Origin of the sequence: Pandoraea sp. CB10b_02 (assembly GCF_002216225.1) — a bacterium.
GTDB lineage: Bacteria > Pseudomonadota > Gammaproteobacteria > Burkholderiales > Burkholderiaceae > Pandoraea > Pandoraea nosoerga.
Genome location: NZ_NJGW02000017.1, coordinates 57672 through 105546 on the forward strand (window position 1 = coordinate 57672; position 47875 = coordinate 105546).

45 protein-coding genes and 1 pseudogene (1 of these 46 running past the window's edge) are annotated in these 47875 nt (G+C 62.6%); 29 read left to right on the top strand and 17 right to left on the bottom strand.

The features are described 5' to 3' along the window. A protein-coding gene (locus CDN36_RS17015; RefSeq protein ID WP_287497362.1) for a serine hydrolase domain-containing protein crosses the window boundary here: on the top strand, nucleotides 1-337 show its end. The gene continues 893 nt to the left of window position 1, outside the view; only the last 337 of its 1230 coding nucleotides appear in the window; the start codon falls outside the window, past its left edge; it ends in the stop codon at nucleotides 335-337. 68 nt (nucleotides 338-405) lie between these two features. Here the strand turns inward: CDN36_RS17015 and CDN36_RS22535 are convergent, their stop codons facing one another. Together CDN36_RS22535 and CDN36_RS17025 are read right to left on the bottom strand one after the other, a co-directional pair. After that, the gene (locus tag CDN36_RS22535; RefSeq protein WP_150555602.1) at nucleotides 406-801 is read right to left on the bottom strand and encodes a GIY-YIG nuclease family protein; all 396 of its coding nucleotides are present in this window, start codon (nucleotides 799-801) and stop codon (nucleotides 406-408) included. After that, entirely contained in the window at nucleotides 798-1628 is an 831-nt protein-coding gene (locus CDN36_RS17025) for an AraC family transcriptional regulator (RefSeq protein WP_150555601.1), read from the bottom strand. The genes CDN36_RS22535 and CDN36_RS17025 overlap by 4 nt, the downstream gene beginning before the upstream one ends. 161 nt (nucleotides 1629-1789) lie before the next feature. On the opposite strand from CDN36_RS17025, the gene CDN36_RS17030 reads away from it, so the two are divergent. Then, nucleotides 1790-3286: an SLC13 family permease gene (locus CDN36_RS17030; RefSeq protein ID WP_287497363.1), complete on the top strand. Its 1497-nt coding sequence runs from the start codon at nucleotides 1790-1792 to the stop codon at nucleotides 3284-3286. Here CDN36_RS17030 and CDN36_RS17035 read toward each other — a convergent pair. Then, nucleotides 3269-3721 carry a hypothetical protein gene (locus CDN36_RS17035; RefSeq protein ID WP_150555599.1) on the bottom strand — a complete coding sequence of 151 codons (453 nt, stop codon included), beginning with the start codon at nucleotides 3719-3721 and terminating at the stop codon, nucleotides 3269-3271. The two genes, CDN36_RS17030 and CDN36_RS17035, sit on opposite strands and share 18 nt — an antisense overlap. 80 nt (nucleotides 3722-3801) lie before the next feature. Beyond that, nucleotides 3802-4323 carry a hypothetical protein gene (locus CDN36_RS17040; protein ID WP_150555598.1) on the bottom strand — a complete coding sequence of 174 codons (522 nt, stop codon included), beginning with the start codon at nucleotides 4321-4323 and terminating at the stop codon, nucleotides 3802-3804. On the opposite strand from CDN36_RS17040, the gene CDN36_RS17045 reads away from it, so the two are divergent. After that, nucleotides 4322-4465, top strand: a complete 144-nt coding sequence (locus CDN36_RS17045; protein WP_287497364.1) for a hypothetical protein — start codon at nucleotides 4322-4324, stop codon at nucleotides 4463-4465. The genes CDN36_RS17040 and CDN36_RS17045 overlap by 2 nt on opposite strands. A gap of 30 nt (nucleotides 4466-4495) precedes the next feature. Here the strand turns inward: CDN36_RS17045 and sctE are convergent, their stop codons facing one another. The 8 genes from sctE to CDN36_RS17085 all read right to left on the bottom strand — a co-directional run bounded on the left by sctE (nucleotide 4496) and on the right by CDN36_RS17085 (nucleotide 14654). After that, entirely contained in the window at nucleotides 4496-5998 is a 1503-nt protein-coding gene (sctE, locus tag CDN36_RS17050) for a type III secretion system translocon subunit SseC family protein (protein WP_287497365.1), read from the bottom strand. After that, nucleotides 5995-6510: a SycD/LcrH family type III secretion system chaperone gene (locus CDN36_RS17055; protein WP_287497366.1), complete on the bottom strand. Its 516-nt coding sequence runs from the start codon at nucleotides 6508-6510 to the stop codon at nucleotides 5995-5997. The genes sctE and CDN36_RS17055 overlap by 4 nt, the downstream gene beginning before the upstream one ends. Then, on the bottom strand, nucleotides 6507-7124 hold the full coding sequence (locus CDN36_RS17060; protein WP_287497367.1) for a hypothetical protein: 618 nt from the start codon (nucleotides 7122-7124) through the stop codon (nucleotides 6507-6509). Before CDN36_RS17060 ends, CDN36_RS17055 begins: the two co-directional genes overlap by 4 nt. A gap of 24 nt (nucleotides 7125-7148) precedes the next feature. Further along, complete coding sequence (locus tag CDN36_RS17065; RefSeq protein WP_150555594.1) at nucleotides 7149-7421, bottom strand: hypothetical protein; 273 nt, start codon at nucleotides 7419-7421, stop codon at nucleotides 7149-7151. Between the two features lie 125 nt (nucleotides 7422-7546). Next, nucleotides 7547-8191 carry a hypothetical protein gene (locus CDN36_RS17070; RefSeq protein ID WP_287497368.1) on the bottom strand — a complete coding sequence of 215 codons (645 nt, stop codon included), beginning with the start codon at nucleotides 8189-8191 and terminating at the stop codon, nucleotides 7547-7549. 212 nt (nucleotides 8192-8403) lie between these two features. Beyond that, nucleotides 8404-12066, bottom strand: a complete 3663-nt coding sequence (locus tag CDN36_RS17075) for a hydantoinase B/oxoprolinase family protein (protein WP_287497369.1) — start codon at nucleotides 12064-12066, stop codon at nucleotides 8404-8406. Between the two features lie 224 nt (nucleotides 12067-12290). Continuing rightward, complete coding sequence (locus CDN36_RS17080; RefSeq protein WP_150555591.1) at nucleotides 12291-13622, bottom strand: MFS transporter; 1332 nt, start codon at nucleotides 13620-13622, stop codon at nucleotides 12291-12293. 225 nt (nucleotides 13623-13847) lie between these two features. Beyond that, nucleotides 13848-14654, bottom strand: a complete 807-nt coding sequence (locus CDN36_RS17085) for a putative hydro-lyase (RefSeq protein WP_287497401.1) — start codon at nucleotides 14652-14654, stop codon at nucleotides 13848-13850. 228 nt (nucleotides 14655-14882) lie between these two features. Here CDN36_RS17085 and CDN36_RS17090 point away from each other — a divergent pair, with 228 nt between their 5' ends. Beyond that, nucleotides 14883-15815 (top strand): LysR family transcriptional regulator, encoded by a 933-nt coding sequence (locus tag CDN36_RS17090; RefSeq protein ID WP_150555590.1) that lies wholly within the window; start codon nucleotides 14883-14885, stop codon nucleotides 15813-15815. A 28-nt stretch (nucleotides 15816-15843) separates the two neighbouring features. Here the strand turns inward: CDN36_RS17090 and CDN36_RS17095 are convergent, their stop codons facing one another. From CDN36_RS17095 to CDN36_RS17115, 5 genes and pseudogenes are all read right to left on the bottom strand, one after another. Then, complete coding sequence (locus tag CDN36_RS17095; RefSeq protein WP_150555589.1) at nucleotides 15844-16212, bottom strand: cytochrome C oxidase subunit IV family protein; 369 nt, start codon at nucleotides 16210-16212, stop codon at nucleotides 15844-15846. Nucleotides 16213-16220: 8 nt separating this feature from the next. Next, nucleotides 16221-16958, bottom strand: coding sequence for a heme-copper oxidase subunit III family protein (locus tag CDN36_RS17100; RefSeq protein WP_287497370.1), 738 nt, complete (start codon nucleotides 16956-16958; stop codon nucleotides 16221-16223). 125 nt (nucleotides 16959-17083) lie between these two features. Next, nucleotides 17084-17716, bottom strand: coding sequence for a cytochrome c oxidase subunit 3 (locus CDN36_RS17105; protein WP_287497371.1), 633 nt, complete (start codon nucleotides 17714-17716; stop codon nucleotides 17084-17086). After that, nucleotides 17713-19584, bottom strand: coding sequence for a cytochrome c oxidase subunit I (ctaD, locus tag CDN36_RS17110; RefSeq protein WP_287497372.1), 1872 nt, complete (start codon nucleotides 19582-19584; stop codon nucleotides 17713-17715). The genes CDN36_RS17105 and ctaD overlap by 4 nt, the downstream gene beginning before the upstream one ends. A gap of 693 nt (nucleotides 19585-20277) precedes the next feature. Then, nucleotides 20278-21387, bottom strand: a pseudogene (locus tag CDN36_RS17115) (cytochrome c oxidase subunit II); the annotation flags it as partial. Between the two features lie 288 nt (nucleotides 21388-21675). Between CDN36_RS17115 and CDN36_RS17120 the strand changes: the two are divergent. The 25 genes from CDN36_RS17120 to CDN36_RS17240 all read left to right on the top strand — a co-directional run bounded on the left by CDN36_RS17120 (nucleotide 21676) and on the right by CDN36_RS17240 (nucleotide 47835). After that, entirely contained in the window at nucleotides 21676-22035 is a 360-nt protein-coding gene (locus CDN36_RS17120) for a MarR family EPS-associated transcriptional regulator (protein WP_287497373.1), read from the top strand. A gap of 137 nt (nucleotides 22036-22172) precedes the next feature. Then, the gene (locus CDN36_RS17125) at nucleotides 22173-23468 is read left to right on the top strand and encodes a nucleotide sugar dehydrogenase (RefSeq protein WP_287497374.1); all 1296 of its coding nucleotides are present in this window, start codon (nucleotides 22173-22175) and stop codon (nucleotides 23466-23468) included. A gap of 53 nt (nucleotides 23469-23521) precedes the next feature. Further along, complete coding sequence (locus CDN36_RS17130; RefSeq protein ID WP_287497375.1) at nucleotides 23522-24817, top strand: lipopolysaccharide biosynthesis protein; 1296 nt, start codon at nucleotides 23522-23524, stop codon at nucleotides 24815-24817. A gap of 66 nt (nucleotides 24818-24883) precedes the next feature. Beyond that, complete coding sequence (locus tag CDN36_RS17135; protein WP_287497376.1) at nucleotides 24884-25861, top strand: NAD-dependent 4,6-dehydratase LegB; 978 nt, start codon at nucleotides 24884-24886, stop codon at nucleotides 25859-25861. Between the two features lie 7 nt (nucleotides 25862-25868). Next, nucleotides 25869-27020, top strand: a complete 1152-nt coding sequence (locus CDN36_RS17140; protein ID WP_287497377.1) for a LegC family aminotransferase — start codon at nucleotides 25869-25871, stop codon at nucleotides 27018-27020. Next, the gene (gene neuC, locus CDN36_RS17145; protein WP_287497378.1) at nucleotides 27017-28180 is read left to right on the top strand and encodes a UDP-N-acetylglucosamine 2-epimerase; all 1164 of its coding nucleotides are present in this window, start codon (nucleotides 27017-27019) and stop codon (nucleotides 28178-28180) included. The genes CDN36_RS17140 and neuC overlap by 4 nt, the downstream gene beginning before the upstream one ends. Beyond that, nucleotides 28177-29265 carry an N-acetylneuraminate synthase gene (gene neuB / locus CDN36_RS17150; RefSeq protein WP_287497379.1) on the top strand — a complete coding sequence of 363 codons (1089 nt, stop codon included), beginning with the start codon at nucleotides 28177-28179 and terminating at the stop codon, nucleotides 29263-29265. The genes neuC and neuB overlap by 4 nt, the downstream gene beginning before the upstream one ends. Before the next feature lie 32 nt (nucleotides 29266-29297). Beyond that, complete coding sequence (locus tag CDN36_RS17155) at nucleotides 29298-29918, top strand: acetyltransferase (RefSeq protein WP_287497402.1); 621 nt, start codon at nucleotides 29298-29300, stop codon at nucleotides 29916-29918. A 34-nt stretch (nucleotides 29919-29952) separates the two neighbouring features. After that, the gene (locus tag CDN36_RS17160) at nucleotides 29953-31008 is read left to right on the top strand and encodes a nucleotidyltransferase family protein (RefSeq protein ID WP_287497380.1); all 1056 of its coding nucleotides are present in this window, start codon (nucleotides 29953-29955) and stop codon (nucleotides 31006-31008) included. After that, complete coding sequence (locus tag CDN36_RS17165; RefSeq protein WP_287497381.1) at nucleotides 31005-31700, top strand: acylneuraminate cytidylyltransferase family protein; 696 nt, start codon at nucleotides 31005-31007, stop codon at nucleotides 31698-31700. The genes CDN36_RS17160 and CDN36_RS17165 overlap by 4 nt, the downstream gene beginning before the upstream one ends. Further along, the gene (locus tag CDN36_RS17170) at nucleotides 31693-33009 is read left to right on the top strand and encodes an N-acetyl sugar amidotransferase (protein ID WP_287497382.1); all 1317 of its coding nucleotides are present in this window, start codon (nucleotides 31693-31695) and stop codon (nucleotides 33007-33009) included. The genes CDN36_RS17165 and CDN36_RS17170 overlap by 8 nt, the downstream gene beginning before the upstream one ends. 2 nt (nucleotides 33010-33011) lie before the next feature. Then, on the top strand, nucleotides 33012-33782 hold the full coding sequence (hisF, locus tag CDN36_RS17175; RefSeq protein WP_287497383.1) for an imidazole glycerol phosphate synthase subunit HisF: 771 nt from the start codon (nucleotides 33012-33014) through the stop codon (nucleotides 33780-33782). After that, nucleotides 33779-34420 carry an imidazole glycerol phosphate synthase subunit HisH gene (gene hisH / locus CDN36_RS17180; RefSeq protein WP_287497384.1) on the top strand — a complete coding sequence of 214 codons (642 nt, stop codon included), beginning with the start codon at nucleotides 33779-33781 and terminating at the stop codon, nucleotides 34418-34420. Before hisF ends, hisH (CDN36_RS17180) begins: the two co-directional genes overlap by 4 nt. A gap of 5 nt (nucleotides 34421-34425) precedes the next feature. Continuing rightward, on the top strand, nucleotides 34426-35943 hold the full coding sequence (locus CDN36_RS17185; RefSeq protein ID WP_287497385.1) for a hypothetical protein: 1518 nt from the start codon (nucleotides 34426-34428) through the stop codon (nucleotides 35941-35943). A 12-nt stretch (nucleotides 35944-35955) separates the two neighbouring features. Further along, a complete protein-coding gene (locus CDN36_RS17190) occupies nucleotides 35956-37074 on the top strand; it encodes a hypothetical protein (protein WP_287497386.1) in 1119 nt (372 codons plus the stop codon). Between the two features lie 4 nt (nucleotides 37075-37078). Beyond that, on the top strand, nucleotides 37079-38302 hold the full coding sequence (locus CDN36_RS17195; protein ID WP_287497387.1) for a glycosyltransferase family 4 protein: 1224 nt from the start codon (nucleotides 37079-37081) through the stop codon (nucleotides 38300-38302). Between the two features lie 112 nt (nucleotides 38303-38414). Continuing rightward, complete coding sequence (locus CDN36_RS17200; protein ID WP_287497388.1) at nucleotides 38415-39551, top strand: N-acetyl sugar amidotransferase; 1137 nt, start codon at nucleotides 38415-38417, stop codon at nucleotides 39549-39551. Further along, entirely contained in the window at nucleotides 39548-40162 is a 615-nt protein-coding gene (gene hisH / locus CDN36_RS17205) for an imidazole glycerol phosphate synthase subunit HisH (RefSeq protein ID WP_287497389.1), read from the top strand. The genes CDN36_RS17200 and hisH (CDN36_RS17205) overlap by 4 nt, the downstream gene beginning before the upstream one ends. Further along, complete coding sequence (locus tag CDN36_RS17210) at nucleotides 40123-40947, top strand: AglZ/HisF2 family acetamidino modification protein (RefSeq protein WP_287497390.1); 825 nt, start codon at nucleotides 40123-40125, stop codon at nucleotides 40945-40947. The genes hisH (CDN36_RS17205) and CDN36_RS17210 overlap by 40 nt, the downstream gene beginning before the upstream one ends. Nucleotides 40948-40989: 42 nt before the next feature. Further along, nucleotides 40990-42018, top strand: coding sequence for a polysaccharide biosynthesis protein (locus CDN36_RS17215; protein WP_287497391.1), 1029 nt, complete (start codon nucleotides 40990-40992; stop codon nucleotides 42016-42018). Between the two features lie 4 nt (nucleotides 42019-42022). Continuing rightward, complete coding sequence (gene wbjC, locus CDN36_RS17220) at nucleotides 42023-43126, top strand: UDP-2-acetamido-2,6-beta-L-arabino-hexul-4-ose reductase (RefSeq protein WP_287497392.1); 1104 nt, start codon at nucleotides 42023-42025, stop codon at nucleotides 43124-43126. Then, nucleotides 43127-44260, top strand: a complete 1134-nt coding sequence (gene wecB, locus CDN36_RS17225; protein WP_287497393.1) for a non-hydrolyzing UDP-N-acetylglucosamine 2-epimerase — start codon at nucleotides 43127-43129, stop codon at nucleotides 44258-44260. Between the two features lie 10 nt (nucleotides 44261-44270). Further along, complete coding sequence (locus tag CDN36_RS17230) at nucleotides 44271-45497, top strand: glycosyltransferase family 4 protein (protein WP_287497394.1); 1227 nt, start codon at nucleotides 44271-44273, stop codon at nucleotides 45495-45497. Nucleotides 45498-45586: 89 nt separating this feature from the next. Next, nucleotides 45587-47215 carry a hypothetical protein gene (locus CDN36_RS17235; protein WP_287497395.1) on the top strand — a complete coding sequence of 543 codons (1629 nt, stop codon included), beginning with the start codon at nucleotides 45587-45589 and terminating at the stop codon, nucleotides 47213-47215. Further along, nucleotides 47203-47835: a WbqC family protein gene (locus tag CDN36_RS17240; RefSeq protein ID WP_287497396.1), complete on the top strand. Its 633-nt coding sequence runs from the start codon at nucleotides 47203-47205 to the stop codon at nucleotides 47833-47835. The genes CDN36_RS17235 and CDN36_RS17240 overlap by 13 nt, the downstream gene beginning before the upstream one ends. The last annotated feature ends 40 nt before the right edge of the window (nucleotides 47836-47875 follow it).

Consider the following 47875-nt stretch of genomic DNA (forward strand, 5'->3'; position numbering starts at 1 on the left):
CGTGTTCGACGTGCGGCGCCCGACGCTGCTCACCGAGAAGACGCTGCGCACGCTGCTGCTCGACAGGCAGTCAGGGCCGATCAACGCCGATCGCGACGTGTACTACACGCTCGGGGTGTTCCTGCTCGCCGGCGCCGGCGAGCGCAGCTACCGGATCAGCCACGACGGCATCGCCGACTTTTTCCGAACGCAGTCGACCTATTACACCGTGGTGGAGAAGACCGTGCCCGGCGACAGCTGGGCGCTCGTGGTGTCGCCGATTCCGTCTCGCGGGCAGTTCGGCGCGATCCAGCGCGACGTGCGCAAGATGATTCGGCAGGCGCGTCTGATACCGTAACCGTCGCGATGGCGACGGCATCATCGCCATGCTCCGCCGCGCCGTTGCGCTTTCTCTGCTGTGCCGGATCAGCCGGCCGCGGCATTTTCCACGGCGGGCGCGGCTGCGCTCTCGGAGGACTCGCTGGATTTGGTCGACCCGGCGGGCTTGCCGGCGCTGGCGCCGCCGGCGTCGGCAGTGCCGTCCTCGCCAAAGTCGCACACGAACGTGCCCGCGATGAGCCCGCGCTTTTGCGCGGCCGTCAGTCGTTTGACGCGATATTCGGCCCGCGAGGCCGCCGCGCGGTCCGCGAAGGCGAGCGAGAGCAAGAGGCGCGACGGCGGATGAGCGCGTGTGAAGCGCGCGCCCTTGCCCGCCGCGTGAGCGGCGTAGCGCGCCGCGACGTCGACCGTGATGCCGGTGTAAATGCGCCCGCCGGCGCACTCCAGCAGGTAGAGAAACCAGGGACGGGACGGTGCCGTCATAACTTCGCCCTTTCCTCGCGCGTGAATTCGCGCGGCGAAACGCCGAGCGCGCGGCGGAACATCGCCGCGAACGCCGCCGGCGTCGCATAGCCGAGGCGTTCGGCCACCGTCGCCACGGGCACGCCGCGCACCATCCACTCGACAGCGCGTGCGAGCCGCACCTGTTGGCGCCACGCACCGAAGCTCGTTCCCAACTCCGTATTGAAGAGCCGCGCGAGCGTGCGCTCGGACGCACCCACTTCGTCCGCCCATTGCGCGAGCGAGCGATCGTCGTCGGGACGCTCCATCAACCGATCGCACAAATGCCGCAGGCGCCGGTCGTCGGGCCGTTTCAGGTCGAGCGACGCCGGCGGCGCGACACGCAACTCCTCGAGCAACAGCGACGTGGCCAGTTCGTGGCGGGGGTCCGACACGGGCATTCCGCTCGCCAGCGCCGCCGTGAGGTCGCGCAACAATGGCGAGACTTCGAGCACGAGGCAGCGATTCTCCGGCAAGGGCGAGACTTCGGGCAGCATGTAGACGGCATAGAACTGCGCCTCGCCCAGCACGGCCACCTCGTGCCACGTGCCCGCCGGAATCCATGCGGCGCGAAACACGGGGGCGACGAGGCTCGCTTCCCCCGCCACGATGCGCAGACCACCGCGCTGCGGGCAAATGAGCTGCCCCCATTCGTGGCGATGCGGTTCGATGCGCGCGTCGGGCGGCGGCGTGCGCAGGTGCGCAACGACGGGCCGCTCGACGCTGGGTGCCGTGCGCGGCATGGGAACGTAGCTGGGGCGCTCGGTGCGCCCGGCCTGCCCGGCGTGCCAGGATACGGAGCGTGGCATGTTCTCGATGGTATTTGTCCTGATCGGGGGGTGTCGTGCACCGGAACGAGCCGCTAGCATACGATATGCCCGGCGCGATGCAAGCCGCCGGTTCCGCCGGCGCGCCGCAGCCTCGCTCGCCTGGACACCCTCGCTGGCCCATCACGACAACGACAAGCGCCATGACGTCACCCCCCTCCCGCGAAACGCCGCCGCCGGCGTCTCCTTGCGCGCCGCCCTCGCCCGCCGCCGACCGGCTTCGCCGCGAATCCACGCAGGCTCGCGCCGGCGCCCGCTTGCGCGCGCTCGGCGGCTACGCCGTCTATGTGCTGCTCGCCCTGGCGTTGTGGGCCGCACACCACGGCAGCGAGACTCTCGGGCTCGGGCCGGCCGCGGCGCAAGCGGCCGTGCTGGTGATGTTCACGATCGGCGCGTGGGCTTTCGGACTGTTCCCCGAACCGATCACCACGCTCACGTTCTTCCTCCTTGCCACACTGCTCCGCGTGGCGAAACCGGAAGTCATCTTCGCGGGCTTCCATTCGGCGGCATGGTGGCTGGTGTTCGGCGGCGCCGTCACGGGCATCGCCGTGCGCACGACTGGCCTGGGCTCGCGTCTGGCCGCCACGCTGTTCGATCTGAGGCGGCCGACTTACGCGCGCTATGTCGCGTCGGTCATGGTCGCCTGCGTGGGGCTCGCGTTCGTGATGCCATCGACGACCGGGCGCATTTTGCTGCTCATCCCGATCGTGCTTGCGCTCGCCGACCGCGTGGGGCTCACGCACGGAAGGCGTGGGCGCACCGGTCTCGTCATGACCGTCGCCGCGGCCAGCTATATGCCGCCCACCACGATCTTGCCGGCCAACATCCCGAACAGCGTATTGATGGGGGCCGCCGACTCGTTCTATGGCGTGAAGCTGCACTACGCGCCGTATCTGCTGTTGCACTTCCCGGTGCTGGGCGCGCTCAAGGCAGCGATTCTCGTATGGGTCATCTGTCGTCTGTTCCCGGACGATGGGCCGCTCACTCACGCCAGAGGTGCCGCGCCGCCGCCCTTCACGCCCGACGCTCGGCGTTTGTCGGTACTGCTCGCGCTCGCACTGGCCGGCTTCGCGACCGACGCATGGCACGGCATTTCGCCGGCGTGGATCTCGGTCGCGGCGGCCATCGTGTGCCTGCTGCCCGCCATCCAGATCGTCTCGCCGAAGACCTTTACCGAGCAGATGCACATCACGCCGCTCGTGTACGTGGCGGGTTTTCTGGGCGTCGGCGCCGTGGTGGCCGACACCGGGCTCGGCGAGAAGGTGGCGCGATGGTGTCTGGATGCGGTAGGCATGGCGCCGGGTGCGCCTGTGGTGAACGCCGCGTGGCTGATCGCCATTGGCGCGGCGATCGGCCTCGTCGCCACGCTGCCCGGGCTGCCCGCGGTGCTCACGCCGCTGGCCGGACAGCTCTCGGGCGCGAGCGGCCTGCCGCTCTACACCGTGCTGATGCTCCAGGTGCCCGTGTTCTCCACGGTGCTGCTGCCGTATCAGAGTCCGCCGATGATGATCGCAATGCATCTGGGCGGCGTGGGCATGCGCGACGGCACACGGCTCACCGTCGTCATGACGATCATCACGCTCGTGCTGCTGTTCCCGCTCGATTACCTGTGGTGGCGTGCGCTAGGGGTGCTTCCTTGAGCCCAGCCGCCGGCCCGTGCTCTCGCGGCAAAAGACGAGCCAGCGGTCGCCGTCCTCCTCGCGCAGGTACGCACCTTCGCGCTCGAGGATCGAGATGAGGCGCAGGCGCGCCTCGCGCAGCCGAATGTCGCTCACGCCGGGCAGAATCATGCCGCGCACGTACCCTACGTGGGGCACCGTGCGCAGCAAAAGCCGGATGAGTTGGCAGAAGCGTCGCACGGCGTGCTCGCTCGTCTTCGCCCCGGCGCCCGGCCGGAAGTCGGTGATCGTGAGCACGATGCCCGAGGCGCCCTTGTCCAGCCGGTGACAGAGCGACAACTCGGTGCTCTCCACGCGCTGTCCCAGCGCGACGTGGGTGCGCTCGCAGACCTCGGCGCGCGCCGTGAAACGCTGACTCCGGAAGAAGGCTGCAACGGCGCGCTCGCAAACGGTCATGGCTGATGGCGAATGAGGGGAGGATCAGGAACAGCGCAAAGGAAATATCAGGGCAAGCTCGGCAGAAGATCCGGGGAAAGCTAGCGGATGGCCTCGTAGAGCTTGGCGAGATGCTGGCCGGCCATGCCGTACAACTGCCGCGAGACGTCGCGCATCTCGGCGCTCGCCGTGTCGATGCGCTGACGCAGGCGCTCGTTGGTGCGGCGCGTCTCGTCGGTGAGCGAGGTGGCGAATTCGCCGACGACGTCGTTGTCGCGCCCGCGGTTCGACAGGTCAGCCGCCGCGAATTCGAACGCCGGCTTGCCGAACTGCCCCACGCCGCTCACGACGCCGCCGATCGCCTGGCCGATCTCGATCCTGTCGCGCAGGCCGTAGCGCGCGCCGACCACGCTGCCGCCGAGCGAGAGCACGCCCGTGAACAGCGCGCCCCCCGCCTGCGTCATCGCAGCGTCATAATGCTTGCGGTTCGCGCGGTATTTTTCGTCGCGCGCCGCCACGCCGCGCGCGAACAGCATCACCTCGTGCCGCGTGCGATAGGCCTGGTCCGTGTTGCGCTCGCCGGTGCGGATCTCGATCATCAGCTTCGCGAGCAGCATCAGCATGACGAGGCTGTCCATTGCCGTCGCGACACGCGACATGCCAGGCGTCGCCGCCGTTCCCGGCCTCGCCGTCTCGCCATACGGCGCCGACGTCAACGTCGGCACGCTCGAAATTGCCATGTGGTTCATCTCCGACTCCGTGTGATGAAGACGCGGCTCGCACCGCGCCGGTTGATCAGGCCATCGACGCCGCGATGCGAATGCGCACCGCGCCCGTCCTCGTCACGGCTTCGCTCGCCGCTTCGGCCACGTCGCCCTGCTGGCCGGCCAATGCCTCCATGCGTTTGGCGATACGCTTCTTGTCGTCGCCGTTCAACGCCATGAGAAATTGCAGCCACGACATCTCGGTGGCGAGATCGCGGGCATCGAGCTGCAGCCTTGCGCGCTGCATGCCGATCGCACTCGCGGTGATTTCGCGCCCGGCCACCAATGCGCCGCGCAGCACCGACGAGAGCGACCACATGCCGCGCGCGACGGCGCGCCGCCCCTGCGAGGCCAACTGCTTGCCGAGCGACTTCGTGACTTCCGCCGCGCTCACCGTCACGCCTCTGGCCAGTTGCCGGCTCGTGGACTTGACGACGTTGTCGAACGCTCGCGTCACCATCTGCTCCATCATCTGCTGCGTGAACTGCTCGGCCATGCGGTTGAAGCCGCGCGCCGCGAGCGAGCGCGCAGTGCGCGTGCCCGACTGCGCGAGCGAGCGCCCCACCTGTCGGCCCACCTCCGCGCCGATCTGATACGACACCTCGGAGACCACCCGCGTCCTGATCGCGTTGATGGCGGCGTCGTCTCCCGCCTTGACGGCAGACGCGAGCGCGTCGCCCGCACCGCCCCGGAACATGCGCGTCGCCGTCTTCGCGACCGAGCGCGACGCCATGAACCCGCGCACCGAAATGCCGAAGCTCACGACCATGCCCAACGCCTGGAACGCCATCTGCGCGTGGCCCCACTTCGCGGCTTCGCGTTCGTAGTGCTCGGCGTTCTTCGGATCGGCCAGCGCCATCGTCTTCATGATCGCCGCACCGACGCCGGCGATACCCGCGCCCAGATCCGCCACGCCGCCCGCGATCATCAGCGGATTCATGGTAAGTACGCCGGTCACCACCTTGAGCGCACCTACCACCAGATCCACGGCTGCCGTGATCCAGTCGAAGATGACGCCGAACACGCCGCCCTTGCGCGCCTTGTCGGCGTCGCGGGTCATGGCCTCCATCTGCTCGCGAAACTTCTGGATGTCTTCCTGGCGCAGCCGGTCCTGCCGCTCGGCGAGCAACGCCAGCGCGCGCTGCGTGGATTTCGCGGTGTCGCCCATGGCCTGCATCGAGATCATCGATGCGACCATCACCAGCGTCGACGGGTCGAGCTTCTCGAGACTGGCCAAATCCGTCACGCCGAACTGAGACGGCGGACGCAGCGCCTCGGCGCCCAGCCTTTCGCCCGCCGCGTAAAGCCGCTGCAGCAGCCGGGCGAACGCGCCCTCGGCGCCTTCCCAATCAGCGTCGGCCGGCGGGTCAGGGAGAAAGTCCTCCGGCGTGAGCCACGCAACGCGCTCGCCGGCCGGCGCCAATGTCTGCGCGCTCGCATGTTGCACGCGCCCGGCCCCGGCGGCCGTCGCCGGCACCGCGTCACCCGTCCATGGCGGGCGATAGCCCACTCCCACTGCACCTATCGGGTTCATGTGTTTCCTCGTGTCGGAGAAGTTGTCAGAGCGTCGCGCCGCGCGCGCGCGGATCGTTCCAGCTCGCTGTGCTGCGACTGCCCCGCGCAAAGCCGCAGCGTGGCGTCGTAGGCCTTGACGGCGTATTCGTCATTGCCGATACCCTGGTAGCTCATGCCGGCGAGATACGGCGCTCGCGGGTCGTCCGCGCGAATCACGCCCGCCTTGGCGAAGCACGGCAGCGCCTCGCCGTGCTGCCCAAGCCGCTGGTAGCAAAGGCCGAGACCGAACCAATCGTCGAACGACCACTGATCCAGCGTTGCCAGCACGAAATAGACGCGCTGCGCGGCGGCAATCTCGCCCTGTGAAAAGCGCCGCTGCGCATAGGCGCGTACACGCGCGAGGTCGGCTTCGTCGAGCGAGGCGAGCATGCGAAGCGCACCGCCCTGCGCGAAGAAACGCGAAAAGATGGACTCGATGGCCTCGATGGCCTCGACCTCGCCGACGCAGGGCTCCTGTGCTTGCGGCCTCACGAGCGCATCGACCCGTTGATCTGGTTGAGTTGCTGCCCACGCGAGCTGATGATCGTGTTGGCGAGCGTCGACACGCCGTTGTACTCCTGCAGGAACTTGTTGATTTCGATCTGCTCGATGGTGCGGCTGTCGGTGGCGGCCTCGCTGCGGCTCTCGGCGGCGGCCTTGAGCGCGCGCAAATGATCGGCACGGAATTCGCGCGAGGGTTCGACGTAATTGCGCTCGCCGAGCTTGCGCGGCCGGTTCTCCCACTGCTGCAGGGTGCGCTTCGTTCCCGAGTCGCCGATGGTGATCTCCACATCGTATTTGTCAAAGAATTGCCGGATGCCGTTGCCGACTTTGACGGTCTTCGAGGTGTCCGTGCCGAGCTGGTTGATCAGCGTCTCGATCTGGTTGGCGACGTCGCGCGCTTCGCGGCCGTGCGATTGACGCCGGCGCATCGAGTCGATCTTCTCCTTCGCGTCGTTGCCCGCGGCTTGCATCAGCGTGGCGGCATGCGCCAGAAGCAGCGAGTGCATGTCGATGGTGCGTGCGCTGGTGAGCGTGCTGTGCGTGGGCGGCGAAGCGAGGGGGGTGGCGCCGTAGCCGGCGCGGGGCGTGTCGAGCATCATCATTGGCAAAGCCGTGGGCAGGAAAAGTCAGAGGTTGTTCGTGATCCGGCTCATGAGCTCGCGCAGCTTGGCGATCACCGCGTTGCTCAGCGTGAGCGCGTTCTCGTAGGCGGAAAGGAACTGCTTGATCTCGATCTGCTCGAGCGTGCTGGACGTGGTCTCGCCGTCGGCCGCGCGCTGACGGGCCGACGCGACCCAGTCGGTCGCGCGCCGATGCAGGTCGTCCATCCGGTCGCTGGCGTGCGAGAGGGCTGCGAGCAGGGGATTGTCCGACGCGGCGAAGGCCGTAGTTCCGGACATTGCGGATGCTCGGATCGTTCGGGACGCGCCGGGCGATCTACCGGATGTCGCGTATCGGCTGGCGAACGATGTCGACGGCACGTCAGCGCCGGGGGGTGGGAAGCCCGTCATCATGTGGCGCTCCGTCATGCCCTCGGCGAGCGCACCGCGAGAGAACGCCCCGCGGTGCGCTCCTGCGGCACGGACGAAGGCCAGGTCGCGGCCGCGGATGACGCTGACGGCGGCGAGAGCGGTGATGACGGGGCCGTCGCCGCTGTCGTCGCTGTCGCCGCTGTCGTCACTGTCGCCGAAGCCGGCGCATCGGCCTTGAAACGCTTGATGGCGCTCACGAGCGCCGTCGCCATGCGCGCGATCTCGCGCTCTTCGCGTTGAAACGCTGCGCTCTCCACGAGTGTCTGGAGGCGCGACAGCTTCTCGCGCGCCTCGGGCGTCGCGCACGCCTCGAGCTGCCGGATGTCGGCCATCAGTGCCTCGTACTCCTGCATCTGGCGCTGCAGCCGGCGTCCCGCCAACTGCACCTCGCCACAGGCGCGCTCGTACTGGACGAAGAGATCGTCGCCGGCCGCCGGCAACGCTTGCGCGTGCGCCGGCCGGGGCGCCGCGTCGGCGCGCCCAGGGGGGTCGCGCCGATCGGGTGAGGAATCGAGCGGAGAATCGAGCAGAGAATCGGGCGGAGAATCGGGCGGAGAATCGGGCGGAGAATCGAGCGGAGACTCGAGCGGGGAGTCGAGCAGGGAGTCGGGCGAGGATGGTTGCGGCGAATCGGACATGTGGACACCTCCATACGTGAGCGTGGTCATCTACGACCAAGGCATCCTACGGAGGTCTCGCACGCCTGCCTTTGCAAAGGCAGTCATCCCTTCCGGGAACCGGCCGCACTTCAGGTTTCTCCTAGTACGCAGCCAGTCACCCCCTTGCATTGCATCATGCGCCCGGCGCGAGACACGCCGGCGCGCCGGGCACTACGGCATCGTGCAGCGCGTCATGCCGCGCCGAATCCCCCGCCTCCGGGCGTCTCGACGACGAAGACGTCCCCCGGTTGCATCCGCGTACTGCCAATGTGGCCCATCGCTTCGCGCGTGCCATCCGCACGCTCCACGTAGTTTGCGCCCAGCGCGCCAGGTGCACCGCCCTGCGCCCCGAACGGGGCATGCACGCGATTGTTCGACAGAATCGACGCCGTCATCGGTGCGAGGAAACGGATTCGCCGCACCGCGCCGTTGCCGCCGCGCCAGCGACCCGCGCCGCCGGAGCCGGTCCGGATTCGGTGACTTTCGAGCCGCACCGGATAGCGCCACTCCAGCACTTCGGGGTCGGTCAGCCGCGAGTTCGTCATGTGCGTCTGCACCGCGTGCGCGCCATGAAACCCTTCGCCAGCCCCGCTGCCGCCCGCGATCGTCTCGTAGTACTGGTACGTCTCGTTGCCGAACGTGAAGTTGTTCATCGTGCCCTGGCTCGATGCCACCCGGCCCAGCGCGCCGTACAGCGCATTGGTAATTGCCGAGGATGTCTCCACGTTGCCCGAGACGACCGCGGCCGGATAGGCCGGGTTGAGCATCGAGCCGTGCGGCACGATAACGGTGAGCGGCTTGAGGCACCCGGCGTTGAGCGGAATGTCGTCGTCCACGAGCGTGCGGAAGACGTACAGCACGGCGGCCATGCAAACCGCGCGCGGCGCGTTGAAATTGTTCGGCAGTTGCGCCGACGTGCCCGTGAAGTCAATCGTCGCCGAGCGCGTTTGGCTGTCGACGCGAATCGCCACCTCGATGAGCGCACCATTGTCGAGCGCGTAGCGGTAATGCCCGTCGGCGAGTGCGCCGATCACGCGCCGCACCGCCGCTTCGGCGTTGTCCTGCACGTGGCCCATGTAGGCGAGCACGACGTCGCGCCCGAACTCGCGCACCATGCGGCGCAACTCGTCCACGCCCTTCTGGTTCGCGGCGACCTGCGCGCGCAGGTCCGCCATGTTCTGATCGATGTTGCGCGCCGGATAGCGCGCGCCGGCCAGCAGTTCGCGGGTCTGCCGATCGCGCAGCTCGCCCGCGGCGACCAGTTGCCAGTTGTCGATGAGCACGCCCTCCTGCTCGACGTGCGTAGAGTCGGGCGGCATCGAGCCCGGCGTGATGCCGCCGATGTCCGCGTGGTGCCCGCGCGAGCCGACGTAGAACAGCGGCTCGCGGCTGTCTTCGCCGTCGCCGTGCACGAACACCGGCGTAATGACGGTGACGTCCGGCAAGTGCGTGCCACCGTGATACGGATCGTTGAGCATGAAGACGTCGCCCTCGCGCATCTTGCCGCGATTGCGCTCGATCACGGTGCGGATGCTCTCGCCCATCGAACCGAGATGCACCGGCATGTGCGGCGCGTTGGCGATCAGGTTGCCTTCGCGGTCGAACAGCGCGCACGAAAAATCGAGCCGCTCCTTGATATTGACCGAATACGCCGTGTTCTGCAGACGCAGGCCCATCTGCTCGGCGATCGACATGAACAGGTTGTTGAAGATCTCGAGACGCACCGGATCGGCCTGCGTGCCGAGCCCGCGCTGCGTGGCGCGCGGCACCACGCGCGTGAGCACGAGGTTGCCCTGCCCGGTCATCTGCGCCTGCCAGCCCGGCTCCACGACGGTCGTGCCGCTCTTCTCGGCCACGATGGCCGGGCCGTCGAGGGTGTCGCCGGCGAGCAGCGTGTCGCGCGAGAACAGCGCCGCCTCATGCCACGCGCCGCCTGCGTAGAGTTTCACGCGATCGATGGCCTGCGGGGCGCCTGCGCCGCGCGCGGGCAGCGGTGCGATGTCGACCGGCGCGTCCGAGCGCCCGACCGCCTCGACCGACGCCACTTCCACGATCAGCGCCGCGCCGTCCATGAGGAACGAATAGCGCTGACGGTAGGCCGCCTCGAACGCGGCGCGCATTTGCGCCACGTCGCCAAACGGCACGGCAAGGGCGGAATCGGTGCCCGCGTAGCGCACGTGAACGCGACGCACCGTCTCGATGCGCGACGGCGGCACGCCTTGCGCGAGCAGCGCGTTCACGGCTTCGTCGGCGAGCGCTCCGAGCGCATCTTCCAGCGCTCCCATGCCATCTTCGGACAGGGGTGCCTCGATCATGCGCTCGCGCATCGCGGTCTGGTCGGCCAGACCCATGCCGTATGCCGAAAGCACCCCGGCGAGCGGGTGCGCGAACACTTTCGTCATGCCGAGCGCATCGGCCACACCGCACGCGTGCTGGCCGCCGGCGCCGCCGAACGTCGTGAGCACGTAGCGGCTCACGTCGTGGCCGCGCTGCACGGAGATCTTCTTGATGGCGTTCGCCATGCTGCCGATCGCGATCTCGAGAAAGCCCTCCGCGAGCGCTTCGGGCGTTTGCCGCCGCCCGGTCGCGCGTTCGATTTCCGCGGCCAGCGCCGTGAATTTCTCCACCACGACGTCGCGATCGAGCGGCGCGTCGGCGTGCGGGCCGAAGACCTTCGGAAAGTGCGCGGGCTGGATCTTGCCGAGCATGACGTTGCAGTCGGTGACGGTGAGCGGACCGCCCCGTCGGTACGCCGCCGGCCCCGGGTTCGCGCCGGCCGAGTCCGGACCCACGCGCAGGCGAGTGCCGTCGAACGACAGCACGGATCCGCCGCCCGCGGCCACGGTGTGAATGCTCATCATCGGCGCGCGCATGCGCACGCCGGCGACCTGCGTCTCGAATACGCGCTCGAACTCGCCGTTGTAATGCGAGACGTCCGTCGACGTGCCGCCCATGTCGAAGCCGATCACGCGGTCGAAGCCCGCCGCGCTCGACGCGCGCACCATACCGACGATGCCGCCTGCCGGGCCGGAGAGGATCGCGTCCTTGCCCTGGAAGTTGTCGGCGCGCGTGAGACCGCCGCTGCTTTGCATGAACTGAAGGTTCACGCCCGGCATCTCGCGCGCGACCTGCTCGACGTAGCGACGCAGGATCGGCGAGAGATAGGCATCCACGACCGTCGTGTCGCCGCGCGAGACCAGCTTCATGAGCGGCGACACTTCGTGCGACACGGAAATCTGCGTAAAGCCGAGCTCGCGTGCGATGGCGGCGAGCGCCTTCTCGTGCGTGTGGTAGCGGTAGCCGTGCATCAATACGATGGCCAACGCCCGGATGCCGCGCGCGTACACGGCGGCCAGCGCCTCGCGGGCGGCGTCGACGTCGAGCTCGCGCACGACGTCACCGTGCGCGCCCACGCGCTCGTCGATCTCCACCACTTCGGCATACAGCGCTTCGGGCAGGGCGATGTCGAGGTCGAACAGGCGCGGACGGTTCTGGTACGCGATGCGCAGCGCGTCGCGAAAGCCCTGCGTCGTCACCAGCGCCAGCGGCTCGCCCTTGCGTTCGAGCAACGCGTTGGTGGCAACCGTCGTTCCCATCTTCACCATGTCGACGAGCGCCGGTGTGATCGGGGTGGCGGCGTCGAGCCCAAGCAGATGGCGGATGCCCGCAACGGCGGCGTCGCGGTATTGCTCGGGGTTCTCCGAGAGCAGCTTGTGCGTGACGAGCGAGCCGTCCGGGCGACGCGCCACGATGTCGGTGAAGGTGCCGCCGCGATCGATCCAGAACTGCCAGCGCGAGGCAGTCTGATGCGCCGGGGCGCGGTTCTGGGCGGAGGGCGTGAGAGCGTTCGTCATGAGGTCACTCGCGAAACAAGGGTCAAACGGGATCGAACGGTGACAGGGCGGCGCCGTCGTCGTTCGAGATAACGGTGGCGGCGGCTGCGCACGCTGGCGCAGGACGCACGTGTCCCGGCGAGGGCCCGCTGCCAGGCGGGGCCGCGCACACCGATGCGTTGCCGGGGGGCTGAAACGGTGAAATCGAAGGGTGGACGCGGCAGCGGGGCCGCCGCGGTGTTTCGTCAGTTCGTTCGCGCTTTAAGGGATTCGAGCGACTCGAGTTCGCGTCCGCGCGTCTCGGGCAGCGTGAGCGCCGCGACGATCAGCACGCCGTAGGCCACGCCGGCGAAGATGCCAATCGTGGCGCCCAGGCCGTACTGCTTCGAGAGCATGCCGATGAGAAACGGAAACAGCGCGCCGATGGCCCGGCCGACGTTGTAGCAGAAGCCCTGTCCCGAGCCGCGCACGCTCGTCGGAAACAGCTCGGTGAGAAACGCGCCCATGCCGCTGAAGATGCCCGACGCAAAGAAGCCGAGCGGAAAGCCGAGCCAGAACATCGCGTTGTCGGTGAGCGGCAGCGACGTGTAGGAGAACGCGATCACCATCGAGCCCACGGCGAACAGGATGAAGTTCGGCTTGCGGCCGAGCCGGTCGGTCAGGTACGAACTGGCCAGATAGCCCACCCACGAGCCGAAGATGATCATCGCGAGATAGCCGCCCGTGCCCATGACCGTGAGGTGACGCTCCGTCTTGAGGAACGTGGGCAGCCACGTCGTAATGGCGTAATAGCCGCCTTGCGCGCCGGTCGTGAGCAGCGCCGCACGGATCGTCGTCGAGATCAGGGCGGGACTGAAGATGGCGGCCAGGCCAGGCGCATCCTCTGCCTTCGCCTGCTTGGCCTTCTCCTTCTGGTAGACCTCCGGTTCCTGCACGTAGCGGCGGATGAAGAGCACCAGCAGCGCGGGCAGCAGGCCGATGAGGAAGAGCGCGCGCCATGCCATGTCGGCGGGCATGAGCGAGAACAGCACCGAGTAGAGAATCGCGGTCAGCCCCCAACCGATGGCCCAGCCCGATTGCACCAGCCCGACCGCCTTGCCGCGATCGCGCGCGCGAATCACTTCGCCGATGAGCACGGCCCCCGCGGTCCATTCGCCGCCGAAGCCAAAGCCCATGAGCGCACGGGCGGCGAGCAGTTGGTGATAGTTCTGCGCGAGGCCGCACAGTCCGGTGAAAACCGCGAACCACAGCACCGTCAGTTGCAGTGTGCGCACGCGGCCGATGCGGTCCGACAGAATGCCGGCGACCCAGCCGCCCAGCGCGGATGCGAGCAGCGTGAGCGTGCCGATGAAGCCCGCGTCCGCAAGGCTGATGCCCCAGGTGGCAACGAGCGTGGGGATGACGAAGCTCAACATCTGCGTGTCCATGCCGTCGAGCATGTAGCCGACCTTGCAGCTCCAGAAGGCGCGCTTTTCGCGCGGCGTGGCGTCGCCGTACCAGCCGATGAGGCTGCCGCCGGTGTCTCCGCTTGCGGCGGGGGCCGCAGACGGGCTCGCGAGAGGGGTTTTGCTTTCCATGAGAAAAAGGCTCCGGTGATGTCCTGACTTGCCGTGTGGTGCCCTCGAGGCCGCGCTCCCCGATGGGCGTGTGCGGTCACCGGCGGGCGATGGCTCGCCCGCCGCCTCCCGTCATGGCGCGGTGCTTGTGTGATGCGTGTTGCTCGGTGATGCCGTAGTGCGTTAGTGCAATGGTGCGTACATCCGGCGGGCGCGATGGAGCGCCCGGGCGACGCGTCGCACGGCTCAGAAGACGGCGAGCGATGCGTTCGGGATATCCGTCATGAGCATGTACCCCGGGCGATGTGCGATCGCCAGCGGCAGTTTCGCGTCCATGAGCGCCGTTTGCGGCGTGACGCCGCAGGCCCAATACACGGGCAGCTCGCCGTCGCGAATCGTGACGGCGTCGCCAAATTCCGGCCGGGACAGATCGGCGATGCCCAGCTCGGCCGGGTCGCCGATGTGAATCGGCGCGCCGTGTACGCCGGGAAAGCGGCTCGTGATCTGCACGGCGCGAATGGCGTCGGCGCCCTTCATCGGACGCATCGACACGACCAGTTCCCCGCCGAACTTGCCCGCGCGCTGGTTCGCGATCTTCGTGCGATACATCGGCACGTTGCGCCCCTCTTCCACGTGGCGCAGCGGGATACCGGCCTTGGCGAGCATGTCCTCGAACGAGAACGAGCAGCCGATGGCGAAGACGACGAAATCGCTCTGCCAGAACTCGGCCAGGTTGTCGACCTGCTCGGCGAGCTTGCCGTCGCGGTAAATGTTGTAGCCCGGCACGTCGGAGCGGATGTCCACCTCGCGCCCCAGAGCCGGCACGTGCCACTGGCCCGGCTCGCCCACGCCCAGCAGCGGGCAGGCCTTGGGATTGCTCTGGCAAAAGCGCAGGAAGTCATGCGCGTGCGTCGCCGGCAGGATAGCGAGATTGGCCTGCGCGAAGTCGCCGCAGTAGCCGGCCGTCGGCCCGCGAAACTGGCCGCTGCGGACAGCCTGACGAAATTCGAAGGGCGTGATCGTGGCGCGCTGCGAAGTGAAATCGTGCGGCATGGCAGGATGGTTCATGGTGGCTCCGGCATGGGGGGCGATACCTCGGCGGCATCGGATGGGTGAAGCATAGAAAGAAAAAAAAGTTGTCGCTAACGACTTTTTCTACGCAGAGCCGTATAGAATTTCTTAACAACATCGCGGGTTTTCCCCAAGTTCGTTGCATTTATTTTCATCGCCCGACGCCGGTTTTGGGCACGCTCCCGGCCTTCGTTCCCACGACACTCCCCCATGAACACGCGCTTTCTCGAAACCTTCGTCACGCTGGCCAAGCTGCGCAGTTTCCGGGCAACGGCCGCCGCGCTGCACGCCACGCCGGCGGCCATCTCGCAGCGGCTCAAGGCGCTGGAGGAGGAGTTGAATACGGCGCTGGTCGATCGCGACAGCCGCGAATTCCGCCTCACGCCGAACGGGGAATATCTGCTCGGGTATGCAAAGGCCGTGGTCGAAGCGGCGCGACGGCTCCAGACGGCCGCCTCGGGCGAGAGCCTGTTGCGCGGGCGACTGCGTCTGGGCGTGATCGAGACCGTCGTGCACAGTTGGCTGCCACACTACCTGCGCCGTCTCGCGTCGGACTACCCGACGCTGGAAGTGGAGTTGACGGTCGACGTGTCGGTGCAGTTGCAACGCCGCCTCGTCGCCGACGAGCTCGATCTCATCATTCGCGTGGAGGGCAGCGACGACAGCAGCGTGGTGTGCGATGCACTCGCGAACTATCCCGTGCACTGGGTCGCGCGCACGGGCATGTTCCCCAACACGCGCAGCGGGCTTGCGAAGCAGGTGCTGCAGCACCCGATCCTGACTTACGGGCGCGGCACTGCGCCGCACCGCGCGCTCGAGGACATCGTGGCGAAACTCGCCGGTGTGCATGGCGTGCCACTGTCCGAGACGCGCATTACCGGCTCGCCGTCGATCGCCGTGATCGTGCAGCTCGTGCGCGACGGCTTCGGCGTGGCGGCAATACCGCGCCTGTTCGTCGACGACCTGATTGCAAACGGCGAAGTGGTGGAGTTGCCGTTGCAGCCCGCGCCGCCCTCGATCGTGGTGTCGATGTCGCGGCGGGCGGACGCGCCGCTCTTCGTCCATGGGGCCGCGACGGCCGCGCGCACGGCGTGCGCCGAATACTGCCGGAAGAGCGATCGGCGTCTGGTGGAATTGCTCTGACGCCGCCCCCTCCCTGCTAACGCCGCCCTCAACGGAAGTGCGCAACGCGCGTGAGGAACGTGTAGTCCGCTTCCGCCGCCATGAGCGCCATGAGCACGAGCAGCGCCAGCGGCGGGATCAGAATCGCGTAGACCAGCGCGAGGCGCTCCCAGCGCATGTGCATGAAGACCGCCACGATGAGTCCCGCCTTCGCCACCATCAGCACGAGTATCAGCGTCCAGCGCAAATAGCCCTGCAGGTTGGCGTAATCGACGAGATAAGACAGTGTGGAGAGCACGAACAGCAGCCCCCATACCTTCAGGTAGAGGCGCACCGAGTGTTGTTGTCCCGAATGCTCGCCGCCGGCCGCTCCCGGCGGGGAGGCGGCGGCCGAGGCCGGGGTTGCCGTGGAATTCATCGCTCCTCCTACCAGAGATAGAACAACGCGAAGATGAACACCCACACGAGATCGACGAAGTGCCAGTAGAGCCCGGCGATCTCGACGAGCTGGTAGTTGCCGCGCCGCTCGAGTGTGCCGTCGAGCACGCGGCGCATGACGGTGAGCAGATAAACCACGCCCGCGCTCACGTGCAGCCCGTGAAAGCCCGTGATCATGAAAAAGCACGCGCCGAACTGCGCCGCGCCCATCGTGTTGCCCCACGGGCGGATGCCCTCGTGCACGATCAGGTTGGTCCATTCGAACGCCTGCATGCCGACGAATGCCATGCCGAGATAGGCCGTGACGAGAATACAGGCGGCCGTCTTGTCGCGATCGCGTCGATAGGCGTAGTTCACCGCCATCGCCATGCTGCCGCTGCTGCTGATGAGCACGAATGTCATGATGGCGATGAGCAGCAACGGCACCGGATGCCCATTCACGTCGAGCGCGAAGATCTCCGCCGGATTGGGCCACGGCGCGGTCGTGGACATGCGCACCGTCATGTAGCCGATCAGGAAGCTGCTGAAGACGAACGTGTCGGAGAGCAGGAAGATCCACATCATGGCCTTGCCCCAGGGCACGCGAAACGCCGCGCGATCGCCTGACCAGTCCGCCACCACGCCGCGCCATCCGCCGGGCGGCGCGGCAGCCGAAGCGGTGGGGGACGCAGGCGGCAGGGACGATGACGGGTTCACGATGTGGCTCCTCACATAGTCTTGCGACATGTCACGCGATCTCTCACACCATCTCGCGCTATCTCGCATCACCTCTCACTCTCTCGCACTATCTCTCACATTGCCTCCCGGCATTTCCGGCCGTCTCTGGCGACGCCCCGCTCTTCCCGTTGCGCTCAGCCGCCGGCACCGCCGGTGCCGCACAGACGCTGCGCGATCTCCGGCGTGAGGTTGACGATGGCGGCAAAGAGCACGATCCAGAGCGCGAGCAGAAAGTGCCAGTACTGCGCGCTCAGCGACAACCGGCGCGCACGCACGGCGTGGGTGATCCGACGCGGCGCCAGGCACGCCCACGCCACCAGCCCGCCCAGCAGATGCAGCGCATGCAGCCCGGTGAGCAGGAAGAAGAAGCTGTTGGCCGGATTGCCGCTCACGCCGTAGTGACGGGCGACCAGGTCGTGCCAGACCCACATTTGCCCGCCGACGAAGGCCAGCGCGAGCACGCCCGCCGCGCGCCAGTCGCGGCGCGAGCGGCGCAACTCGCCGCGGCGCGCCTGCGAGGCGGCGGACTGCATCACGATGCAGGCCGCTACCAGCATGCCGGTGTTGATCCACAGCGCATTGACCGGTGGCAGCGGACGCCAGTCGCCCAGGCTCATGCGCATCACGTACGCGGCGAGCATCAGCGCGAACAGACTGCCCACCACGCCCATGAACCACCACAGTGCGATCTGCGAGGCCGCACGGCGATGCGGTTGCGCAACCGGTACGCCGCCCGGCATGGACGGCCACGACGGGACAGGTCTCATGATGTGGCTCCTCTCGGCGAGTCGGGTGAACGAGGTGAATCGGGAGAATCCGGCGCGGGCGGCGCCCCGGACGACGGCGGCGGCGCATCGCGACGATGCAGCGCCGTCGTGTCGCCATGCGCGAGCGTGGCCGGACGGCGCGGGTCGGGCGCCATGTTCTGGGGCACGAAGTCGTCGCTGTCGCCCGGCACGCTGTACTCATACGGCCAGCGATAGACCACGGGCAGCACCGGCCCCCAGTTGCCATGCACGGGCGGCACGTCGGGCGTCTGCCATTCGAGCGATGCGGCGCGCCACGGATTGTGTGTCGCCGCCTTGCCGTGCCGCAGGCTCCACGCGAGGTTGAACAGAAACAGCAGCTGGCCGGCGGCCACGACGAACGCGGCCACCGAGATGTAGGCGTTCATGGCGTGTGCCGAATCGGGGATGAAGCTGTAGTTCTGAAACTCGTAGTAGCGGCGCGGCATGCCGAGCACGCCGAGGTAGTGCATCGGGAAGAAGATCGCGTAGGTGCCGAGGAACGTAATCCAGAAATGCCAGTGGCCGAGGCGGTCGTCCAGGCGTCGGCCGGTGATGAGCGGATACCAGTGATAGATGCCGCCGAAGATCACGAGCAGCGGCGACACGCCCATCACCATATGAAAGTGGGCCACCACGAAATACGTATTGGAGAGCGGCATGTCGACGCTCACGTTGCCGAGGAAAAGCCCCGTGAGACCGCCGATCACGAACGTGCTGATGAAGCCGATGGCGAAGAGCATCGGCACAGTGAGATGAATGTCGCCACGCCAGAGCGTGAGCACCCAGTTGTAGACCTTGATCGCGGTGGGAATCGCGATGACCAGCGTGGTCGTCGCGAAGAAGAACCCGAAGTACGGATTCATGCCGCTGATGAACATGTGGTGGGCCCACACGACGACCGACAGCACGCCGATGGCGAGGATCGCCCAGACCATCATGCGGTAGCCGAAGATGTTCTTGCGCGCGTGCACGCTGACGAGGTCCGAGACGATGCCGAAGGCCGGCAGCGCGACGATATAGACCTCGGGGTGTCCGAAGAACCAGAACAGGTGCTGGAACAGCAGCGGGCTGCCGCCGCGATAGTCGAGCGGCTGCCCGAGCGAGACGAGCGCGGGCATGAAGAAGCTCGTGTGCAGCGTCTTGTCGAGCAGCATCATCACCCCCGAGACGAACAGCGCGGGGAACGCGAGCAGGGCGAGCACCGTCGCCATCACGATGCCCCATACGGTGAGCGGCAGGCGCAGCAGCGTCATGCCCTCGGTGCGTGCCTGCAGCACCGTGGTGACGTAGTTCAGACCGCCCATCGTCGCCGCGACGATGAAGATCAGCAACGAGACGAGCATCAGCACGATGCCCCACTCGGTGCCTGGCGTGCCGGGCAGGATCGCCTGCGGGGGATAGAGCGTCCAGCCCGCCCCGGTGGGGCCGCCCGGCACGAAGAAACTGATCATCAGGACAACGACGGCGAGCAGGTAGACCCAGTAGCTGAGCATGTTCAGAAACGGGAAGACCATGTCGCGCGCGCCGACCATCAGCGGAATCAGGTAGTTGCCAAAGCCGCCGAGAAAGAGCGCCGTGAGGAGATAGATCACCATGATCATGCCGTGCATGGTGACGTACTGGTAGTAGTGGTTCGCGTCGATGAACGAGAACTTGCCTGGAAAGCCGAGCTGCAGCCGCATCAGGTTCGAGAGCACGAGCCCGACCAGACCGACTGCGATGGCGGTCAGGGCGTACTGCACCGCGATCACTTTGTGGTCCTGGCTCCAGACGTACTTCGTCCAGAAGCTCTGCGGGCCCCCGCGGTACACGCCGGCGTGGGCCGGGCTGTCGGAATCGCCAGTCATGAGCTGTCTCCTGAACTGTCGTGACGCTTTCGGCGTGGCGACGGTGTCGTTTCGTGGTTGCGTTGCTCGGTGCCGTGTTGTTTGGTGGATGCGTCGTCGTGCTGCTCGGTGTCTCGTCGCTGCGTTTGCGTATCGTTGCGTGTCGTTGCGTGTCGTTGCGCCGCTCGTCCTTGCGAAGCGGGTTTTGCATCGGTGGGCCGTTGCATTCACGTGCCTGTGCACGGCTCGTCCCTGCCATGCTGCGGTACCGCGACGTTACGTCTGCCGGTGTTGCTGTCTCACGCCTCCTGCCGGCCCTATCCCGCGCTCACGCTCCGTATCGACCTACGGTGCCGGCCGGATCATCGGCACACTCGGCCGTGCGGAGCCCGACGGCGGCGGGTTCGTCGACGGCGCCGGCGGCACACCCAGCGGCGGCATATTCGTGCGCGAATCGTTCTGCAGCGGAAGTCCCGGTGTCTGCTGGCCCGGCCGGCGGGCCGGCTGCGATGGCGGTGACGGTTGCGTTCCCTGATTTGCCGGGGCCGACGGCGTCAGTGGCCCGTACTGCGCCGGTGGGCGCGGCGTCTGCAGCGAGTTCTGCGCCAGTTGTACGTCCACGCGCGGGGCGGCGGCGGAGGGAGTCGCGGGCGCTGGCGGAATCGGCGCGGCGGCAGGCGTTGCCTCCGGCGGGCGGGCCGGCGTCGGCGTGGGCGCGGCGTTCGCGCCCAGTGTCCGGATGTAGGCAATCAGGGCCTTCAGTTCGTCGTCCGTCAGGTCGACTTTTGGCATGAGCGGCGCGAAGCCTTTCGGGACGCGCGCGGTCGGGTTGCGAATGAACGCGGCGAGATAGGCCTCGTCCACGTGCGCCGTGCTGCCGTCCTGGAACGTCTCCGTCTTGCCGAAGAGCCCGTGCCACGTAGGCCCGACGCCGGCGCTGCCGTCGACCGTATGGCACCCGGCGCACCCCTTCGTTTGCGCGAGCAGCTTGCCCTTGGCGGCGAGCGGGTCGGCGGCAGCCGCGCCGGCGTGCCGCGCCTGCAGCGAGGCGAAGGTGGGCAGCTTGGCGACCCAGGCGTCGTAGGCGGGCTTGTCGTCGACGACCACGACGCCGCGCATGTTCGCGTGGCCGACGCCGCACAACTGGGCGCAGAGAATGTCGAAGCGCCCGGTGCGCGTGGGTGTGAGCCACATCTGCGTGACCATGCCGGGCACCATGTTCATGCGGGTGCGAAACGGCGGGACGTAGAAGTCGTGCAGCACGTCTTTGGCGCGCAGCAGCAATCTCACCGGCTGACCCACGAGAAGATGCAGTTCGGGGGCGTCGACGATGCGGTTGTCCTGATTGGCGGGATCTTTCGGATTCAGGCCGAGCGGGTTGTCGGCGGTGACGTAGCTCGGATCGGAACTGCCGAGCCGCCCGTCGGGCCCGGGCAGGCGGAAGCGCCACTGCCACTGCTGGCCGACGACCTCGACGGCACGGGCGTCGTGCGGCGGGTCGATGAGCTTGGCGTAAACGAACAGGCCGGGGGCGAGCATCGCGGCAATGCCGACGGTGGTGATACCGATCAGCCACCCCTCGAGGCGGCGATTGTGAGGCTCGTAAGCGGCCCTATGGCCGTCGCGATGCCGATAGCGAAAAATCGCCCAGGCGACGAAGAGATTGACGACAACGAAGGCCGCGCCGGTAATCACCAGCGTGATGGTGAGCGTGTCGTCCATCTGCCGCCAGTTCGACGCCAGCGGCGTGAGCCACCACGGGCTCCAGAAATGGAAGGCGAGCGCGGCGGCGACAACGACGATCAGGAGGATGGAGAAGGCCATCTTGTGCGGGTGGCAGCGAAATTGAGCTTCGTTCCGACATTAAGGCTAGATCGCTACCGGCAGGAGTCAAGCCTCGCGCACCCGATGCCGCCCAAGCGCTTCTTCGAGCTAAGCCCCAAAAAGAAGGCTTGTCACGTCTCGTTACGCTTTTCCTGATATTTTTCGCGCGCGAAAGAGGACTTCATGTAAACTTGTTCAACTTCTTACAAACTTTCGCACCAAAATGGCCAGCCATCACGGTTCGCCTCGCCAAGCGGGGTGAACCGTGACCAGACTCAAGGACAATTGATGACAAGCCGGCAAGCTAATCTCCAGGAAGACACATATTTCCGGGTCATGCGGATCCTGCAGGAGAATCCAGACCTGACGCAGCGGGAATTGGCGCAACGCCTCGGTGTAAGCGTTGGCGGTCTCAATTATTGCCTCAATGCGCTAATCCGAAAGGGTTGGGTCAAGACACAGAACTTTAGCCATAGCAAGAATAAGTTCGGTTACGTGTATTTGTTGACGCCTGCAGGTTTCGCAGAAAAAGCCGCACTGACTAGCGGTTTTCTGAAGAGAAAGATGGCCGAGTATGAAGCGTTACGTGCTGAGATCGAGGCGCTTCAGGGCGAAGTCGGATTGACAGAAGGTAAATCGATCGGCTGAATTGAATCGGCCGGTATTATTGAAATTCAGCGTGTTCGAGCACTAATGCAGGGCTTTGAAATTCCGCGTCTTGTCAGAATTTCATTCCTCGTTACTCGACGGTCAATTGCCATACCCCGCAAAACGATGGAGTGCATGTGAACGTTAACAAAAAGAAGATCGCCATTATTGGCCTTGGCTATGTGGGACTGCCGCTGGCCGTCGAGTTCGGCAAAAAGCGATCCGTTGTCGGTTTTGACATCAGTGCGAAACGTATCGCAGAATTGCGCTCCGGCAAGGACAGCACTCTGGAAGTGGACGCACCAGCGCTTGCCGCAGCCGAACACCTAGTCTGCACCGACGACCCCAAAACCCTCGAAGATTGCTCGATCTTCATCGTGACGGTACCCACGCCCATCGACAAGGCGAACCGTCCCGACCTCGCCTACCTCCTGGGTGCGACGCAGACAGTCGCGCGTGCACTTAAGCCGGGCGATCTGGTGATTTACGAATCGACGGTCTATCCCGGCTGTACGGAAGAAGCGTGCGTTCCCGTGCTCGAAAAGGTCTCGGGACTGAAATTCAATACGGACTTCTTCTGCGGATACAGTCCGGAACGTATCAACCCTGGCGACAAGGTCAATACGCTCACAAAAATCAAGAAGATCGTGAGCGGTTCGACGCCGGAAGCCGCACGCGAAGTGCAGGCCCTGTATGGCAGCATCATCGAAGCCGGCGTATTTCCCGCCACGAGCATCAAGACTGCGGAAGCCGCAAAGGTCATCGAGAATACGCAGCGCGACCTCAACATCGCACTGGTGAACGAACTATCGGTCATTTTTGCCCGCCTCGGGATCGACACGCTGGAGGTGCTTGAGGCTGCGGGCAGCAAGTGGAACTTCCTCCCCTTCCGCCCCGGCATGGTCGGCGGTCACTGCATTGGCGTCGATCCGTATTACCTCACGCACAAAGCGGAGGAAGTTGGATACCATCCGCAAGTGATTCTTGCCGGTCGCCGCATCAATGACAACATGGGGCGCTATGTCGCGCGCAACATGGTACGTCTGATGCTGCGCAACGGCATCGACGTCGCGCGTTGCACGGTCGGGGTGATGGGCATCACGTTCAAGGAAAATTGCCCGGACATCCGCAACAGCAAGGTCGCCGACATCGTTCGCGAACTTCGCTCGTGGAACGTCAATGTCATCGTCACCGATCCGTGGGCAAACGCCGAAGAGGTCGCCCATGAATACGGTATCGAACTCGGCATGATCGACGCGGACCATCAGGTGGACGGTCTTATCGTTGCCGTCGGCCACAACGAGTTCCGCGCGCTTTCACCGGAGGCTTTGCGCGGTCTTTGTCGCGGCGAACGTCCTGTGCTCGCCGATGTGAAATCGCTCTACGACAGGCACGTCTGTCAGGACGTCGGCATGACGGTGTTCCGCTTGTGAGGGGTCCGGCATCCTGATGGATTGGACATGTCGACCACTGACGGCGCGAACCAATGAAGTTCACTAGCAAGTCGCTTCAAAACGCCGGGATTTATTTTTTTGCCAATGTCCTGAACGCTGCGATTCCGTTTCTGCTTCTGCCGATCCTGACGCGCGTTCTTTCACCGGCGGAATACGGCACGATCGCCATGTTTACTGTGGTGATGAGCATAGCGAATGCCTTTACGGGTATGAGCGTTCACGGCGCGATTTCGGTGCGTTATTTCCAGCTCGACAAGCGCGCGCTGGCCGAGTACATCGGGGTCTGCTTCGGCATTCTCGCGATAAGCACGACCGTCGTGTCGGCCGTCACGGTGGGCCTCGGTACGTGGCTGAACGCTTTGACGAACCTGTCCACACCATGGCTGATGGCAGCGGTGGCGATGTCTGGACTGCAATTCGTCGTGAACATCCGTCTCGCGCTGTGGCAGGCGATGGGAAATGCTCGTCGGTACGGCACGTTTCAGGTGGGGCTTAGCGGCGCAAACGTCGGCGCGTCCCTCGTTCTTGTGCTGATTGCCGGGCTCGCGTGGCAAGGGCGCGTTCTGGGGCAGGCGTTGAGTCTGGTCTCGTTCGCGCTGATTGGCGTGTATCTGCTGTACCGGGAAAGCTATATCGTGTTCACGCGTCATGAGTGGCACGTGCGCTCAAAAGACATCCTGCAATTCGGGATGCCGTTGATTCCCCACGTTGTCGGTGGGCTGCTGATTTCGTACGGCGGTCAGATGATCGTGACGCACCGTTTCGGCGTTGCGGAGACAGGCTTCTACGCGGTGGGCCTGCAAATTGGCAACGCGATGGTGCTGGTTTCCGACGCCTTTTCGAAGGTGTACGGTCCGTGGCTGTATCGCGAACTCAACGGTGCGACCGAACAGCGCAAGACGCTGATCGTGGGCGTGACGTACGCCGTCGCGCTGGCTTTCATTGCGCTGTCGGCGTTGGCCGCGCTGGTCGTCCAGATGCTGCTGGGGCTTGTCGTCGGGGAGCGATTCGCAGGGGCCACCGATGTTGCAACGCTAATCGCCATCGGTAATGGCATTGGTGGGATTTACTTTGCATTGTCGAATTTCTTCTTCTTTACATCGAAGACGAAGTTCATCCCCATCGTGACCGTGATATCGGGTATCACGTCGCTGGCGGCCATGTGGGTGCTGTCGACGTATTGGGGATTACTGGGCGTCGCGGCCGGTTTCGTTGTCGGTCAGGTGCTGATGGTCATATTGGCGTGGACATTGAGCCACTATATTTACCCCATGCCCTGGCTGCAGTTCCGGCCAGCGCTTCACGCGCTCAAGCAGCGTCGGGCATAAGAGCCGCCGGCCGATGGCGACGACAACGTCGTACAGCAGGGTGACAGAACGAAGGAAAAGTTACACATGAAGATTTTAGTAACCGGGGCAGACGGTTTCATTGGCTCGCATCTCACCGAGATGCTTGTGCGTCAGGGCCATGAGGTCAAGGCACTCTCCCAGTACAACTCGTTCAATTATTGGGGTTGGCTCGAGGATGTCGACTGCCGCGACCGCATCGAAGTGCTCAACGGCGACGTTCGCGACCCGCACTACTGCAAGCACATTACCAAAGGCGTGGACATCGTCTATCACCTGGCGGCATTGATCGCGATCCCCTACTCCTACGTTGCGCCCGACAGCTATGTCGATACCAACGTCAAGGGCACGCTCAACATCTGTCAGGCCTCGCTCGAAAACGGCGTGAAGCGCGTGCTGCACACGTCGACCAGCGAAGTCTACGGCACGGCGCAATACGTGCCGATCGATGAAAAGCACCCGCTGCAACCGCAGTCGCCCTACAGCGCCTCGAAGATCGGCGCCGACGCGATGGCGATGAGCTTTTTCAACGCGTTCGACCTGCCGGTCACGATCGTGCGTCCGTTCAATACGTACGGTCCGCGTCAATCGGCCCGTGCGGTGATCCCGACCATCATCACGCAGATTGCGGCGGGCAAGAAGCAGATCAAACTGGGCGACGTGACACCGACGCGCGACTTCAACTACGTCAGCGACACGTGTCGCGGCTTCATCGCCCTCGCAGAGTGCGACGCCGCTGCAGGCAAGACCGTCAACATCGGCTCGAACTACGAAATCTCGGTGGGCGACACTCTCAATCTCATTCGTGAATTGATGGCCAGCGACGTCCAATTCCTGACCGACGAGCAGCGCATTCGCCCTGAGAAATCGGAAGTCTTCCGTCTGTGGTGCGACAACACGCTGATTCACTCGCTCACGGGCTTCAAGCCCGAGGTCCACATTCGTGCGGGGCTGTCCAAGACCATCGACTGGTTCACCCAGCCGGCCAACCTGGCCAAGTACAAGGCAGACATCTACAACGTGTGAGTTCGCTATGTTCGACGCATTGATCCGCTTTATCCGCGAGCAATATCGCACCGACGAGTTCATTCCGCTGCACGCACCAGTGTTCGCGGGACGCGAGCGCGAATACGTCATGGAGACGATCGATTCGACGTTCGTCTCCAGCGTCGGCGCGTTCGTGGATAAATTCGAGCGCGACATGGCTGCATACACCGGCAGTCCGCGCGCCGTGGCAGTCGTCAACGGCACAGCCGCCCTACACGTCGGGCTGCAACTTGCAGGAGTCAAGCCCGGCGATCTGGTGATCACGCAGTCCCTGACGTTCATCGCAACCTGCAACGCCATCAGCTTCTGCGGCGCACAACCGGTGTTCATCGACGTCGACCGTCACACGCTCGGCCTGTCGCCCGTCGCGCTGGATAACTGGCTGTGCGAGCATGCCTATATCAGCGACGAAGCCGAGTGCCGTCTGCGCAAGGACGACCGCACCGTGCGGGCCTGTCTACCAATGCACACGTTCGGACACCCAGTCGATCTCGAAGCGCTCATCGAAGTGTGCGCCCGGTGGCACCTCGCGCTCATCGAAGACGCCGCCGAATCGCTCGGCAGCCTGTACAAAGGCAAGCACACGGGTACGTTCGGTCTGATCGGCACGCTGAGTTTCAACGGCAACAAGATCATGACGACCGGCGGCGGCGGCATGATTCTCGCCGACGAGAAAATCGGCCAGCGCGCCAAACATCTGACGACGACGGCCAAGAAGCCGCACGCCTTCGAGTTCGTGCACGACGAAGTCGGGTACAACTATCGCCTGCCGAACATCAACGCGGCGCTCGGTTGTGCGCAACTCGAACGACTCGATGCCTTCCTCGCGTCGAAACGCGAACTCGCGCAGCGCTACGCCGCGCTCTTCGAAGGGTCTGATCTTCGGTTCGTTCGCGAACCCGAAGGCTGCCGTTCGAACTACTGGCTCAACGCGGTCCTGTGCAGCGATACCGATCATCGCAATGCGCTGCTCAAGGCCACGAACGAGTCTGGCGTGATGACCCGCCCCATTTGGACGCTCATGACGCGCATGCCCATGTACGAGCACTGCCTGCGCGACGAGCTTGCCAATGCAGAGTGGCTCGAAGCCCGCGTCGTCAATCTGCCGAGCAGCATTCTCCCGGAGACCGTGGCATGAAACGAAAGGTCGCCGTCTTCACGGGCACGCGCGCGGAATACGGCATTCTCTACTGGCTGCTGAAAGACATTCAGGCGAGTGAGGCGCTCGAGTTGCAGCTCATCGTCGGCGCAATGCATCTCTCGCCGACGTTCGGCGACACGTGGAAGCAGATCGAAGCAGACGGTTTCGTCATGTCGGCGAAAGTGGAAATGCTGCTGTCGTCCGATTCGCCGGTCGGCACCGCCAAGTCCATGGGGCTTGGCACGATCGGATTCGCCGACGCGCTCGATCGCTTGCAGCCCGATGTCGCCGTCGTGCTGGGCGACCGTTTCGAAGCACTGGCATTCGTGCAGACGGCCATGGTGATGGGCATTCCCGTGGCGCACCTGCACGGTGGCGAAATCACCGAAGGCGCATACGACGACGCGATCCGCCACTCGATCACGAAGATGTCGTATCTGCACTTCACCGCATCTGGCGCTTATCGTCAGCGCGTCATTCAGATGGGCGAAGCACCGGAACGCGTCTTCGACACCGGCGCGCTGGGCCTGGATCATTTGCTGCGCAGTCCCCGGATGTCGCACGCCGCGCTGGCCGAATCGCTGGGCTTCGCGCTCAAGGCACCCTACTTCCTCGTAACCTACCATCCGGTCACGCTGGCGGAAGAACCCGGCGACGCCGCCTTCCACGCGCTCGCCGTGGCGCTCGACCAATTCCCACAGCACCAGGTCATCGTAACGTATCCGAACGCCGATCACGGCGGTCTGGAACTCATTCGTCGCTTGCAAGCCTACGCAGCCGCCAACCCTACGCGCGTACTAGCGGTGCCGTCGCTCGGTTTTGCCCGCTATCTGAGCGCGATGAGCGGTGCGGCAGCCGTCATCGGCAACTCGTCGAGCGGCATCATCGAAGCACCGGCCTTCGGTGTGCCCACGGTGGACATCGGTGCCCGGCAAACGGGGCGCCTTCGTGCACCGTCGATCGTTCACGCAGCGCCAGAATCCGACGCCATCGCCGATGCCATCCGAACCGTCATCGATCCGGCCTTCGTACGCGCCATCGACCCCGCAGACAATCCGTACGGCCAGGGCGATGCAGCCCGGCAGATCGTGAATGTCCTGACGAACGCAACGCTCTCGGGCACCAAGCACTTTTACGATATCGGGGCCGCTCAATGACGACGAACGCCGGACAACATGTGTATGTCATCGCCGAGGCCGGGGTCAACCACAACGGCCAGCGCGATCTCGCATTCGCGCTCGTCGACGCCGCCGCCGATGCGGGTGCCGACGCGGTCAAGTTCCAGACGTTTAGCGCCGCCAAGCTGGCCGCTGCGTCGGCACCGAAGGCCGCCTATCAGAAGGCCAGCACCGACGCTGCAGAAAGCCAGCTCGCCATGCTGAAGAAGCTCGAACTGCCGCTCGACTGGCACGCGCCGCTCAAGGTGCATGCCGAGAAGCGCGGTATCGATTTCATGTCGACGGCGTTCGACACCGATAGCCTCGCGTTCCTCGTCGAGCTCGGCATGTCCGCCATCAAGGTCCCCTCGGGTGAGCTGACCAATGGCCCGCTGCTGTGGCAATACGCGCGTGCCGGCCTGCCGATGATCGTGTCGACGGGCATGGCGATCCTCTCCGAGGTCGAACAGGCGCTGGCCGTCATCGCGCACGCCCGCCACAACGACCGCGAGCCGGCGAGCATGGACGAAGTGTGGCGTCACTGGAGCACGCCCGGCGCACAGGCTTCACTGCGCGACGTCGTCACGTTGCTCCATTGCACGTCCCAATATCCCACGCCATTCCATGAGGTGAACCTGCGTGCGATGGACACGCTCTCGCGGGCCTTTGGGCTACCGGTCGGCTATTCGGATCACACTGAAGGCACGCTGATTCCGGTGGCAGCGGTCGCGCGCGGCGCAACGCTCATCGAAAAGCACTTCACGATGGATAAATCCCTGCCGGGCCCCGACCATCGGGCATCGCTCACGCCGCAGGAGCTAAAGCACATGGTCGATCAGATCCGCGCGCTGACGACAGCTTTCGGCGACGGCGCCAAGGCACCACAGCCCAGCGAATGGGATACGCGCAAAGCGGCACGCCAACAAGTGGTGGCCGCACGCGATGTCGCCGCCGGCTCAGTGCTCTCGCGCGACGATTTGACGACGGCGCGCAGCGGGCACGGCCTGGCCCCCACGATGCTTTGGGGTCTGGTTGGACAAGTCGCCGGCAAGGCATTCCGGGCTGGAGACGTGATCGAGACATGACAGCGCACTTCACCTCCGATAAGGCGCTGGTCATGATTGGCGCCGGCGGCCACGCCAAGGTTCTCGCGTCGCTCGTAAGGCTGGCGGGCTTCAGGCTGACAGGCGTTTGCGATCCAGCGCTGGTGGCGGCCGGCACCACGCAATGGCAGGGCGTCCCCGTGCTCGGCGACGACGACGCGCTGGCATCGCTCGATCGCCACGCCGTGGGCATCGTCAATGGCATCGGCAGGATGCCGGGCAAGGATTTACGCCGTATCGTCTTCGAGCGTGTACAGGAGATGGGGTTTCACTTTCCGGCGCTCGTTCACCCGCAGGCCTGGGTGGACGAATCCGTCAAACTCGCCGACGGCGTGCAAATCATGGCAGGCTGCATGGTGCAGCCCGACTGTTCGATCGGCGTAAACAGCGTCATCAATACGCGCGCCGGCATCGATCACGATTGCCATGTGGGTGCACACGTGCATATCGCGCCCGGCACCACGTTGTGCGGCGGCGTTCGCGTCGGCGACCACACGTTCGTCGGCACCGGCAGCACCATCATTCAAGGTGTTTCAGTCGGCGCGAACGCGATGATCGCCGCCGGATCGCTGCTCACGTGCGACGTTCCCGACAACGCCAGGACGCGTAGCGTCCCTGCACGCATTACAGGTTGAGGCAATCATGACCATTCGAGGTAACGGCCCGCAATTGGAGAGCATCGTCTGGAGACAAGCGCTGCTCAAGCCGGAGTCGACCATCCAGGATGCCATTCGTAATCTGGACGTGACCGGGCTGCAAATTGCACTCATCGTCGACGATAACGGCGTGTTGCTCGGCACCGTCACCGACGGCGACGTCCGCCGGGCATTGCTGCGAGGGCTCGATCTGAACGCGCGCGTGGACGCCATCATGTTCGCGTCGCCGCTGGTCGTGACGCCGGAAATGGGCCGCGATACCGTCCTGCATTTGATGCGCGCCAACAAGGTCCACCAGTTACCGGTGATCGACGACGGGCGAACTGTCGTAGGACTGCATATCTGGGACGAAATCGCCGCGCCAATGCGGCGCGACAACGTCATGGTGATCATGGCCGGCGGGTTCGGTAAACGACTGCGCCCGTACACCGAAGACTGCCCGAAGCCGATGCTTCCCGTGGCCGGCAAGCCGATGCTCGAACACATCATCGAGCGCGCCAAGCAAGAGGGGTTTCGCAATTTCGTACTCACGTTGTTCTACCTCGGGCACGTGATCGAGTCGCATTTCGGCGACGGTTCGAAATGGGATATCAATATTCGTTATGTGCATGAGGAAACGCCACTCGGCACAGCGGGCGCACTGTCGTTGCTTTCGCCCGCTCCCGAGCAGCCATTCATCGTGACGAACGGCGACGTGCTGACGGACATCAATTACGGCGAAATGCTCGACTTCCATCTGCATCACGCAGCCATCGCTACCATGGCAGTACGCCAACACGAATGGCAGCATCCGTTCGGCGTGGTCAAAACGGAAGGCATCGACATCGTTGGATTCGAAGAAAAGCCGATCCATCGCTCGCACGTCAATGCAGGCATTTACGTATTGAATCCTGCCGTTCTCGAATCGCTCGAATCCGGGGCGGTATGTGACATGCCGACCCTGTTCGAGCGACTGAAGGAAGAAGGCGGGCAAACCATTGCATATCCGATGCACGAACCCTGGCTGGACGTCGGGCGTCCCGAAGACCTCAAGCGGGCCAACGAACAAAAATCGTGGGGCGGTGCGTGAACACGGCGCCCAAAGTCCTCGCACTCATTCCCGCACGAGGCGGCTCGAAAGGCCTGCCCCGCAAGAACGTGCTGGAAGCTGGGGGAAAACCATTGATAACCTGGACAATCGACGCTGCCAAAGGCGCCTCGTGCGTCGATCGGGTCGTACTGTCGTCCGATGACGACGAAATCATGGCGATAGCACGTGCGCATGGATGCGACGTGCCGTTTCGTCGCCCAGCGGCACTTGCCACCGACGAGGCGACGTCCATGGACGTTGTTCGTCACGCGCTGGAACAGTTGCCAGGTTACGATATCGTGATCTTGCTGCAACCCACATCCCCGCTACGCACGTCCGCAGACATCGACGGAGCGTTCGCGACCCTGCAAACGCTCGGTGCACCGGCATGCGTGTCGCTATGCCCGGTCGAGGAGTCGCCCTATTGGATGTATCGTTTCGGCCAGACTGGCCGGATCGAAAATTTGATGCCGGCAGACGAGCTTGCGATGCGTCGCCAGGATCTTCCCGAGGTTTACACGCTCAATGGAGCGGTATACATCGCGAAAGTCCCATGGTTGCTGGCCAACGGCGGGTTCATCTCCGCCGAAACCGTAGGGTATCGCATGCCAAGGAAGCGTTCTCTTGACATCGATACGCCCGACGATTTTTTCGAATTTCAGGATTTAGTTACCAGAGGTGAGCATGAATAAGTATCCGAGCCGCCGGGAAATCGATCTTTCCCAGTTCACGACCGACACGCCGGAAACCAGCCGTTACGGCCTACCGATGCATGTCGGCTTCTGTGCGAAGTGCGTAATCTCGAATCAGCGACCGAATTCGGCCGTCGAGTACGCCCACACCAAGGACAGCACGAAGAAGACCATCAACTTCAACGCTGAAGGTGTGTGCGACGCTTGCAAGGTGGCGGAACAAAAGCACGGCACCATCGACTGGGATGAGCGCGAACGCGAGTTGCGCGAACTGTGTGACCGTCACCGCAGCACGGACGGCTCCTACGACTGTATCGTTCCGGGTTCGGGCGGCAAGGACAGCTTCTACGCGGCCCACATGCTCAAGTACAAGTACGGCATGCACCCGCTCACTGTAACCTGGGCGCCTCACGTCTACACCGAGTGGGGCTGGCGCAATTTCCAATCGTGGATCCACGCTGGCTTCGATAACTTCCTGTGCACACCGAATGGCCGCGTGCACCGTCTCGTGACGCGACTGGCGGTGGAAAATCTGTTCCATCCCTTCCAGCCGTTCATGTTCGGTCAGAAGTCGCTCGCGCCGAAAATGGCTCTGCTGCACAAGATCCCTCTGGTGTTCTACGGCGAGAACGAAGCAGAGTACGGCAATCCGATCGAAGATACGCAATCGGCCAAACGCGACTGGTCGTACTTCACGGCGGAAGACAAATCGAAGATCTACCTGGGCGGCACATCCATCGAAGACCTGGACAGGCACTTCGGTGTGGATCGCAGTGAGCTGCACCCGTACCTGCCGGCAGATCCCGAACAGATCGAAAAGCAGAAGGTCGAAGTGCACTATCTCGGCTACTACCTCAAGTGGCATCCGCAAAGCTGCTACTACTACTCCGTCGAGCACGGCGGCTTTCAGGCATCGCCTGAGCGCACTCCCGGCACGTACAGCAAGTACAACAGCATTGACGATCGCATTGACGACTTCCATTACTATACGACCTTCGTGAAGTTCGGTATCGGTCGCGCCACATACGATGCCGCACAGGAAATTCGTTCCGGTGACATCACCCGTGAAGAGGGTGTGGCGCTGGCCAAGCGTTTCGACGGCGAATTCCCGGAGCGTTTTGCCGAAGAGATCTTCCGCTACCTCAGCATTCCCAAGGAAGAGTTCCCGCAAGCATCGCAAATGTTCGAGCAGCCGATTATGGATCGCGAGTATTTCGATAATCTCGCCGACTCGTTCCGCTCGCCGCACCTGTGGAAATTCGATAACGGCGTCTGGAAGCTGCGTCACACTGTTTGGGACGGGGAATAATTGTGGCCAACGTACGCCTGATCGCGCGCCTGGACATCAAGGGATCGAACCTCATCAAGGGCGTGCACCTCGAAGGGCTGCGCGTTATCGGCGACCCGCAGGAATACGCTCGCAAGTACTACGAGCAAGGCGCCGACGAACTGCTGTACATCGACATCGTGGCTAGTTTGTACGGACGAAGCAAACTCACCGAGATCGTTCGCCATGCGGCACACGATGTATTTGTGCCGATGACTGTCGGTGGTGGCATTCGCACGATCGAGGACGTCAGCGATCTACTCCGTGCCGGCGCCGACAAGGTCGCCATCAATACAGCGGCTGTGCGGCGTCCGGAACTCATCAGCGAGGTGTCGCGACGGTTCGGCTCGCAGTGCATGGTGCTGTCCATCGAAGCCAAGCAGCAAGTCAACGGTCAGTGGGAGGTGTACACAGACTGCGGCCGCGAGCGCAGCGGACTCGATGCCGTCGAATGGGCGCGCCGCGGCGTCGAACTCGGTGCCGGCGAAATTCTCGTGACTTCCATCGACCGGGAGGGCACTCGCAAGGGATTCGATGTCGCACTGACCAACGCGATCAGTTCGGCCGTCAGCGTGCCTGTTATCGCGAGTGGCGGGTACGGCGCACCCGAGCACCTGAGCGACGTCGTCAACAGCGGTCGTGCCGACGCCGTCGCCGTCGCAGACGCACTGCACTACAACCGGACGACCTTAGCGTCCATCAGACAAAGCGCCGAGGAAGCGGGCATCCCAATGAGATTGCTGCAAGTGAAATGAAAGTTACCCTTATCGATTACGGCATCGGAAATTTGTACAGCGTGAGCCGGGCGCTCGAGTATTGCGGCGCCGAGGTGACGCTCTCCAGCGACCCAAGCACCATCGAGGCCTCCCCTCGTCTCGTCCTGCCTGGCGTCGGCGCTTTCGCGGATGGCATGAGCGGTCTACGCGAACGCGGGCTTATCGAACCGATCCGCCGCTACGCCGCCACGGGGCGCCCACTGCTGGGCATCTGTCTGGGCATGCAGATGCTGACCAGCGCCAGCGAAGAGTTCGGGCGTCACGAAGGCCTTGGCCTGATTCCGGGAAACGTAGTGCCGATTCCGACCGTCACCACGCAGGGTCAACCGCACAAAACGCCGAACATCGGCTGGAGCGCGCTGACACCGGCCGCCGACGCCGATTGGTCGGGCACGTTGCTTGCGCGCACCGAGCCGGGCACATTCGTCTATCTGGTGCATTCGTATCACGTGGTTCCCGATGACCCGAAAGCCAAGATTGCCACCTGTGAATATGGTGGTCACGCCATCACGACCGCGATTCGTTCCGGCGCGGTGCACGGCTTTCAGTTTCACCCGGAAAAGAGTGGTGAAGAGGGGTTGCGCATGCTTGAAGTCTTTTTGCACGAGAACACCTGAGCCACATGCACGCACAGAACGCTACGCTCTTCAATGCCGCGTCGACGTTTCCCGCAACCCATGGGGAACTATCGCTGCGCGACGTCCTGACGATCGAGGACGACGACGCATTGCTCGCGTTGTGCGTAACGCCGGCCAGGATTCCAGTCTGGTCGCAAATTCGGGTGGTGCTGCTCCGCATGATCATGTCTGACTTGTTGTATGGCACCACGCTTACGAGTCAGTCAACCGGCCGGGTCTCGCGAGCAAAGGCCGCGAGCACGATGGTACGCTCACTGGTGCACAACGCCATTCATGGGCACCTCCGTACCAACAAGGCGACGGTGTGCGTCATGGGCGATGGCGTCGCCAATCAATGGGTCGACGGCCGCTGGACCAACCGTCTGACGGATCCCTTCGTCGACGTGCTGCCCGAGAGAACCGTCGTTGTCGAGGACCACTTCGAGTGGCGTTGGCCGTTCCCTCGCAAGCATCCCAACGTACTATTTCATGCGCCCTTCCAGGCAATGAACGTCCTTCGAGGGAAGCTTGACGTCCGTGAACATCACCGCAAGGACGCTGTGCGCATCGTCGATCTTGCCGCTGAGCGGGGCACGCGGTTCCTCGACTGGAAACTGGACGATGTGCGACGTGCACGGCTTGTCGACATGCTGGCGGCCAAGATGGCGTCAATGCCCACACAGTATCAAGCCTATAGAAAGCTGCTTTGCCGTATCGAGCCTCGCTTGCTCCTGGTCGGTGCGGGGTGCTATGGCCCAGCAGCGTCACTCATTGCAGCGGCCCGGTCGCTCGGCATCGTCACGGCCGAGTATCAGCATGGCGCGGTCTCGAGTGGTCACGATGCCTACAACTTTGCCCCGGCCCTTCTCAACAGCGAAGCTTACCGGCGCACCCTGCCCGATTACTTCCTGAGCTTCGGAAACTGGTGGGGTCAGCAGTTCAACGCGCCGGTGCGCAAGATTTCCATCGGTAGTCCGCACAGGGCTCGTCAGTTGGAACACGCCGCGGCACCGGCAACTCCGGCTCAACGCGATACGCTGCTCATTCTCAGCGATGGCGTCGATTTCGATCTTTACCTTGATTTGGCGACGCGCGTTCTCCCTGCCGCGAGCCGTGCAGGCTTGAAGGTCGCATTGCGCCCACACCCGCTCGAGCGGACCAAGGTCGGGCAACTGACAAACATTCCGCGCGATCGCATCGAGATCGACGTGAGGCCCAACATCTACGGCTCGCTCGCGCGCTCGCGCGTTGTCGTGAGCGAGGTCTCGACGGTGCTTTTTGAGGCCATTGGCATCGCGGATGCCATATTGATATGGGATACACCGAAGGCACGCTTTGCCTATCCGGAACATCCGTTCAGCACGTTTGCATCGCCGGATGACCTCACAGCGCTACTCGATAGCGGCGCGGTCGATCGCTTACAGCCGGATGTGCCGTCGGGGGAAATTTGGCAGGATGGGTGGGAGGCGCGGTACGCACAGTTCATCACGTTGGCGTGCGACAGCAACAGCGGCAACGCGTGAGGAGGGCATGCCATGAAACGTAAAACGTTCTATTTCCTCATTGTCATGGTTCTGTTCTCCATGCTTGGCAGCTGGTTTCTTGCCGATATCGGGATCGATGCACTATACGGAAACAACCCGTTCCAGTTCTTTGCCGATTCAAACACCTACATCGCCACATACGAAGGCCGAGATCTTCGCTTCGACGGAAACTTGATAGGCATCAGCAACAACTACCTCGGCCCGATTACCGTTCTCACATTACTGGGTGGCAACAATTACCTGGTCCTGATTTTCAATGTGGCCGTGTTCTCGTTGTCGATTATATGGATCACCCGACTGTTGCGCGTCAACGCACTTCTGGTAGGCCTGCTACTGTTGATTAGTCCGCTCACCGTATCGACGCTCTTGTCGGTCAACAAGGAGATTTTCGTGTTCCCGTTTCTCGCGGCGGCACTGCATTCGTATTCTCGGCGCTCGCTTGTCGGCTTCTGCCTCGCTATCCTGTTCGCGATTCTTACTCGCTGGCAGTTGGTGATGTTCTATTTCATCGTACTGGTAGCGCTCCAGATACGCAGTGCACAACATCGCTGGATATTGATTGTTTGCCTGCTCGTCGCCGCTTCGATTGCCTATGTCGCAGCGAGTTCGTTCCTGGCACCGGTGACCGAAGCCGCACGCTACTCGATCGACACTTATACCGGCGGTGGCAGCGGGTTATTCGAAGCCATGCTTTCGCTGCAGGATCGCGGGCTCTATATTCTAGCGTTCCCAATCAAGGCGCTGCACTTGATGTTCGGTCTGGGTCTGAAGCTGAATTCGATTCTCGAGCCGGTCGAAGTTTACAATGACCTTTTTGTTGGCGGTTACTGCTTGGTCATGCTATTCGTCGCCGTTTGTCTGGCCTTGCGCCGCGAATTCACGATGCGCTCCGACCTGTTCTACATGTCGGTCGTCTTCCTCGTGATTTTCTGTGCGACGCCGATTTTCGCGCCGCGCTATCTGTATCTAGTGTATGTGCTGTGGGTGCTCATGCTTGTCGGCGCCGAGCGGGCCTTGCCCCGTTTGCGTCGCCGCCGGCAGCCCACTATGGCCCAACCGCCCTCTCACTCACCGACGTCCTTGCCGCGTGCGCAGCAGGACGCTATTTGAAGCAATGGCCATCAACGTACTTTATATCGACGGTGTCGGCCCCTTTGGTGGGGCGTCCCGCAGCCTTTTCGAAGCGGTTCGCATGCTGAGCCAGTCGGACGTCAGGCCGCACTTCGTCGCCGCGGAAGGCACAGCGCTCGACGTTTATCGCACGGTCGCTACCGACGTCATCGCCACACGTGGCCTATCGCGCTTCGATAACACCCAGTACAGCCACTACCGTGGCGTTCGTTGGCTTGTGCTGCTGCGCGAGTTGTTCCATGCACCGTTCACGTGGCGCGCCATGCACGAAGCCCGGCGGAAGTGGAACGACATCGACGTCATTCACGTCAATGAAGTGACCGAGATTATTCCAGGGCTGCTCGCCAAACGACTGTTCAACGTACCGATGGTCGTGCACGTGCGCTCACCGCAGGCGCGCAATACAAACACCTGCCGCAGCCGCTGGATCTACAATGTACTCGCGCACAAGGCAGACGCCATCATCGCGATCAACGAAACAACGCGTGCGACAATGCCCGCCTCGCTGAATGTCGACGTCATCCAGAACTCGTTCACGGCCAAGGTCGAAGTGCCGGTCGACCCCGTCATGCAGGGGAATCTGGATAAGTTGCGCCCCACCTCGCTCAAAGTCGGCTTTGTCGGAAACGTGCACGTCTCGAAGGGAATTTTCGATCTCGTCGACGCGATGCATCTGGCCCGACAGCAGGGGCATGACGTCGAACTCGTCGTAGTCGGCGGTAATGCGAGCCCGGCGCGTGGCCTCAAAGGCTGGTTGCTCGAACGGGCCGGTTTGAACCAGAACGTCTACGAAGAACTCGTCGCACGCATCGGCGCACTCGGCTTGCAGGATTCGGTACATCTAATGGGTGCCACCAAGGATATCCAGCGCGTGTATGCACGGCTCGATGTGCTGGCGTTTCCCTCGCATTTCGATGCGCCGGGTCGTCCGGTGTTCGAAGCCGGCTTCTTCGGCGTTCCCAGCATCGTATGTGTGAGACACCCGGCCCCGGACACGCTGGTTCCCGGCGAGACCGGCCTGACGGCCCCCGCATGCGATCCGGAAGGACTGGCGAAAGCCATCGTGCACTTCGCAACGCAACGCGATGAAGTCAAGCGAATGGGTGCCAACGCGCAATTGCTGGCGGAGCGCAACTGCGATCCCGCGAACAATGCGAAGAAAATTCGTGCGGTGTATGCACGAGTCATGGAAAAACGTAAAACCTGAGAGCCCTCATTCGGCCGAATGGATCAGCCACAATAACTTCGCATTTCTTGATGGTCGCAGGTGGCTGCCGGAGAATGCGCCCAGAAATACGTAAAGCGACTCACTAAGCAATATGAAAAGAGACTATCAAATCTGCACCAACTGCATCATGGACACCTCGGACTCGAACATCACGTTCGACGGGCGCGGCTGGTGTGACTATTGCAACAACTATCACAGCAACATCCTGCCGAACTGGCACCCTGACGAGCGCGGCGAACGCGAAATCATGACGACCGTCGAACAGATCAAGCGAGACGGCAAAGGTAAGGATCACGATTGCCTGATAGGCTTGAGCGGCGGCGTCGACAGCTCGTATGTCACCTATCTTGCGAAGGAGAAATTCGGACTGCGCCCGTTGCTGTACCACGTCGATGCAGGCTGGAATTCGCAGCAGGCCGTGAACAACATCGAGAAGCTCGTCGACGGACTCAATCTGGATCTGTATACCGAGGTCGTCGACTGGCCCGAAATGCGCGACTTGCAGTTGGCGTTCTTCAAGGCGCAGGTGCCACATCTCGATACCCCGCAGGACCATGCGTTCTTCGCCGGTCTGTATAACTTCGCGGCCAAGCATGATGTGAAGTACATCCTCACTGGCGCCAATTATTCGACGGAGTGCGTGCGCGAGCCACTTGAGTGGCACTATCACGCTTCGGATCTCCGCCAGTTGAAGGATATCCATCGCCGCTTCGGCACGCGCCCGCTCAAGTCGTTCCCGCTGGCCGGCATCTTCAAGTTCAAGGTGTACTACCGCTTCGTGAAAGGTGTACGCGTTGTCAAACCGCTGAATTGCGTGCCGTACATCAAGGAAGAAGCGATGGACGAACTCGTCGCCAAGTACGGCTGGCAAAAGTACGCACACAAGCACTACGAGTCCCGCTTCACTCGCTTCTACGAAGGCTTCTGGCTGCCGACTAAGTTCGGCTACGACAAGCGTCGCGCCCACTTCTCGAGCCTGATTCTCACCGGCCAGCTCACACGCGCCGAAGCGCTGGAGAAGATCGCAAAGCCTGCTTACGACGACCAGACGCTCGCGCAGGACTTCGAATATATCGCGACCAAACTGGGCATTACCGTCCAGGATCTGCGCAATCTGCTCGAAGGGCCGAAGAAGACCTACAAGGACTACAAGAACGACATGGGTCTCATCGAGTTGGGTACGCGTGTGCTTCGTGCACTCGGCGTTCAACGGGCCATCATCCGATGATTACGATTGTCGACTACGGCCTGGGCAACATCGGCGCTTTCTCCAATATGTACAAGCGCATGGGCATCGAGTCGCGCCGTGCGACACGACCGGGAGAGCTCGAGGATGCGACGCACATCATCCTGCCGGGCGTCGGTGCGTTCGACCATGCGATGGACTTGCTCAACGCCTCGGGCATGCGCGAGACGCTCGAGCGCAAGGTGCTTACGAACAGGACCCCCGTCATGGGGATTTGTGTCGGTATGCAAATCCTGGCCAACGGCAGCGACGAAGGCGTTAAGCCCGGTCTGGGATGGATCTGCGGTCGCGTGCGCAGCTTCGCGAGTCATCCGGCGTCGGCCGCCTTGCCCATGCCGCACATGGGCTGGAACGATGTCGAGCCGAGCACCGACTCGCCGCTCTTCAAGGGGCTGGAGCGCGACGCACGGTTTTATTTCTTGCACAGTTTTTACTTCGAATGCGAACGCGCCGAGGACGTCTCCGCCACCGCCGACTACGGTTTTCGATTCGGCTGCGCGGTGCGCCATGAGAATGTCTACGGCGTGCAATTCCATCCGGAGAAAAGCCACCATTGGGGCGCAGCGCTCCTCAAGAACTTTGCGGAGATCTGATCATGCTGCGTCCACGCATCATCCCTTGTCTGCTGATTCATGAAAGCGGTCTGGTCAAGACCGTCGGCTTCAAAACGCCCAAATACGTCGGCGATCCGATCAACGCCGTCAAGATTTTCAACGAGAAGGAAACGGATGAGTTGATCGTCGTGGACATCGACGCCACGGTCGATGGCGCCGAGCCCGACTACAAGCTGATCGCGGACATGGCGGCCGAATGCCGCATGCCGCTGTGCTACGGCGGCGGCGTGCGCACGGCCGAGCAAGCGAAGCGCATCATCGGTCTGGGAGTTGAAAAGGTCTCCATCAGCGCCGCTGCGCTCGAAGATCCCTCGCTCATCACGCGTATTTCGGACGAAATCGGACGTCAAAGTCTCGTAGTCGTGCTTGACGTCAAGAAGCGCATGCTCAGTCGCGATTACGACGTCTGCACGCACAACGGCAAGAAGAACACCAAGCGCAGCGTGTTCGAGGTGGCACTCGAAGCCGAACGGTTGGGCGCTGGCGAGATCGTCGTCAATTCGATCGACAACGATGGGCAGATGAAGGGCTACGACCTCGCGCTGGCGGAGAAGCTGCGCAAGACCGTTAACATTCCGATCACCATCCTCGGCGGTGCAGGTTCGCTCGACGATATCGGTCAGCTCATTGAACACTGTGGCACCATCGGCGCGGCCGCCGGCAGCCTGTTCGTTTTCAAAGGTGCCTACAAGGCCGTATTGATCAATTATCCGACGCTGAGTCAACGCGACGAGATGATTCGCGCGGCATTGCCTCGGGTGTGAGCGCCGTCGCACGACGCTCATCATTATTTGACGAGATTTCTTATGTTCACTGGCAAAGTTCTCCTGATCACCGGCGGCACAGGGTCATTCGGCAATGCGATACTGCGCCGCTTTCTCAACTCCGATCTCAAAGAGATCCGCATCCTGAGTCGAGACGAGAAGAAGCAAGACGACATGCGCAAGAAGTACAACGACCCCAAGCTGAAGTTTTTTATTGGAGACGTGCGCGATTATCAATCCGTGCTCAACGCGGTGCGTGGTGCCGATTTCATCTATCATGCCGCTGCTCTCAAGCAGGTACCGTCTTGCGAATTCCACCCGATGGAAGCCGTCAAGACCAACGTCATCGGCACGGAGAATGTGCTTGAAGCGGCCATCAATTGCAACGTCAGGCGCGTGGTTTGCCTGAGCACGGACAAAGCGGTCTACCCGATCAACGCCATGGGCATTTCCAAGGCAATGATGGAGAAGGTCATCGTGGCCAAGTCGCGCGGCAGCGACAGCACTGTCATTTGCGCCACGCGCTACGGCAATGTCATGGCGTCGCGTGGATCCGTGATTCCGCTGTTCGTGGAGCAGATCCGCGAAGGCAAGCCGATCACGATCACCGATCCGTCGATGACTCGCTTCATGATGACGCTCGACGACGCCGTCGATCTGGTGCTGTACGCGTTCCAGCACGGCAGCCCGGGGGATATTTTCGTGCAAAAAGCGCCGGCCTCGACCATTGAGAACCTCGCGCGCGCGCTCGTCTCATTGATGAGGCAGCCCGATCACGAGATCCGCATTATCGGCACACGTCACGGGGAGAAGCTTTACGAAGCCCTGCTGAGCCGCGAGGAGATGGCAGCCGCCGAGGACCTGGGCAACTACTACCGCGTCCCTCCCGACCTGCGCGACCTGAACTATGGCAAGTTTGTAGAACAGGGTGAGACGCGCATCTCGGAAGCCACTGATTACAACTCGCACAACACCGAGCGACTGGACGAAGCCGGCATGAAGGCGCTGCTCTTGAAGCTACCTTTCATCCAGGCGCTGACACGTGGCGAATACGCGGTGCCGGAGGCCTGATGCCATGCAAGTACTGATCACTGGTGCGAATGGATTCATCGGCAAGAACCTTGCCGTTCACCTGCGCGAGCGCAAGGTCGATGTCGTGCCTTTCACGCGCGAGACCCCACCGGAAGCGTTGTCGGAACTGCTCAAGGACGTCGATTTCGTCTTTCATCTGGCGGGGGTGAATCGTCCGCAGGATCCACAAGAGTTCGTCACGGGCAACACAGGGCTGAGCGAGCAGTTGGCCGACGCGATTCGCGCGGGCGGACGCCCCATTCCGGTAGCCTACACGTCGTCGATCCAAGCGGAACTGGACAATCCGTACGGCCGAAGCAAGCGCGCGGCCGAAGACGCTATCGCTGCCGCGGCACAGGCCAGCGGCGCACCGGCCTACATCTTCCGATTGCCGAACGTCTTTGGTAAGTGGGCGAAGCCAAACTACAATTCGGCCATCGCAACGTTCTGCCACAACATCGCGAACGGACTTCCGATCACGATCAACAATCCGGCCGCCGTCGTGCATCTCGTTTATGTCGACGATGTCTGCAAGGCGCTCGTCAAGCTGCTCGACATCATCGGGACTGGCGTGCAATGGCCAGTCGTGGAGCCGTCGTACCGCTGCACCGTCGGCGAACTGGCCAATCACATTCGCGAATTCGAAGCGAGCCGTGCGTCGCTCACGACGCCCGCAGTCGGCACAGGACTGGTACGCGCGCTGTATGCGACATATCTAAGCGTACTGCGCCCGGGCCAGTTCAGCTACGACATTCCGACGCACAGCGACGCACGCGGCGTCTTCGTCGAGATGCTTCGCACCCGCGACTCGGGACAGTTTTCGTTCTTTACCGCGCATCCGGGTGTGACGCGCGGCGGTCATTATCACCACACGAAGAACGAGAAATTCCTTGTGCTGAAGGGACGCGCACATTTCGGGTTCCGGCACATCGTAACGGGCGAGACGACCGAACTCGTCACCTCCGATGAAAAACCGCAGATCGTCGAGACCATTCCCGGCTGGTCACACAACATCACCAATATTGGCGCCGACGAACTTATCGTCATGCTGTGGGCGAACGAGATATTCGACCGCGCGGTGCCGGACACCATTGCTCACGAGGTCTGAATGAGGAAGTTGAAAGTTGCCACGGTCGTCGGCACGCGACCGGAGATCATCCGCCTTTCGCGCGTGATGGCCAAGCTCGACCAGCACTGTGATCACGTGCTGATCCATACGGGGCAAAACTACGATTTCGAACTCAACGAGATCTTTTTCCGTGACCTTTCGGTTCGCAAGCCGAATCACTTTCTCAATGCGGCGGGCAGCAACGCCGCGGAGACGATCGGCAACGTCATCATCGCGGTGGATCGCGTACTGGCAGAGACGCAGCCCGACGCCATCCTGATTCTCGGCGATACCAACAGCTGCCTCGCGGCCATTCCCGCCAAACGTCGCAAGATTCCCATCTTCCATATGGAAGCCGGCAATCGCTGCTTCGATCAGCGTGTGCCCGAGGAGACCAACCGTCGTATCGTGGACCACACGTCGGATGTCAATCTGACCTATAGCGATATCGCGCGCGAGTACCTGCTGCGTGAGGGATTGCCCCCCGATCGGGTGATCAAGACCGGTAGCCCGATGTTCGAAGTGCTCTCGCATTATGGCGACGACATCGAGAAATCCGGTGTATTGACGGAACTCGGTCTCAAGAAAGGCAAGTATTTCGTTGTGAGTGCGCACCGTGAGGAAAACGTCGACTCCAACCGTTTGCTCAGCAATCTGGCGCTCACGCTTAATACGGTGGCACAGACGTTCGACGAACCGGTGATCGTATCAACTCACCCACGAACGCAAAAGCGCATCGATGCACTTGGCATTCGCTTTCATGAAAAGGTTCGGTTGCTCAAGCCGCTGGGCTTTCACGCCTACAACAAGCTCCAGAAGTATTCGCACGCCGTGCTGTCCGACAGCGGAACGATCAGCGAGGAGTCGTCGATCATCAACTTCCGTGCTGTGAACATTCGTGAAGCGCACGAACGTCCGGAAGCGATGGAAGAGGCTTCGGTGATGATGACGGGAATGAACCCCGAGCGTATCATGCAGGCGCTCGACATCCTGCGAGATCAACCTGTGGGCGAAACCCGTCTGTTGCGTCAGGTCGCAGACTATTCAATGCCAAACGTATCGGACAAGGTTGTGCGTATCATTCTGAGCTATACCGACTACGTCAATCGTACCGTGTGGCGTAAAGACTGCTGAGGCCGGGGACGTGGATATCCTCATCGTCAGTCAGTACTTCTGGCCCGAGAACTTTCGTATCAACGATCTGACCGCTGCGCTCGTGGAGCGTGGCCATCGGGTCACGGTGCTCACGGGATATCCTAACTATCCGGACGGCAAGATCTTCGACGAGTTCCGGGCCGATCCGGAGAAGTTCTCGCGTTACGAGGGCGCTGAGGTCATTCGAGTGCCGCTGCTGCCTCGCGGCAAGGGCGCATTGCGTCTGATGCTGAACTATGCGTCTTTCGTCGTGACGGGTTCATTGGTCGCGCCGTTCAAACTGCGTGGCCGCAAGTTCGATCGCATCTTTGTCTACGAGACTTCACCCGTTACGGTGGGGCTGCCGTCGTCGGTGCTACGCTGGCTCAAGCGTGCACCCGTCGCGTTCTGGGTACTCGATCTCTGGCCAGAAACGTTGCGGGCGGTTGGCGTCATCAAGTCGGAACGAGTGCTGAGCTGGGTGGGTAAGTTGGTATCGTTCATTTACGACCGGTGCGACGTCATTCTGGCGCAATCTCGGTCGTTCATTCCGGCAATCCGCAAACATGCGGGCGAACAGGCTCGCGTGGAACTGTTTCCAAGCTGGGCGGAGAGTCTGTTCGACAGTACGCACGATGTCGAAGGCGCACAGGAGCTGACGCAGTTCGATGGCAAGTTCAAGATCGTCTTTGCCGGCAACATCGGCGAAGCGCAGGACTTCCCCGCAATCCTGGACGCCGCTCAGACGCTACGTGACCGCACAGACATCCAATGGGTGATCGTGGGTGACGGGCGTAACGCGTCATGGGTCTCGAGCGAGATCGAAAACCGGGATCTGGGTGGCACTGTCAGCATGTTGGGCCGGTTTCCGTTGGAGCGCATGCCGTCGTTTTATGCTGGGGCCGATGCGTTGCTGGTCAGCCTTCGCGCCGATGAAATCTTCGCGATGACGATTCCGGGAAAGGTGCAATCGTATCTTGCCGCCGGCAGACCGCTGCTCGGCATGCTCGACGGCGAGGGGCAAAGGGTCATAGACGACGCACGAGCCGGCTACGCATGCGGTGCTGGCAAAAGTGCGGAGCTTGCCGAACTCGCGAGTCGTTTGGCAGATACGAGCACGGACGAGCGGCGCGCCATGGGAGAACGCGGCAGAGCCTACTATCGGACCAACTTCCAGCGCGACACGGTGATGCAACGCCTAGAGGACATTCTCAAAGATCTCGAGCTTCGGCGCTGAGCTTAGAGGAACCGCGAGACCGCCTGAAACCGTCGGTAGTGGCGCAACGGGGCGTGTAGATTGGCACCAAATTTTCAAAAGGTATGCATATGTTAAACCTCCAGTTCGACGCTGGAGACTCGCTCTGGCGGCAAGCCTTTTGCGAGCATGCGAAAAGGCATTGGTCGATATACGTTATCGGAACGCTGTATTTTCTAACCCGTCTACCGCTCCTGAACAGCGATTTGCCACCGTATTCCGTGTTGCTTTATCAACCGATTGATGAGGCGTATTACGCGCTTCCGTCTTACGAATGGCTATTGACGCTACGTGCTGGCTGGGAGCACTATCCCATCAATCTGTTCCAGAACTTCGTCTTATATCCATTACTCGCCATTCTAGGCCCGTCCTATGTCGGGATGAGAAGTTCGTCCGTCGCATTCGGATTGGGCGTTTTTCTCATTTCGTATCTGGTACTTGTCGACCGTGTAAAGATCGGTGGGACACTGTCCATACTTCAGAGAAATCTCGTCTATCTCGTTTGTGCTTCGTTTCTCGTATTCAACTACGCATTCCTCTATGCAACAGTAGTTGTCGAACCGACGATCGCCATCATATTCTATGGCGTCGCGCTCGTCTATTTGCTTACTCATTGCACGGAACGCCATTACGGCCTCTGGGGTGCTGCACTCGCGTTCGGACCCCTGTTCGTGTATCCCCAAACGCTCTATATGGTTCTTGGGGCGTTGACAGCCATTGTTCTGACCGACGTCAAGGCGCTCCATTGGCGCAACATCGGCAAGACGCTCGTTGGTGCGTTGATCGTATGTGCCGCCTACGGACTCATCGTCCTCGTGCTGTATCCGAATGTCTGGACGGAATTCACCAACAATCTGCGGTACTTCACCGCAGGCAGAGTCATTGATCCGCGACCTTATCCGGTCTGGTATCTCGCGAAGAATTTTCTGAAAACTATCGTCGGCATCAACTTCTTCGCTTACTCCAGCGCCATGTTGACCGGGGGTATCGCAGCACTGATTGCCATCGTCGGATTTGTGCTGTGGCGTAAGCGGCGCGTCGATTTGTTTCTGGCGTGCATCGTCCTGATGTTATTCGCACGTCTGGGGCAGTTGTTTTTCGAGTCGTCCTACTTTCAGCGAAAAGGGGTTGATGTCTCGTTCATCGTGTTTTTGCTGATGCTTGAAGCCGGGGTTGTGCTTCTGCAAATCACGACACCACTGATGCGCAATGTGTTTCGTCGCGGGACGAGCGTAGCATGGGCCGCGCTGCTGGCTGCGACGACGGCTGGTCTTGCGACGCATACGAGTGCGTCGTTGCTCATCGCTTCCTTCAAAGCGTTGCCAGGAGACGCCAACTATCGCACGCTGTCCGATATCAGCCGACGTTACGCCGGATGCGACGCCATCGGTGAATGGTCACACGGATTCAATGTTTTCGGCACGTTCAAAACGCGTCTGAATTCCTATCGCTTTCTGCGCGAAGACAGCTACCGTGCCTATTCGGAACAATTGCTTCAGACGTTGAAAGAGACACATGGCATCGTGATATCAAGTTACCCGAAGATGACGAGAAAAGTCTCACCGGACGTGAGAGCTCAACTGACACCTATTGAGATTTTTGATTTCAACGACGGCGGAGCGACGGTGTCCCAATATGCCGTCTATCGGCTCGCCAGTGATGCCAGCGTTTCATCGGGAGCCAAGACATGCGGAAAATAGCCATCGTTCAGTCAAACTATATTCCTTGGAAGGGATATTTCGACATGATTGCGGCCGTCGACGAATTCATTCTTTACGACGACATGCAATACACGCGTCGAGACTGGCGCAATCGCAACGTGATCAAGACCCCGCAGGGACTTCAGTGGCTCACGGTGCCGGTGCGAGTCAAAGGCAAATACGAGCAGACGATTCGCGAAACGGAAATCGACGGCACGCAATGGGCTAGCCTTCACTGGAAGACGTTGACACAGAATTACCGGAATGCCCCTTATTTCCGTCAGATAGCTTCGGTGCTGGAACCAGTGTACATGGATGAGGTGCATACCCATCTGTCACAGCTCAATCGCCGGCTTATCGAAGTCATATGTCAATTGCTGGGCATCAAAACATGCATCCGTAATTCGTGGGACTACACACTGATCGACGGGAAAAGCGAACGCCTTGCGAATCTCTGCGCGCAGGCAGGTGGGAATATTTACATTTCCGGGCCATCGGCTAAGGGCTACATTGAGGAGTCCGTTTTTTCACGGTCCGGCATCGCGGTGCAATGGTTCGAGTACGATCATTATCCCGAGTGGAGCGGCCCCACGTATCTGAGGACACGAGGACTCTCTTAAAATAAGGGATAGTCTTGTGCCTATCAGTAAGCCTAGTCAT

Excerpts from the sequence above, each read along its gene's own strand:
- CDN36_RS22535 (WP_150555602.1), bottom strand. The coding sequence starts at position 801 with ATGACGGCACCGTCCCGTCCCTGGTTTCTCTACCTGCTGGAGTGCGCC.
- CDN36_RS17025 (WP_150555601.1), bottom strand. The coding sequence starts at position 1,628 with ATGCCACGCTCCGTATCCTGGCACGCCGGGCAGGCCGGGCGCACCGAG.
- CDN36_RS17030 (WP_287497363.1), top strand. The coding sequence starts at position 1,790 with ATGACGTCACCCCCCTCCCGCGAAACGCCGCCGCCGGCGTCTCCTTGC.
- CDN36_RS17035 (WP_150555599.1), bottom strand. The coding sequence starts at position 3,721 with ATGACCGTTTGCGAGCGCGCCGTTGCAGCCTTCTTCCGGAGTCAGCGT.
- CDN36_RS17045 (WP_287497364.1), top strand. The coding sequence starts at position 4,322 with ATGACGAGGCTGTCCATTGCCGTCGCGACACGCGACATGCCAGGCGTC.
- CDN36_RS17040 (WP_150555598.1), bottom strand. The coding sequence starts at position 4,323 with ATGCTGATGCTGCTCGCGAAGCTGATGATCGAGATCCGCACCGGCGAG.
- sctE (WP_287497365.1), bottom strand. The coding sequence starts at position 5,998 with ATGAACCCGATAGGTGCAGTGGGAGTGGGCTATCGCCCGCCATGGACG.
- CDN36_RS17060 (WP_287497367.1), bottom strand. The coding sequence starts at position 7,124 with ATGATGATGCTCGACACGCCCCGCGCCGGCTACGGCGCCACCCCCCTC.
- CDN36_RS17065 (WP_150555594.1), bottom strand. The coding sequence starts at position 7,421 with ATGTCCGGAACTACGGCCTTCGCCGCGTCGGACAATCCCCTGCTCGCA.
- CDN36_RS17070 (WP_287497368.1), bottom strand. The coding sequence starts at position 8,191 with ATGTCCGATTCGCCGCAACCATCCTCGCCCGACTCCCTGCTCGACTCC.
- CDN36_RS17075 (WP_287497369.1), bottom strand. The coding sequence starts at position 12,066 with ATGACGAACGCTCTCACGCCCTCCGCCCAGAACCGCGCCCCGGCGCAT.
- CDN36_RS17080 (WP_150555591.1), bottom strand. The coding sequence starts at position 13,622 with ATGGAAAGCAAAACCCCTCTCGCGAGCCCGTCTGCGGCCCCCGCCGCA.
- CDN36_RS17085 (WP_287497401.1), bottom strand. The coding sequence starts at position 14,654 with ATGCCGCACGATTTCACTTCGCAGCGCGCCACGATCACGCCCTTCGAA.
- CDN36_RS17090 (WP_150555590.1), top strand. The coding sequence starts at position 14,883 with ATGAACACGCGCTTTCTCGAAACCTTCGTCACGCTGGCCAAGCTGCGC.
- CDN36_RS17095 (WP_150555589.1), bottom strand. The coding sequence starts at position 16,212 with ATGAATTCCACGGCAACCCCGGCCTCGGCCGCCGCCTCCCCGCCGGGA.
- CDN36_RS17100 (WP_287497370.1), bottom strand. The coding sequence starts at position 16,958 with ATGTCGCAAGACTATGTGAGGAGCCACATCGTGAACCCGTCATCGTCC.
- CDN36_RS17105 (WP_287497371.1), bottom strand. The coding sequence starts at position 17,716 with ATGAGACCTGTCCCGTCGTGGCCGTCCATGCCGGGCGGCGTACCGGTT.
- ctaD (WP_287497372.1), bottom strand. The coding sequence starts at position 19,584 with ATGACTGGCGATTCCGACAGCCCGGCCCACGCCGGCGTGTACCGCGGG.
- CDN36_RS17120 (WP_287497373.1), top strand. The coding sequence starts at position 21,676 with ATGACAAGCCGGCAAGCTAATCTCCAGGAAGACACATATTTCCGGGTC.
- CDN36_RS17130 (WP_287497375.1), top strand. The coding sequence starts at position 23,522 with ATGAAGTTCACTAGCAAGTCGCTTCAAAACGCCGGGATTTATTTTTTT.
- CDN36_RS17135 (WP_287497376.1), top strand. The coding sequence starts at position 24,884 with ATGAAGATTTTAGTAACCGGGGCAGACGGTTTCATTGGCTCGCATCTC.
- CDN36_RS17140 (WP_287497377.1), top strand. The coding sequence starts at position 25,869 with ATGTTCGACGCATTGATCCGCTTTATCCGCGAGCAATATCGCACCGAC.
- neuC (WP_287497378.1), top strand. The coding sequence starts at position 27,017 with ATGAAACGAAAGGTCGCCGTCTTCACGGGCACGCGCGCGGAATACGGC.
- neuB (WP_287497379.1), top strand. The coding sequence starts at position 28,177 with ATGACGACGAACGCCGGACAACATGTGTATGTCATCGCCGAGGCCGGG.
- CDN36_RS17155 (WP_287497402.1), top strand. The coding sequence starts at position 29,298 with ATGATTGGCGCCGGCGGCCACGCCAAGGTTCTCGCGTCGCTCGTAAGG.
- CDN36_RS17170 (WP_287497382.1), top strand. The coding sequence starts at position 31,693 with ATGAATAAGTATCCGAGCCGCCGGGAAATCGATCTTTCCCAGTTCACG.
- hisH (WP_287497384.1), top strand. The coding sequence starts at position 33,779 with ATGAAAGTTACCCTTATCGATTACGGCATCGGAAATTTGTACAGCGTG.
- CDN36_RS17185 (WP_287497385.1), top strand. The coding sequence starts at position 34,426 with ATGCACGCACAGAACGCTACGCTCTTCAATGCCGCGTCGACGTTTCCC.
- CDN36_RS17190 (WP_287497386.1), top strand. The coding sequence starts at position 35,956 with ATGAAACGTAAAACGTTCTATTTCCTCATTGTCATGGTTCTGTTCTCC.
- CDN36_RS17195 (WP_287497387.1), top strand. The coding sequence starts at position 37,079 with ATGGCCATCAACGTACTTTATATCGACGGTGTCGGCCCCTTTGGTGGG.
- CDN36_RS17200 (WP_287497388.1), top strand. The coding sequence starts at position 38,415 with ATGAAAAGAGACTATCAAATCTGCACCAACTGCATCATGGACACCTCG.
- hisH (WP_287497389.1), top strand. The coding sequence starts at position 39,548 with ATGATTACGATTGTCGACTACGGCCTGGGCAACATCGGCGCTTTCTCC.
- CDN36_RS17215 (WP_287497391.1), top strand. The coding sequence starts at position 40,990 with ATGTTCACTGGCAAAGTTCTCCTGATCACCGGCGGCACAGGGTCATTC.
- wbjC (WP_287497392.1), top strand. The coding sequence starts at position 42,023 with ATGCAAGTACTGATCACTGGTGCGAATGGATTCATCGGCAAGAACCTT.
- wecB (WP_287497393.1), top strand. The coding sequence starts at position 43,127 with ATGAGGAAGTTGAAAGTTGCCACGGTCGTCGGCACGCGACCGGAGATC.
- CDN36_RS17235 (WP_287497395.1), top strand. The coding sequence starts at position 45,587 with ATGTTAAACCTCCAGTTCGACGCTGGAGACTCGCTCTGGCGGCAAGCC.
- CDN36_RS17240 (WP_287497396.1), top strand. The coding sequence starts at position 47,203 with ATGCGGAAAATAGCCATCGTTCAGTCAAACTATATTCCTTGGAAGGGA.